Annotated in this window: 54 protein-coding genes (1 of these 54 running past the window's edge); 35 read left to right on the forward strand and 19 right to left on the reverse strand. The window is 68.2% G+C overall.

The annotated features are described in order from the left end of the window. Positions 1-118 precede the first annotated feature (118 nt). The 7 genes from FHS42_RS24050 to FHS42_RS24080 all read left to right on the forward strand — a co-directional run bounded on the left by FHS42_RS24050 (position 119) and on the right by FHS42_RS24080 (position 6,013). A complete protein-coding gene (locus FHS42_RS24050; protein WP_184575348.1) occupies positions 119-763 on the forward strand; it encodes an HAD family hydrolase in 645 nt (214 codons plus the stop codon). Positions 764-882: 119 nt separating this feature from the next. Beyond that, positions 883-2,055 carry an acetoin utilization protein AcuC gene (locus FHS42_RS24055; RefSeq protein ID WP_184575350.1) on the forward strand — a complete coding sequence of 391 codons (1,173 nt, stop codon included), beginning with the start codon at positions 883-885 and terminating at the stop codon, positions 2,053-2,055. A 274-nt stretch (positions 2,056-2,329) separates the two neighbouring features. After that, complete coding sequence (locus FHS42_RS24060; protein ID WP_184575352.1) at positions 2,330-3,145, forward strand: phosphatase; 816 nt, start codon at positions 2,330-2,332, stop codon at positions 3,143-3,145. A 128-nt stretch (positions 3,146-3,273) separates the two neighbouring features. Continuing rightward, a complete protein-coding gene (locus tag FHS42_RS24065; RefSeq protein ID WP_014053989.1) occupies positions 3,274-3,483 on the forward strand; it encodes a helix-turn-helix domain-containing protein in 210 nt (69 codons plus the stop codon). 128 nt (positions 3,484-3,611) lie between these two features. Further along, entirely contained in the window at positions 3,612-3,710 is a 99-nt protein-coding gene (locus FHS42_RS24070) for a 30S ribosomal protein bS22 (protein ID WP_003948845.1), read from the forward strand. Between the two features lie 216 nt (positions 3,711-3,926). Then, positions 3,927-4,973 carry an NAD-dependent epimerase/dehydratase family protein gene (locus FHS42_RS24075; RefSeq protein ID WP_184575354.1) on the forward strand — a complete coding sequence of 349 codons (1,047 nt, stop codon included), beginning with the start codon at positions 3,927-3,929 and terminating at the stop codon, positions 4,971-4,973. 14 nt (positions 4,974-4,987) lie between these two features. After that, positions 4,988-6,013, forward strand: a complete 1,026-nt coding sequence (locus tag FHS42_RS24080) for a lysophospholipid acyltransferase family protein (RefSeq protein ID WP_184575356.1) — start codon at positions 4,988-4,990, stop codon at positions 6,011-6,013. A 155-nt stretch (positions 6,014-6,168) separates the two neighbouring features. On the opposite strand, the gene FHS42_RS24085 is transcribed toward FHS42_RS24080, so the two are convergent. The 4 genes from FHS42_RS24085 to FHS42_RS24100 form a co-directional block, all read right to left on the reverse strand. Continuing rightward, positions 6,169-7,446 (reverse strand): DUF5667 domain-containing protein, encoded by a 1,278-nt coding sequence (locus tag FHS42_RS24085; RefSeq protein ID WP_184575358.1) that lies wholly within the window; start codon positions 7,444-7,446, stop codon positions 6,169-6,171. A 325-nt stretch (positions 7,447-7,771) separates the two neighbouring features. Further along, positions 7,772-8,563 (reverse strand): ECF subfamily RNA polymerase sigma factor, BldN family, encoded by a 792-nt coding sequence (locus tag FHS42_RS24090; protein WP_184575360.1) that lies wholly within the window; start codon positions 8,561-8,563, stop codon positions 7,772-7,774. 590 nt (positions 8,564-9,153) lie between these two features. Further along, positions 9,154-10,131 (reverse strand): HAD family hydrolase, encoded by a 978-nt coding sequence (locus FHS42_RS24095; RefSeq protein ID WP_184575362.1) that lies wholly within the window; start codon positions 10,129-10,131, stop codon positions 9,154-9,156. Between the two features lie 186 nt (positions 10,132-10,317). Next, positions 10,318-10,596, reverse strand: coding sequence for a glutaredoxin family protein (locus FHS42_RS24100; RefSeq protein WP_184575364.1), 279 nt, complete (start codon positions 10,594-10,596; stop codon positions 10,318-10,320). A gap of 372 nt (positions 10,597-10,968) precedes the next feature. Here FHS42_RS24100 and FHS42_RS24105 point away from each other — a divergent pair, with 372 nt between their 5' ends. The 7 genes from FHS42_RS24105 (at position 10,969) to FHS42_RS24135 (ending at position 20,390) form a co-directional block, all read left to right on the forward strand. Then, a complete protein-coding gene (locus tag FHS42_RS24105) occupies positions 10,969-11,883 on the forward strand; it encodes a redox-sensing transcriptional repressor Rex (protein ID WP_184575366.1) in 915 nt (304 codons plus the stop codon). After that, a complete protein-coding gene (gene hemA, locus FHS42_RS24110) occupies positions 11,880-13,775 on the forward strand; it encodes a glutamyl-tRNA reductase (protein ID WP_184575368.1) in 1,896 nt (631 codons plus the stop codon). Before FHS42_RS24105 ends, hemA begins: the two co-directional genes overlap by 4 nt. Then, positions 13,772-14,896, forward strand: coding sequence for a hydroxymethylbilane synthase (gene hemC / locus FHS42_RS24115; protein ID WP_184575370.1), 1,125 nt, complete (start codon positions 13,772-13,774; stop codon positions 14,894-14,896). The genes hemA and hemC overlap by 4 nt, the downstream gene beginning before the upstream one ends. Continuing rightward, entirely contained in the window at positions 14,893-16,557 is a 1,665-nt protein-coding gene (locus FHS42_RS24120) for a bifunctional uroporphyrinogen-III C-methyltransferase/uroporphyrinogen-III synthase (RefSeq protein ID WP_184575372.1), read from the forward strand. The genes hemC and FHS42_RS24120 overlap by 4 nt, the downstream gene beginning before the upstream one ends. Further along, a complete protein-coding gene (gene hemB, locus FHS42_RS24125) occupies positions 16,557-17,555 on the forward strand; it encodes a porphobilinogen synthase (protein ID WP_376772683.1) in 999 nt (332 codons plus the stop codon). Before FHS42_RS24120 ends, hemB begins: the two co-directional genes overlap by 1 nt. Positions 17,556-17,773: 218 nt before the next feature. Beyond that, entirely contained in the window at positions 17,774-19,237 is a 1,464-nt protein-coding gene (locus FHS42_RS24130; protein WP_184575713.1) for a translocation/assembly module TamB domain-containing protein, read from the forward strand. Positions 19,238-19,376: 139 nt separating this feature from the next. Then, complete coding sequence (locus tag FHS42_RS24135; protein ID WP_221476838.1) at positions 19,377-20,390, forward strand: NAD-dependent epimerase/dehydratase family protein; 1,014 nt, start codon at positions 19,377-19,379, stop codon at positions 20,388-20,390. Positions 20,391-20,606: 216 nt separating this feature from the next. Here the strand turns inward: FHS42_RS24135 and FHS42_RS24140 are convergent, their stop codons facing one another. Together FHS42_RS24140 and FHS42_RS24145 are read right to left on the reverse strand one after the other, a co-directional pair. After that, complete coding sequence (locus FHS42_RS24140) at positions 20,607-21,905, reverse strand: alpha/beta hydrolase family protein (RefSeq protein WP_184575378.1); 1,299 nt, start codon at positions 21,903-21,905, stop codon at positions 20,607-20,609. Positions 21,906-22,083: 178 nt separating this feature from the next. After that, entirely contained in the window at positions 22,084-22,707 is a 624-nt protein-coding gene (locus tag FHS42_RS24145) for an AMIN-like domain-containing (lipo)protein (protein ID WP_184575380.1), read from the reverse strand. Positions 22,708-23,035: 328 nt separating this feature from the next. On the opposite strand from FHS42_RS24145, the gene FHS42_RS24150 reads away from it, so the two are divergent. Further along, on the forward strand, positions 23,036-24,742 hold the full coding sequence (locus tag FHS42_RS24150) for an alpha/beta hydrolase (protein ID WP_184575382.1): 1,707 nt from the start codon (positions 23,036-23,038) through the stop codon (positions 24,740-24,742). 121 nt (positions 24,743-24,863) lie between these two features. Here the strand turns inward: FHS42_RS24150 and FHS42_RS24155 are convergent, their stop codons facing one another. Continuing rightward, entirely contained in the window at positions 24,864-25,511 is a 648-nt protein-coding gene (locus tag FHS42_RS24155) for a DUF4360 domain-containing protein (protein WP_184575384.1), read from the reverse strand. 557 nt (positions 25,512-26,068) lie between these two features. Here FHS42_RS24155 and FHS42_RS24160 point away from each other — a divergent pair. Then, positions 26,069-26,770, forward strand: coding sequence for a CatB-related O-acetyltransferase (locus FHS42_RS24160; RefSeq protein WP_184575386.1), 702 nt, complete (start codon positions 26,069-26,071; stop codon positions 26,768-26,770). Between the two features lie 95 nt (positions 26,771-26,865). On the opposite strand, the gene FHS42_RS24165 is transcribed toward FHS42_RS24160, so the two are convergent. Beyond that, a complete protein-coding gene (locus FHS42_RS24165; RefSeq protein ID WP_184575387.1) occupies positions 26,866-27,642 on the reverse strand; it encodes a hypothetical protein in 777 nt (258 codons plus the stop codon). 187 nt (positions 27,643-27,829) lie between these two features. Between FHS42_RS24165 and FHS42_RS24170 the strand changes: the two genes are divergently transcribed. Next, positions 27,830-29,134, forward strand: coding sequence for a serine hydrolase domain-containing protein (locus FHS42_RS24170; protein ID WP_184575389.1), 1,305 nt, complete (start codon positions 27,830-27,832; stop codon positions 29,132-29,134). Positions 29,135-29,173: 39 nt separating this feature from the next. On the opposite strand, the gene FHS42_RS24175 is transcribed toward FHS42_RS24170, so the two are convergent. The 3 genes from FHS42_RS24175 to FHS42_RS24185 are packed head-to-tail and all read right to left on the reverse strand — an operon-like array spanning position 29,174 to position 30,474. Then, positions 29,174-29,386, reverse strand: coding sequence for a DUF397 domain-containing protein (locus FHS42_RS24175; protein ID WP_184575391.1), 213 nt, complete (start codon positions 29,384-29,386; stop codon positions 29,174-29,176). A gap of 26 nt (positions 29,387-29,412) precedes the next feature. Further along, positions 29,413-29,610, reverse strand: coding sequence for a DUF397 domain-containing protein (locus tag FHS42_RS24180; protein WP_184575393.1), 198 nt, complete (start codon positions 29,608-29,610; stop codon positions 29,413-29,415). A gap of 12 nt (positions 29,611-29,622) precedes the next feature. After that, positions 29,623-30,474, reverse strand: a complete 852-nt coding sequence (locus tag FHS42_RS24185; RefSeq protein ID WP_184575395.1) for a helix-turn-helix domain-containing protein — start codon at positions 30,472-30,474, stop codon at positions 29,623-29,625. A 325-nt stretch (positions 30,475-30,799) separates the two neighbouring features. Here FHS42_RS24185 and FHS42_RS24190 point away from each other — a divergent pair, with 325 nt between their 5' ends. After that, positions 30,800-31,318 (forward strand): ATP-binding protein, encoded by a 519-nt coding sequence (locus FHS42_RS24190; protein ID WP_184575397.1) that lies wholly within the window; start codon positions 30,800-30,802, stop codon positions 31,316-31,318. Positions 31,319-31,427: 109 nt separating this feature from the next. On the opposite strand, the gene FHS42_RS24195 is transcribed toward FHS42_RS24190, so the two are convergent. Next, positions 31,428-31,796, reverse strand: a complete 369-nt coding sequence (locus FHS42_RS24195; protein ID WP_184575399.1) for a MerR family transcriptional regulator — start codon at positions 31,794-31,796, stop codon at positions 31,428-31,430. Between the two features lie 115 nt (positions 31,797-31,911). Between FHS42_RS24195 and FHS42_RS24200 the strand changes: the two genes are divergently transcribed. The 7 genes from FHS42_RS24200 to FHS42_RS24230 all read left to right on the forward strand — a co-directional run bounded on the left by FHS42_RS24200 (position 31,912) and on the right by FHS42_RS24230 (position 38,250). After that, positions 31,912-32,988, forward strand: coding sequence for an alkene reductase (locus FHS42_RS24200; protein WP_184575401.1), 1,077 nt, complete (start codon positions 31,912-31,914; stop codon positions 32,986-32,988). A 90-nt stretch (positions 32,989-33,078) separates the two neighbouring features. Then, complete coding sequence (locus tag FHS42_RS24205; RefSeq protein ID WP_184575404.1) at positions 33,079-33,699, forward strand: GNAT family N-acetyltransferase; 621 nt, start codon at positions 33,079-33,081, stop codon at positions 33,697-33,699. A 384-nt stretch (positions 33,700-34,083) separates the two neighbouring features. Then, entirely contained in the window at positions 34,084-34,551 is a 468-nt protein-coding gene (locus FHS42_RS24210; protein WP_184575406.1) for a hypothetical protein, read from the forward strand. After that, positions 34,545-36,308, forward strand: a complete 1,764-nt coding sequence (locus FHS42_RS24215; protein ID WP_184575408.1) for an alpha/beta hydrolase — start codon at positions 34,545-34,547, stop codon at positions 36,306-36,308. Before FHS42_RS24210 ends, FHS42_RS24215 begins: the two co-directional genes overlap by 7 nt. 97 nt (positions 36,309-36,405) lie before the next feature. After that, positions 36,406-36,867 carry a hypothetical protein gene (locus FHS42_RS24220; RefSeq protein ID WP_184575411.1) on the forward strand — a complete coding sequence of 154 codons (462 nt, stop codon included), beginning with the start codon at positions 36,406-36,408 and terminating at the stop codon, positions 36,865-36,867. Positions 36,868-36,911: 44 nt separating this feature from the next. Further along, positions 36,912-37,487 carry a hypothetical protein gene (locus tag FHS42_RS24225; protein WP_184575413.1) on the forward strand — a complete coding sequence of 192 codons (576 nt, stop codon included), beginning with the start codon at positions 36,912-36,914 and terminating at the stop codon, positions 37,485-37,487. Between the two features lie 196 nt (positions 37,488-37,683). Beyond that, positions 37,684-38,250, forward strand: coding sequence for a Uma2 family endonuclease (locus tag FHS42_RS24230; RefSeq protein WP_184575414.1), 567 nt, complete (start codon positions 37,684-37,686; stop codon positions 38,248-38,250). A 126-nt stretch (positions 38,251-38,376) separates the two neighbouring features. On the opposite strand, the gene argS is transcribed toward FHS42_RS24230, so the two are convergent. Beyond that, a complete protein-coding gene (argS, locus tag FHS42_RS24235) occupies positions 38,377-40,170 on the reverse strand; it encodes an arginine--tRNA ligase (RefSeq protein WP_184575416.1) in 1,794 nt (597 codons plus the stop codon). 339 nt (positions 40,171-40,509) lie between these two features. On the opposite strand from argS, the gene lysS reads away from it, so the two are divergent. After that, complete coding sequence (gene lysS, locus FHS42_RS24240; protein WP_184575418.1) at positions 40,510-42,237, forward strand: lysine--tRNA ligase; 1,728 nt, start codon at positions 40,510-40,512, stop codon at positions 42,235-42,237. 169 nt (positions 42,238-42,406) lie between these two features. Continuing rightward, the gene (locus FHS42_RS24245; RefSeq protein WP_184575420.1) at positions 42,407-42,616 is read left to right on the forward strand and encodes a hypothetical protein; all 210 of its coding nucleotides are present in this window, start codon (positions 42,407-42,409) and stop codon (positions 42,614-42,616) included. Positions 42,617-42,737: 121 nt separating this feature from the next. On the opposite strand, the gene FHS42_RS37420 is transcribed toward FHS42_RS24245, so the two are convergent. The 3 genes from FHS42_RS37420 to FHS42_RS24260 form a co-directional block, all read right to left on the reverse strand. Continuing rightward, a complete protein-coding gene (locus tag FHS42_RS37420; protein ID WP_246495351.1) occupies positions 42,738-44,804 on the reverse strand; it encodes a DUF2637 domain-containing protein in 2,067 nt (688 codons plus the stop codon). Between the two features lie 410 nt (positions 44,805-45,214). Further along, on the reverse strand, positions 45,215-45,970 hold the full coding sequence (locus tag FHS42_RS24255) for a hypothetical protein (RefSeq protein WP_184575422.1): 756 nt from the start codon (positions 45,968-45,970) through the stop codon (positions 45,215-45,217). Positions 45,971-46,080: 110 nt separating this feature from the next. Next, a complete protein-coding gene (locus tag FHS42_RS24260; protein WP_184575425.1) occupies positions 46,081-47,490 on the reverse strand; it encodes a hypothetical protein in 1,410 nt (469 codons plus the stop codon). A 173-nt stretch (positions 47,491-47,663) separates the two neighbouring features. Here FHS42_RS24260 and FHS42_RS24265 point away from each other — a divergent pair, with 173 nt between their 5' ends. Next, a complete protein-coding gene (locus FHS42_RS24265; RefSeq protein ID WP_184575427.1) occupies positions 47,664-48,857 on the forward strand; it encodes an RtcB family protein in 1,194 nt (397 codons plus the stop codon). Positions 48,858-48,935: 78 nt separating this feature from the next. Here FHS42_RS24265 and FHS42_RS24270 read toward each other — a convergent pair whose 3' ends face one another. Beyond that, complete coding sequence (locus tag FHS42_RS24270) at positions 48,936-49,730, reverse strand: SDR family NAD(P)-dependent oxidoreductase (RefSeq protein WP_184575429.1); 795 nt, start codon at positions 49,728-49,730, stop codon at positions 48,936-48,938. Positions 49,731-49,920: 190 nt separating this feature from the next. Between FHS42_RS24270 and FHS42_RS24275 the strand changes: the two genes are divergently transcribed. Then, positions 49,921-50,361, forward strand: coding sequence for a PepSY domain-containing protein (locus tag FHS42_RS24275; protein ID WP_184575431.1), 441 nt, complete (start codon positions 49,921-49,923; stop codon positions 50,359-50,361). Positions 50,362-50,635: 274 nt separating this feature from the next. Here FHS42_RS24275 and FHS42_RS24280 read toward each other — a convergent pair whose 3' ends face one another. Together FHS42_RS24280 and FHS42_RS24285 are read right to left on the reverse strand one after the other, a co-directional pair. Next, positions 50,636-50,971, reverse strand: coding sequence for a YnfA family protein (locus FHS42_RS24280; protein WP_184575433.1), 336 nt, complete (start codon positions 50,969-50,971; stop codon positions 50,636-50,638). A gap of 324 nt (positions 50,972-51,295) precedes the next feature. Continuing rightward, entirely contained in the window at positions 51,296-51,871 is a 576-nt protein-coding gene (locus FHS42_RS24285) for an HD domain-containing protein (RefSeq protein WP_184575435.1), read from the reverse strand. Positions 51,872-52,074: 203 nt separating this feature from the next. On the opposite strand from FHS42_RS24285, the gene FHS42_RS24290 reads away from it, so the two are divergent. The 6 genes from FHS42_RS24290 to FHS42_RS24315 all read left to right on the forward strand — a co-directional run. After that, positions 52,075-53,229 carry a helix-turn-helix domain-containing protein gene (locus FHS42_RS24290; RefSeq protein ID WP_246495367.1) on the forward strand — a complete coding sequence of 385 codons (1,155 nt, stop codon included), beginning with the start codon at positions 52,075-52,077 and terminating at the stop codon, positions 53,227-53,229. A gap of 113 nt (positions 53,230-53,342) precedes the next feature. Further along, a complete protein-coding gene (locus FHS42_RS24295; RefSeq protein WP_184575439.1) occupies positions 53,343-53,513 on the forward strand; it encodes a hypothetical protein in 171 nt (56 codons plus the stop codon). Then, positions 53,510-53,986 (forward strand): hypothetical protein, encoded by a 477-nt coding sequence (locus FHS42_RS24300; RefSeq protein WP_184575441.1) that lies wholly within the window; start codon positions 53,510-53,512, stop codon positions 53,984-53,986. Before FHS42_RS24295 ends, FHS42_RS24300 begins: the two co-directional genes overlap by 4 nt. Continuing rightward, the gene (locus FHS42_RS24305; RefSeq protein WP_184575443.1) at positions 53,983-54,282 is read left to right on the forward strand and encodes a DUF7848 domain-containing protein; all 300 of its coding nucleotides are present in this window, start codon (positions 53,983-53,985) and stop codon (positions 54,280-54,282) included. The genes FHS42_RS24300 and FHS42_RS24305 overlap by 4 nt, the downstream gene beginning before the upstream one ends. A 326-nt stretch (positions 54,283-54,608) precedes the next feature. Beyond that, positions 54,609-55,637, forward strand: a complete 1,029-nt coding sequence (locus FHS42_RS24310) for a metallophosphoesterase family protein (protein ID WP_312867017.1) — start codon at positions 54,609-54,611, stop codon at positions 55,635-55,637. Between the two features lie 324 nt (positions 55,638-55,961). Then, positions 55,962-56,669, forward strand: partial view of a family 2 encapsulin nanocompartment cargo protein terpene cyclase gene (locus FHS42_RS24315; protein WP_184575447.1) — the beginning only. 1,512 nt of this gene lie beyond the right edge of the window; 708 of the gene's 2,220 nt are visible here — the first part of the coding sequence; the start codon lies at positions 55,962-55,964; the stop codon falls past the right edge of the window.

The following is a 56,669-nucleotide window of genomic DNA, read 5'->3' on the forward strand; positions in this document are numbered from 1 at the left end:
TACTGCAGGGGGGACCCTGTGGGAGAGTAGGACGCCGCCGAACAATCTTTGGTAACGGGAAGCCCCGTTGTGGATACACATCCACAACGGGGCTTCTCTGCGTTTGTAGGGTGGTCCCATGCGCTATGACCTGATCATTTTTGATAACGACGGGGTGCTCGTCAACAGCGAGCCGATTTCGAATCGCCTGCTTGCCGCGTACCTCACGGAGTTGGGTCACCCCACCACGTACGACGAAGCGATTCGTGACTACATGGGCTCCGCCATGCATCGCATTCACGACCTGGTGCTAGAGCGTTATGGTCGCTCATTGCCTCCGGAGTTCAACGCCACGTTTGACGAGCGGGTCTTTACGGCCTTTGGTGCCGAACTGGAGGCGGTGGCCGGAGCTGCCGACGTGGTGGGGAAGCTGCGTGCCGACGGTGTCCCGTACTGTCTCGCGTCATCCGGCAGCCATGAGCGCATTCGGGTTGCCCTCAAGAAGACCGGTCTTTATGAGCTGTTCGGCGAGGAGCGCATCTTCAGCTCGCAGGATGTGGGCCGAGGCAAGCCCGCGCCTGATCTGTTTCTGTATGCCGCCGCGGCCATGGGGGTGGCGCCCGAGCGGTGTGCCGTGGTGGAAGACAGCCCACTCGGCGTCCAGGCCGCGCGTGCCGCGGGCATCGACGTCTACGGATTCACCGCGATGACACCAGCGGCCAAGCTCGCGGATGCGACTGCGCTCTTCTCAGACATGTGTGAGTTGCCGCCGCTGCTGCTGTGACGGCTACGGCTCTACGCAGCACGCAGCACGCAGCACGCAGCCGGGCGACGCCGAGGCCCGTTCCCCGTGCAGCTACTCCCGTTCCCTCGGGCCGGGTGACGCCCGATACGGTGACGGGCATGAATGTCCGCGCACACCTAATGTGGGACGAGGCTGTAACGGGCTACAACTTTGGCCCCGGCCATCCGATGGACCCGGTGCGGTTGGGGCTGACGATGCGCCTGGTCGAGGCGTTCGGCCTCGACCGTGAGGCGAAGGTCGTGGCCGCGAAGCCCGCCGGAGATTCCATGCTGCGGCTCGTACACCGGCCGGACTACGTAGAAGCGGTCCGCCGCGCCTCGGCCGACCCGGCCTCCGCCGACGGCTCGTACGGCCTCGGCACCGCGGACGACCCCGCCTTCGCCGGCATGCACGAGGCGGCGGCGCTCATCGCGGGTCAGTCGGTGGGCGCGGCTGAGGCGGTGTGGGGCGGCCAGGCGTTGCGCGCGGTGAACTTCAGCGGCGGTCTGCACCATGCGATGGCGGGCAGCGCGGCGGGGTTCTGTGTGTACAACGACGCGGCGCTCGCGGTGGCCCGGCTGCTGGAGCTGGGTGCCCAGCGGGTCGCGTACGTGGACGTGGATGTGCACCACGGTGACGGCGTGCAGGCGGCCTTCTGGGACGATCCCCGGGTGCTGACGATCTCGCTGCACGAGCACCCTCAGACGCTGTTCCCGCAAACCGGCTGGCCGCAGGAGACGGGGGGCCCCAAGGCCGAGGGCAGCGCGGTGAACGTGGCGCTGCCGGCCGGCACCGGGGACGCGGGTTGGCTGCGGGCCTTCCACGCCGTGGTGCCCGAACTACTTGCTGCATTCCAACCAGAGGTCCTGGTCACCCAGCACGGCGCGGACACGCACATCGAGGACCCGCTAGCGCATCTGGCGGTCACCGTGGACGCACAGCGTGCGGTCGCGCAGAGCTGCCGGCGGCTGGCGGACGAGCACTCCGGTGGCCGGTGGATCGCGCTGGGCGGCGGCGGATACGCGGTGGTGGACGTGGTACCGCGCACGTGGACGCACCTGGTGGCCATCGCCGCGGGCCGCCCGGTCGATCCCCAGTCGGAGACGCCCGATGAGTGGCGCCACGAGGTGTACGCACGAACCCGGCAGCAGGCGCCGCTGCGGATGACCGATGGCCGCGAACCGAGCTGGCGGGGCTGGGAGGAGTGGGGTTACGACCCGGACGACGCGCTGGATCGGGCCGTCGTCGCCACCCGGCGTGCGGTCTTTCCTTGGCAGGGGCTGCTGCCCTGACGGGCCGGTAGGGCAGCGTGGCTGAAACAGGCGGTCGTTTGGCCAACTGGCCGCTGGGATGGCCGGTCGTCGCAGCGCCGAGTCGCGAGCTCGCTGCTGCTCCTCCCGCGGTTTTGGCCGTTGCCGGCTCAAGCAGGCACTGCGCCGGCAACGCAGTGCTCCACGGCCGGCCCGTGGTGCGGTCATCGGCCAACAAGCCTCCCCATTAGGCCAACTGTGGTCCGTATTCGCGTTTTTGAGCGCTGGGCCGGCGCCATCGGCCACCATCATCGGTGTGTTGAGCGCCTCCGAGCTGCGGGCTCATCTGCTCGCGTCGCGGCTCGCCGGTACCGTGGCCACCAGTCGTGAGGGGAGCCTGCGGAGGTATCGGCTGTTCGCGGACCGCGACCCACGGGCGCTGATCGGCCTGGAGCCCGAATACGACTGGTCTTTCACGGAGTTGCTTAGCCTCATGAGCGCTCGGTGCGGTGTTTCGAGTGATCTCGGGTATGTTTCGGGCCAGGATGTGATCGATCCTGACCGTACGGTGGCGGCGCTCGATGCCTTCGCGGATCGGCTGGGATACGTCGCACGGTGGCGTGCCCCGGTGCTGCTCGGAACCGGACATCCGCACCGATTGTTGGGCTTCTACGCCGCTTTAGCTGCTGCCCTGTCGTCAGCGGGCTGTCCCGTTCTCACCCCAGCGTGGGGGCGACGTATCGACATACCGACCCGGTTTGGGCTACGCACGCACAACCTTGAATACGTTCGGGGAGTCGCGCTGATGCAAGAACCCGGCGCGCGAGGCGCGGGGAATGAGACCGGCGTGCACACCCATTCCCCGCTCCCCATTCGTATCGCTTTGGGGGTCGCTGCGGACTCCGACAGCGGCCTGCCTGAGTTGGTCATCGGGGACCACGGATGGGTCTGCGGAGCAGGTCAGCTAGGCATTGAGGCCATCGGGCTCGGCGATAGCGACGATCCCGCGCTGTTCGTTGGTGAGGCCGAGGGACGGGTGTCGGTTGCCGTTCCGCTTGATGACGCTGCGCGGTCTGATTACTACCGGCCGCTTACTCGCTATGTACTCAATCGGGCGTGTCTGTCACAGTAGGCGGCCGAACGCTACTCCTCTTCCCCACTCGTATCACCCGCCCCTAGTCTGGTGAGTGAGCGCACAGCGACGAGGAGTCACCGGAGGGGAAGCCGGTGCCCGTCATGTGCGGAAGGTTCAGGTGTGTCATGGCTGCTGGCGAGAGGCCTCTGAATGAGGTCCAGTTTCTGACCGTGGCGGAAGTCGCCTCGGTAATGCGAGTCTCGAAGATGACCGTGTACCGACTGGTGCACAGCGGTCATCTGCCCGCGATCCGGGTAGGCAGGTCTTTCCGGGTTCCAGAGCAGGCGGTGCACGAGTACCTCCGCGAGTCATATGTGGGGGTGGAGTCCGCCTAGATCGTCCGGTCGTTCGCGTTGACCCTCGGATTACGCCGTTCGCTCGGTGCCAGGTAGGCTGGCCTGATGTAGGTCGTGTGGGCTCGGACGCCCCGCACCGAGTGAAATCGAAGTGAGCGAGGGTAGTCGTGGGCTCTGTTATCAAAAAGCGGCGTAAGCGGATGGCCAAGAAGAAGCACCGCAAGCTGCTCAAGCGCACGCGCGTTCAGCGACGTAACAAGAAGTAAGCGACGCTGTGCGACGTACCGCAGCCCTCTCACCGACACGGTGGGAGGGCTGCGGTGTTATCGGGCGCCGGGCGGGCGGCATATGCCGCGTCATGGCGCGCGGGGTCAGCGCGGTGTCACATCCAGTGGATACGGTGAGCCGTAAGCCCGTAGGTCCATAGCACTGGGCCGGACGGGCCCGGAGCTTTCGCGAGGGTGGGAAGGTAGGCGCTGATCGTGGGCAGGGTCGTGCTCGTCACCGGAGTCGCACGGCAGCTTGGGGGCCGTTTCGTCCGACGTATTCAGCGCGAGCCCGATGTGGATCGGGTGATCGGCGTGGATGCCGTCGCACCGGAGCACCATCTGGGCGGCGCGGAGTTCGTACAGGCTGATATCCGACAGCCCACGATTGGCAAGCTGCTCGCCGAGCACCAGGTGGACACCGTGGTCCATATGGATATCAATGGCACGCCGCTCAACCCCAGAGGCAGCCGTACCGCGGTCAAGGAAACCAACGTCATCGGCACCATGCAGCTCCTCGGGGCCTGCCAGAAGGCGCCGACGGTGGCTCGCCTCGTAGTGAAGTCGAGTACGAGCGTCTATGGCTCAGCGCCGCGCGATCCCGCCGTGTTCACCGAGACCACGCCAGCCAAATCGCTGCCGAGTGGCGGCTTCGCCAAGGACACCGTCGAGGTCGAGGGGTACGTTCGCGGCTTCGCCCGGCGCCGCCCCGATGTCGCGGTGAGCGTGCTGCGCTTCGCCAATGTGCTGGGCCCGTGCGCGGACTCGCCGCTCGCCGAATACTTCGCGCTGCCCATACTGCCCACCATTATCGGCTTCGATCCCCGGCTCCAGTTCGTCCACGAGGACGATGCCATCGAAGTGCTGCGCATCGCCGCGGACGAGCCGCGCCGGGGCACGCTCAACAGCGGCACGTTCAACATCGCGGGGGATGGCGTGCTGCTGCTCTCGCAGGCGTCACGGCGTCTTGGCCGCCCGACGCTGCCGCTGCTGTCGCCCACCGTCACCTGGCTCGGCTCGGTACTGCGCTCGGTGGGCATCACCGACTTCTCACCGGAGCAGATCCGGCTGCTGACCCACGGCCGGGTCGTGGATACGACGCAGATGCGCGAGACACTGGGATTCGTGCCCAGGTACAGCACTGCTGAGGTCTTCACGAACTACGCGCGCAGCCACGGCCCGGGGCTGCTGCCGCCCGAGGCTCTTGCTCGTACCGTCGATCAGCTCGCCGCGGCGCTGCCCGCCGGCGCCGGCCAGAACTGAGGAGCGCAATTACGATGGCGGATGCCAAGGTCATCCCGTTCGGTGAGGACCCAAGGACTCGGCGAAAGGGCCAGCGCGCTGTGCGTACGCAGCGCGCCCAGGCCCCGCTGCAACCCGTGCCCCCGCAGCGCGACGAGGAGCAGCCCGTCGCGGAGCCGCCCGTCGTCGAGGCCGCCGGTGACGAGCCCACGGCGGGCGCCGTGGGCTGGGAGCAGCGGCTAGCTGGCGGGCTCGACTTCCTGCGCCGCCGGATCACCGGTGACTACGAGGTCGATGACTTCGGCTTCGACGAGGAGCTGACCGACCAGGTCCTGATGTCACTGCTGCGGCCGATGTACGAAAAATACTTCCGGGTCGAGGTGCGGGGCATGGAGAACATTCCCCGCACCGGCGGTGCGCTGATTGTCGCCAACCACTCCGGGACCGTGCCGCTGGACGGTCTGATGCTTCAGGTGGCGGTGCACGACCATCACCCGGCCAATCGCCATCTGCGGCTGCTCGCGGCCGATTTGGTGTTCATGCTGCCGGTCATCAGCGAGCTGGCCCGCAAGGCCGGACACACGCTCGCCTGCGCCGAGGACGCGCAACGGCTGCTGGAGCGGGGCGAGGTGGTGGGCGTGATGCCCGAGGGCTTCAAGGGGATAGGGAAACCGTTCTCCGAGCGCTACAAGCTGCAACGTTTCGGCAGGGGCGGCTTCGTCTCCACGGCGCTGCGCGCCCGCGCCCCCATCGTGCCCTGCTCGATCGTGGGCGCCGAGGAGACCTACCCCATGGTGGGGAACTCCAAGACGCTGGCGCGGTTGCTCGGGTTCCCCTACTTTCCGATCACGCCGACCTTTCCGCTGCTCGGGCCGCTGGGGGCGGTGCCGCTGCCGACGAAGTGGACGATCCAGTTCGGTGAGCCGATCCCGACCGACGTCTATCCGCCCGAGGCGGCCGATGACCCGATGCTGATGTTCAACCTGACCGACCAGGTGCGCGAGACCATCCAACACACCCTGTACAAGCTGCTCGTGCGGCGGCGCTCCGTCTTCTTCTGAGCCGGCTTGGCTGAGCCGGCCCGTGCGGCCGGGCGGCGGGGTCGGCCCAACCGGGGTGAAGACGGAGCGCCTAGGCAGTGGCTGGCGGGTGCCAGCGGGGGGCCGGTGGCGCACTGGTCGTGCCGTGGCGCCGGTCGTACGGTGCTCGGGGTGGGTCAGCCGCCGTCGAGCTGTGGGGAATGCGTCGTGTCGTGGGCGTCGAGGCCGAGCCCAGGCAGCAGGTCAAGCAGCGGCGGGACCGTGACGTCCGGCGCCGGTGTCTGACTGCCGCTCTCGTCGGACGGCAGCGAGAGATCGGGGCCGCTCTCGCCGGCCGGCGGCTCTAGGAGGTCGGGGCCGTCGAGCAGGTCGGGGCTCTTCGTGGTCGGAGCCATCGACGGGTGTGGGCTGCCATCGCGCTGTTGTTGCTCCGTACGGTCTGTTGGGCGCGGTTTCGCGTGTCGCGGTGCGGGCCGGTCCGGCTGGGCGGGGACCGAGGCGTTGGGTGCGGTGGGCGCGGGCTGTGTCTCCTTTGCCTCGTCCGGGGCCGGTGGCGTGAGCAGCGATCGCAGCGGCTCGACCTCTTGGTCTATGGCGTCGAAGACCGAGCTCACCTCGTCGCCCATGTCGCTGAGGGGCAGTGGAAGCCGTGCGCGCAGTGCGCTCCAGCCCTCGCGGTGATCGGTGGCGAAGGAGGACAGCTCCCGGATCGGCTCCAGCGAGCCATCGCGCTCGTGCACCCGGTGTAGGAGTCGATGGCCTTCCGCCGCCGCATGCCGCATGCCCGACAGGGCCTTGCGCACCTCGCCGACCGATTCGTGGTCCATCTCGCCCGCGCGGGCGCGCTCCATGAGGCGGCGCGCCTCCTGCATACGGGTGGATGCCTGGTCCAGATAGATGCCGCCGCGGTCGGCGTCGTCGTCGGCCATCCCGCGCTTGAAATCCTCTATGCCCCGCTTGAGGCCATAGAGAGAATCGCCGGGCAGCGCGTCGGAGCTGGCCGTGGCCACACCGCCGAAGGCGCCCGCCGCAACCCCCACGGTCAGGCCCCCCGCCGCCAGTCCCTTGGACCACCGTGAGCGGGGCCGGAATCTGCCGAGCGGGCTTGCCCGATGACTCCCTTTGCCTGTTTTGATCGCTTTTGCGAATTTAGTGTTCTTTGCGGGTTTTTTCGTAGATGGTCCCGAACGTTGTTCGGGTACCTGGATGGCACCTTCAGCGAAGGCCGTCTCCATCGCGGCAATCAACTGAGCCCGCTGAACGGTTTTTGCTGTGGGGTCCAACTCTGGTGCTGGCAGTTCGCCGAGCTCGTTTGCCAGGGCCAGCATGCGGTCACACTCGGTGTTCTCCGCCGGGTGCTCGGACTGGCTGGCTGCCGTGCCCTGGAGTCTGTGCTTCTCCAGGGCCTGGGCGAAGGCGTTAGCCCGCCGGTGCGCCGATACGTTCGCGATCACGGGCGGCACCTCCTCTCGTCATGGTGGTTGACTCCTCAGGGCGCCTTGGAGGTTGCACGCCTTGAGCGCCTCCACTCGATCGAGTGAGTAGTTGCGGGCATGGCGTGACCGCAGGGAGCCTGCATCCCGCACAACGAGCGGCGCGGCAGCCGGGTTACGCGGCCACGATGATCGGACCGCCGACTGGAGTAGGAGTAAGCCGACCGATGGCCCGCCAGCGGATGGCGACGGGGCCGACGGGTGAGCCGCCGAGCGGGTCGAAAGGCGGCCCGCGAGGACGACGGGTGACGTGATGAGGTGCGCCGATGTGACGCGGCTGGGAGGGTCAGCGGGCGTCGTCCGGCAGCAGCCGGGCGAGGGTGCGCACCGCGCGGTACTGGAGGGTCTTGATGGCCCCTTCGTTCTTGCCCATCACGCGGGCTGTCTCGGCAACCGAGAGCCCTTGCAAAAAGCGCAGCGTGACGCATTCCTGCTGTTGGGGGTTAAGCCTGCGGACCGCCTGGAGAAGCGCGGCGTTGGAGAGTGATTCGAGAACGGAGTCCTCGGGGCTTCGCGCGACCTCGTTGGCGTCGAGCATCTCGCCGGTGGTGACCTCTAGGCGAAAGCGGCTTGATTTGAAGTGATCGGCGACCAGGTTACGGGCGATGGTCACCAGCCAGGCGCCGAAGTCTCGGCCCTGCCAGGTGAAGGTACCGATGCGGCGCAGGGCCCGCAGGAAGGTCTCACTGGTGAGGTCCTCGGCGGTGGCCCTGCCGCCGACGCGGTAGTAGATGTACCGGTAGACGGTGTCGGAGTACTGGTCATAGAGGCGGCCGAAGGCTTCGGCTTCGCCGGACTGGGCGCGTTCGACGAGTTCCATCATGCGGTGGCTGTCGCTGTCGGCACTCGGGCGGCGGGTAGTCGCGGGGGAGGCACTGCCGCGGGCTCGTCTTCCGACGGTCGCGCTTCCGTTTGCGAGGGTGTAGCAGGGTGCTGCTGAGGCGGCGGGGACGGGTGTGGCGAATGCGGGGACAGCGGGTACGGCGTACGCGGTGGGGACGTAGCCGCGAAGGCGGTCGATGACCGTTTCGCGGAGCGTAGCCAGGCCCGAGGCGTCAACCCCGACGTGTGGGTACACGGGACTCCCAGAGGCAGAGCTTCCATCACGTGCAGTGCGGGACCGTTCACCCGTCGTAAGGACGTGTGGGTACCGGTTGCGTCTGAGGAGAATAACGCTTCGTATAGGTGACGCTACACCGAGTTGCTTAAATCGCCGTTTCGGTCCATTCTGTAGCGACTTGGCGGCCTATCAGGAGTCGAACGTTGATCGGAAGTTGATCGAAAACCTTCGTGATCTGTTTAATTACGGGGCGTGTTATGGCAATCCGGACGTAGCGGGACTGGGGAGAAACGCGTGCGGGTAAGCGGCCTGGATTGAGTGAACTCGCCTGTGTGCGGCGGCTGATGGGGCCCGGCGGTCGAGCGCGGAGCCCGCCCGGTTTCCGTGCGTTTCGTGTGTTCGGCATGATCAGCGCGTTCCGCATGTCCAGCGTGTGCTGCGTGCTTCCGTGTCCGCGCGGGGTGGGTCCGCGGCTCGGGGCGCACTTCCCAAGGAGGGGTGACCCGCGTGTGGGCGCGGCGGTATGGGCCTGGCCGTCGCTCTGTGTGACGGGCGGCTGGTTGGTGCGGCGTGTTGACTCGGTTCGAGCCTGTGCGGGCCCGTCTTGGTCAGCGGCGCCGGCGGTGCAGGGCGACCGCTGCTGCGGCGCCGCCCGCCACCGCGCCCACACCGGCCGCCGCCGGGATGCCGACCTTGGCCGCCTTGCGGCCGGTGCGGTAGTCCCGCAGTCGCCAGCCGCGTTCGCGGGCGTGCTTGCTCAGTCGGGCGTCCGGGTTGATGGCGTACGGGTGGCCGACGATCGACAGCATCGGGATGTCGTTGGCCGAGTCGCTGTAGGCCGCGCAGCGCGTGAGGTCCAGGCCCTCGGCCGCGGCCAGGGCGCGTACCGCCTCCGCCTTCGCCGGGCCGTGTAGCGGCTCGCCGACCAGCTTGCCGGTGTAGACACCGCCGATGGACTCGGCGACCGTGCCCAGGGCGCCGGTCAGCCCAAGCCGCCTGGCGATGATCGTCGCCGTCTCCACCGGGGCCGCGGTCACCAGCCAAACCTTCTGTCCGGCATCCAGATGGGCCTGGGCCAGCGCGCGAGTTCCCGGCCAAATCCTTTCGGCCATGTACTCGTCGTAGATCTCCTCGCCAATGGACATCAACTCCGAGACGCGATGGCCCTTGACGATGGACAGAGCGCTGTTACGCGCGTCTTCCATATGCGCCGGGTCCTCGACGCCCGCGAGCCGGAACCATGCCTGTTGCCAGGCGAAGCGGGCGAGTTCACGCTTGCGGAAGAAGTGACGCTTATACAGGCCGCGGCCGAAGTGAAAGAGCGCGGCACCCTGCATCACGGTGTTGTCGAGGTCGAAGAAGGCGGCGGCATGGCGATCGCCGGGGACGGGAAATTCTGGTTCTGAGACCTCTTGGACTTCTTGAGCCTCTGCAACGCCTTGAGGCGCTTGCGCGGTCTTGTCCTCGAAGTCCTCGCCGAGTTCCCACGCGGTTTTCCGTGCTGCCTCCGCCGCGGCTTCGCCGGCCAACACACTGCGTGCGGTAGCCGAGCGCCTGCGGGGAGTGAGCCATCCTAGAGCGGCCATAGCGCGAGCATAGCTAGCCGGCTCGGACCAGTCGGAGTCGGGACGATTCGCAGAGCGTGAACATCCCGCTACGGGATTTCTTGCTCCGCTGGTAAAGCCACTGGGCCGCCAGTGCCGCCGGTGCCGCGGTGGGCGTAGGCGGTGGGCCTAGATGGTGGGCGCAGACGGCGAGGTGTGGCGTGTCGGTCAGCCGCCGAGTGCCTTGCGCAGCCGGTCGGGGTGTACGCGCCAAAAATCGTGCTGGTCGCCATCGACGAGGATGACCGGGATCTGTTCCCAGTGCTTGCGGTACAGCTCTTCGTCCTCGGTAATGTCTTTCTTTTCCCACGACGCGCCGAGTTCGGCGCAGACCTTTTCGATCACTTGCTGTGCGTCATCACACAGATGGCAGCCGGGTTTGCCGATCAACGTCACGGTGCTCTCGGCGGGGTTCTTACGGCGCGATCGGGGCAGCAACGGGCTCATGTCGCCATTGTGCCGCCATTGTGCCGCCGTTTGTCGGGTTCGTAGTCAGCGCCTGTGGGGATCGAAGGTGGCGCGCGGTGGATTACCATCGTGGGCGATTTGTTGGCATCCGGGGGCATAGCGGTGAGGAGTGTGGGACGCGTGCTTCCGTTGGCGATCCTGGGGCCGTGGTGGGAATGCAGCGAACGGCGCGAACGGCGCGGCTCGGGTGGCGGTTCCGGAATCGGCCCGAAAGGGCGCGTGACACCCGTCACTTTGCTCGGACAAAGCGGACACCATCTTTGTGCACGCGTTCACAAAGGCATAGCCTGCACTTCACGGGGCGGTCCTGGGACGGGCCGTCCGCAGCCCCGCTCTACCCGCAGGAGCACCGTGGCAACTGGCCGAACTCACCGACCGGCGACCCGAAGCCGAGGGATTCCCGAGGCCACCGTCGCCCGGCTTCCGCTGTATCTGCGCGCGTTGACCGCGCTCTCCGAGCGCTCGGTTCCCACGGTTTCCTCCGAGGAGTTGGCCGCCGCGGCCGGGGTGAACTCGGCGAAGCTCCGTAAGGACTTCAGCTACCTGGGCTCGTACGGCACCCGCGGGGTCGGTTACGACGTGGAGTACCTCGTCTACCAGATCTCCCGCGAGCTCGGCCTGACCCAGGACTGGCCAGTCGTCATCGTCGGCATTGGTAACCTCGGCGCCGCGCTCGCCAACTACGGTGGGTTCGCCTCCCGCGGCTTTCGGGTCGCCGCGCTCATCGACGCCGACCCGTCGATGGCGGGCAAGCCCGTCGCGGGCATCGCCGTGCAGCACACCGACGAGCTTGAAAAGATCATCAGTGACAACGGGGTCTCCATCGGCGTCATCGCCACCCCGGCCGGAGCCGCACAGCAGGTCTGCGAGCGCCTGGTGGCCGCCGGTGTGACCTCCATCCTCAACTTCGCGCCGACCGTGCTGACCGTTCCTGACGGCGTGGACGTACGCAAGGTGGATCTCTCCATCGAGTTGCAGATCCTCGCCTTCCACGAGCAGCGCAAGGCCGGCGAAGAGGCGGCCCAGGACGCGGCGCAGGCAGACGCCACCGCGCCCGCGCCGCCGCCCATCCGCGCGAACCGTGGCTCGTCTGATGGCGGCGCGGGCCGCTCATCGGCCGGGGCCGACGCGACTGCCTCCGCCGGCTCCCGTGCGGCCTCCGCCGGCACTCGGGCACCCTCCGGCAGCACTCGGGCAGCCTCCGGCGCCGCAGCCCGTGACAACAAGGGACCTGACGGGGATGTGCCCGCGGTGATGCCGGCATGAGTTTGCTGGTCATCGGGCTGAGCCACCGCAGTGCCCCGGTGAGCGTGCTGGAGCGCGCCGCACTGCCGGGCGAGCGGCGGGCGAAGTTGGTGCAGGATGCCCTCGCCGCCGAGCCGGCGGCGGAGGCGGCGGTCTTGGCCACCTGTAACCGTGTCGAGTTGTACGCGGATGTGGACAAGTTCCACGCCGGGATCGCCGAGATGTCCACGCTCCTCGCGCTGCACACCGGTGTCGCGTTGGATGAGCTGACGCCGTATCTGTACGTGCACTACGAGGACCGGGCCGTCCACCATCTGTTCTCGGTGGCCTGCGGTCTTGACTCGATGGTGGTCGGTGAAGGCCAGATCCTCGGTCAGATCAAGGACGCGCTCGCGCTCGGGCAGGAGTTGCACACCGCCGGGCGATTGCTCAACGACCTGTTCCAGCAGGCGCTGCGGGTAGGCAAGCGCGCACACAGCGAGACCGGCATCGACAAGGCCGGGCAGTCGCTGGTGACCTTCGGGCTCGAACAGCTCGCTGGCGGGGTACCGGTGGAGCGCTGGGCCGCGGGCAAGCGCGCCCTGGTGATCGGCGCCGGCTCGATGTCCTCGCTGGCCGCGACCACGCTGGCGCGCGCCGGGGTGGCCGAACTCGCGGTCGCCAATCGCACCCTGGATCGGGCGCACCGACTGGCGACCGCGCTCACGGAGCAGACTGCGAACCCAGCAGACCCAGCAGATCCCGTAGGCCCCGTCTACGACGTGGGCCGGATGCCAGCCGCGCGACAGGGCAGCGACGTAAGCCAGCGCAGCGACGCAGGCCAGAGCAATGACGCAGCCCAGAGCAGCGACGCAGGCCAGCGCAGCGACGCAGCCCAAAACCACGGCGCAGCCCAGGCCGACAGCGCGGCTCAAGCCGGTGCCGTTGGCCAAGCGGGAGAGGCCGGCCAGGATGGGCCGTGCGGCCACAGTGACGTCTTTGGACCCGCCGCCGCAGGCGCCAACGCCTCGGGTGCCGCGGCCTCAACCGCAGCAGCAGCCGCCAACGCCTCCGCCGTCATAGGTCTGGCCGCCGTGCCGGCCATGCCGTACCACGAGTGTGTTGCCGGCGTGCCATCGCTGGACGGCACCTCCTGCGGCACGGAAGCTTCTGGGCACGCTGGGCACGCCGCTGGGTATGCCTCTGGACACGGACACGCTGAGCGCCCCGCGCACACCGGGCGAGTCGCCGCGGACGTCGCGGACGCGGCCTGGCATGGCGGGCGCACGGGGCTCATCGCTCGCGCCGTGCCGATCGCCGAGGCCACCGCCGAACTGGCCGGCGCCGACATCGTCGTCTCCTGTACGGGCGCGACCGGCCTCGTACTGGATGCCGACGCGCTGTACAAGGCCGCGGCGCAGCGCCCCGACCAGCCGTTGGCCCTTCTCGATCTGGCGATGCCGCGTGATATCGACGCCGCTGCGCACCGGCTTGAGGGCGTACGACTGGTCGATATCGAGTCGCTCGCCGAGGCGTCAGCCGACGCGCCCATGGCCGCCGATGTGGACCAGGTGCGGGCCATCGTCTCGGCCGAGGTGGCCGCCTTCGGGGCGGCCCAGCGGGCCGCGCACATCACGCCCACGGTGGTTGCCCTGCGCACCATGGCCGCCGACGTGGTCGCCGGGGAGATCGCCCGGCTCGACGGGCGGCTTCCCGATCTTGATGAGAAGCAACGCGCGGAGATCACCCAAACCGTGCGCCGCGTGGTGGACAAGCTGCTGCACGCGCCGACGGTGCGGGTGAAGCAGCTTGCGAGCACGCCGGGCGGCGCAGGCTACGCGGACGCCTTGCGCGAGCTCTTCGACCTCGACCCGGAGGCGGTCGCGGCCGTCAGCCGGGCCGATGGGAACGACCTGAAGCGAGGACGGGCATGACCGACAGCACACCCCTCACCCCCGACTGTCGGGGAGCTCCTCCGGGCCCGGCCGCCGTGAGCAGCGGAGCCGTGGGCAGCGGAGCCGTTGGCAGCGGAGCCGTTGGTTTCGGCGCCGCGCTGCGGCTCGGCACCCGGCGTAGCGCGCTGGCGATGGCCCAGTCCGCCCAGGTCGCCACGGCTGTACGGAAGCTGACTGGCCGTCCGGTCGAGCTGGTGGAGATCACCACGTACGGCGACACCTCGCGCGAGCACCTGGCGCAGATCGGTGGCACCGGCGTGTTCGTATCGGCGCTGCGTGACGCGCTGCTCAGCGGCGCCATCGATCTGGCCGTGCACTCCCTCAAGGACCTGCCGACCGCCGACCCCGCTGACCTGGTGCTGGCGGCGGTGCCGCCGCGTGCGGACCCGCGCGATGCGCTGGTGGCGCGCGACGGCCTCGGGTTTGAGGCGCTGGCTGCCGACGCGTCGGCCGCTGGGCGTGTGGCTCGCGTCGGTACGGGTTCGCCGCGCCGCATGGCGCAGCTCAACGCGTGGGCGCGGGCGTATGGTCTGGCTGTTGAGATCGTGCCGATCCGCGGCAATATCGACACTCGGATCGGTTTCGTCCGCTCCGGTGAGCTGGACGCCGTGGTGTTGGCTGCCGCCGGCCTCCACCGCATTGGCCGGATCGAGGAGGCGACCGAGATCCTCGACGCCGACCTGGTTTTGCCTGCCCCCGGCCAGGGGGCCCTGGCGATCGAGTGTGCTGCCTCGCACCCCGTGTATGGCACTGCGCTCGTTGCCGACCTCGCCGAGCTCGACGACCCGTACACTCGGGCCGCCGTGACCGCTGAGCGATCTCTACTCGCCGCCCTGGAAGCCGGCTGTAGCGCACCTGTGGGGGCGCTGGCCGATTTGCTGGGCGACGGGCAGGCTGTTTCCGAGATGCGCCTGCGGGGCGTCGTTGGCACGACCGACGGCTCCGCGCTGGTGCAGCTATCCACCACTGGTCCCGTACCTACCTCTACTCCTCGCAGTGCAACGCACGGCGCCGTGTCCCCAGCCACGCTGGGGCGCGAACTCGCCGCTGACATGCTCGCGAAGGGTGCGGCCGGTCTTATGGGGGAGCGAGCACATTGAACCCCACCGCCCCGAACCACCCCGGCTGCGGGCACGTCACCTTCCTAGGTGCCGGGCCAGGCGATCCGGGTCTGCTCACGCTGCGCGCCGTGGAGGCACTGGCTACGGCCGATGTGCTGATCGCCGACGCGCAGGTGCTCGACGTGGTGCGTCCGCATGTGCGGCCGAATGTCGCGGCCGACGCGCAGAGCGCACTACGGCAGACCGAGGCTGACGGCGCGTCAGTGGCCGCCGGAGTCCCGGTGCTTAGGGATACCGCCAATCTTGTCATGGTGGCTGCGCGCGGCGGCAAGCGGGTCGTCCGTGCGGTCGCGGGCGACCCTGGCCTCGACGGCAATGCCGGCGAGGAGATGCTGGTGTGCGCCGCCGAGTCCATCGCCTTCGAGGTCGTGCCCGGTGTCGCGGCTGCGGTCGGCGTGCCGGCCTACGCCGGGGTGCCGCTGCGCGACGCGCGAGGCACGGACGTGCGCTTCGTCGATGCCCGTACCGCCGATGAGCGGTGCTGGGGCGAGGTCGGCGCAAGCGACGGCACCGCCGTGGTCACGGCCACGCTGGAGACGGTCGCGGCTGCCGCGGGCGAGCTGGTGGCCGCGGGCCGTAAGCCGGACACGCCGCTGACGGTGACCGTCGCGGGCACCACGACGCGCCAACGCACCTGGACGGCAACGCTTGGCACCATCGCGCAGGTCTTCAAGTCGGCCAAGGTGCTGCCCTCATCCGATGGGGGCCAGCCCGTCATAGCCGTGGTCGGTGAGCGTGGCGCTGCCGGACGGCGCGATCGACTGTCGTGGTTTGAGTCCAAGCCGCTGTTCGGCTGGAACGTGCTCGTGCCGCGTACGAAGGAACAGTCCGCTTCGCTCTCCGACCAACTGCGCTCCTACGGTGCGGTGCCCAGCGAGGTGCCGACCATCGCCGTGGAGCCACCGCGTACCCCGCAGCAGATGGAACGGGCCGTCAAGGGCCTGGTCACCGGGCGCTACGAGTGGATCGCCTTCACCTCGGTCAACGCGGTCAAGGCGGTACGGGAGAAGTTCGAGGAGTACGGGCTCGACGCCCGCGCGTTCGCCGGCATCAAGGTCGCGGCGGTCGGTGAGCAGACCGCCAAGTCGCTGATCGAGTTCGGCGTCAAGCCGGACCTGGTGCCCAGCGGCGAGCAGTCCGCCGCTGGGCTGCTGGAGGACTGGCCGCCGTACGACCCGGTCTTCGACCCGATCGACCGCGTCTTTTTGCCGCGTGCCGACATCGCCACCGAGACGCTGGTGGCCGGGCTGATCGAGCTGGGTTGGGAGGTGGACGACGTCACCGCCTACCGGACGGTGCGCGCGTCGCCGCCGCCGGTCGAGACCCGCGAGGCCATCAAGAGCGGCGGCTTCGACGCGGTGCTCTTCACCTCGTCATCGACCGTGCGCAACCTCGTCGGCATTGCGGGCAAGCCGCACAATGTCACTGTCATCGCCTGCATCGGCCCGGCTACCGCGAAGACCGCGGAGGAACACGGCCTGCGGGTGGATGTGCTGTCGCCCGAGCCCTCGGTGCACAAGCTGGCCGAGGCACTCGCCGAGTTCGGCGCGGCGCGGCGGGTTGCCGCCCTGGAGGCCGGGGACCCGGTCACCCGCCCGAGCGAGCGGCGGCCCGGATCACGTAGGAGGGCACGCTCTTGATGGAGTACGGCAACTTTCCCGGGGCCAGGCCCCGCCGGTTGCGCACCACCCCCGCCATGCGGCGCATGGTCGCCGAGAATCGGCTGCACCCGGCCGAACTGATCCTGCCCGCCTTCGTCCGTGAGGGCATCAGCGAGCCGGTGCCGATCGCGGCCATGCCGGGCGTTGTGCAGCACACCCGGGACACGCTGCGCAAGGCAGCCGCCGAGGCGGTGGCTGCCGGGCTCGGCGGGATCATGCTCTTCGGAGTGCCGGAGGATGCGAAGAAGGACGCCGTGGGCACGCCGGGCACCGATCCGGACGGCATCCTTCAGGTCGCGCTGCGGGACGTACGGGCCGAGGTCGGCGACGACCTGGTGATCATGTCCGATCTGTGCTTGGACGAGCACACCGACCACGGCCACTGCGGCGTCCTGGACGCCGCGGGGCGGGTGGACAACGATGCGACGCTGGAGCGGTACGCCGAGATGGCCCGTGCCCAGGCCGAGGCGGGCGCGCACACGGTCGGGCCGAGCGGCATGATGGACGGTCAGGTCCGGGTGGTCCGCGAGGCGCTCGACGGTGCGGGGCACCAGGACGTGTCGATCCTGGCGTACACCGCGAAATACTCCTCCGCCTTCTACGGCCCGTTCCGGGAGGCGGTCGGCTCCTCGCTCAAGGGCGACCGCAAGACGTATCAGCAGGACCCGGCCAACGCCCGCGAGGCGTTGCGCGAGCTGGCCCTCGACCTCGCCGAGGGCGCGGACATGGTGATGGTCAAGCCGGCGTTGCCGTACCTGGATGTGCTGCGGCAGATCGCGGACGCGGCGACGGTGCCGGTCGCCGCGTACCAGATCTCCGGTGAGTACGCGATGGTTGAGGCAGCCGCCGCCAACGGCTGGATCGAGCGGGACCGGGCGATCATGGAGACGCTCACGTCCGTGCGTCGGGCCGGGGCGGGCATGATCCTCACCTACTGGGCGACGGAGGTCGCCGGCTGGCTGCACTCCGAGCGCTGATGGCCGCGCCGGGACGCGTTCCCGGTTGGCTCGGCTAGCTCGCTAGCCCGGTGGTACACGTGCACGGTGGCCGCTTGCCCACTGGCTCTTTGAGGCTCCGCCCCTGGATTTCGTCGCCGGGCGGAGCCTTTGCCTTATCGTCGCGGCCTTACCGTCTCGGCCCTGGGGCTGAAAGCAGAGGTTGACAGCCGTGCGGCGTGACACCAGAGTCCCGGCTGGTGGACATCAGTGATCTCACGCCTGCCGAGCTGCGGGTATGGCGAGCCTTTCCCCGGGGTACGGCCGTGGACTTCCGCGCGGCGGACGACGAGGAAGCGGCGCAGGGGGCGAGCTGGGGCGCGGAGCGGACCGTACGGGCAGCCGTGTTGCGAGCCCTACTCCTCAACGCTTCTTTAGAAGACGGTGAGATACCCGCCCTGCACCTGGAGGGCGCGCGGGTCACCGGGCTCCTCAATGTGCAATACGGCACCATTGACCACGCCGTAGAACTGAGCAACTGCTTCTTCGACAGCGTACCCCTGCTGTACGCCGCCCGGCTTCGCCAACTCAATCTGACCGGCTCCGTGCTGCCCGGACTGGCCGCCGCCACCGTTCAAGTGGAGGGCATGGTGCAGTTGACCGGCACCCAGTTCTTCGGGCCGGTGCGACTCGGCGGGGCGGAGATCGGTGGGGCGCTGTTCCTGGACGGATGCGTGATCGCTCCGCCGGACACGGTCTGGCCCGCGCTGCGGCTCGGCTATGCGACCATCGGCGACAATCTGTGGGCCCCCGGGCTACGCACGCACGGGGAGGTGCGGCTGAGCGGCGCCTCGGTCGCCGGGTCGATCACCCTCAACGACGCGTGGCTCAGCCACCCGGGCAGCGTCGCACTCGACGGGCAGACGCTGGTGGTGGAAGGCGACTTCCACCTGCGGCGCGTACGTACGCAAGGCTGGATCGGCCTTCGGGGCGCGCGCGTCACCGGGCGGCTCGACCTGTCGTACGCACGCCTGTCGAACCCCGGCGAGGCGGCGCTGCGCGCGAGCAGTTGCACCCTGGGCGAACTGTGGTTGCGCAAGGGCCCGGCCATCGACGGCGTGGTCAATTTGCGCCATGCCCAGATCGACGTACTGCTCCTGGAACCCGAGGTGCTTCCGAACGAGGTCCTCCTCAACGGCCTCGCCTACGGCAGTCTCACCCCGCACGAGCCCGCGGAGCGCCGGCTGCCCATGCTGGACAAGGAGCGCGAGGGGTACCTCCCGCACGGTTACGAGCAGTTGGCCGCGGCCTACCTTCGCGTCGGCGACGACCACGCCGCCCGCGCCGTCCAACTCGCCAAGCTCCGCAGACACCGCCGGACCCTGCCGTGGTACGGCCGCGTGTGGGGTCTCCTCCAAGAGGTCACGGTCGGCTATGGCTTTCGCCCCATGCTCGCCTGCGTGTGGCTGCTGTCCCTGCTCGCCGCCGGCTCGGCCGCCTACGGCCTGCATCACCCCCGCGCGCTCAAGGCGGACGAGGCCCCCGACTTCAATCCGGTGTTCTTCACCCTCGATCTGTTGTTGCCGGTGATCTCCTTCGGTCAGGAGGGGGCGTTCGCCCCGCAAGGGTGGTATCAGGCACTTTCCTACGCCCTCGTCATCGCCGGCTGGCTCTTGGCCACGGCGGTCTTCGCCGGCGTGACCCGAACCGTCAACCGCCAGTGACCGCCCCCTCGTAGAGCGCGCGAACGTGAGCTCTGCATGCGTTGGGCGCGCGAGTTCCGCCGAGGGCGATTCCGCTGTCAGCGTGCGGGCGTTCCGTTGGGGCGCCGCCGGGGGCAGAGTCAGCCCTATGAGACTGCTGATGCTGGGTGGGACGGAGTTCGTGGGGCGCGCCATCACGGAGGACGCGCTGGCGCGGGGGTGGGAGGTCACGGTCTTCCACCGGGGCCACCACGCCGCGCCGGCCGGGGCCCGGGTGCTCCTCGGCGACCGGACGGCCGCGGACGGGCTCGGGGCCCTGGCGGTGGGTGATGGCGCCGGGCACGAGTGGGACCTCGTGGTGGACACCTGGTCGGGGGCGCCCGCCGTCGTACGGGATGCGGCCGAGGCGTTGGCAGGGCGAGCCGGGCGGTATGTGTACATCTCCAGCGGCTCGGTGTACACCTACCCCTCAGCAGCCGGGCACGACGAGAGCTGGCCGGTGGTGGCGGCCTCCCCCCATGACGGCGCGACCGGCGCTGACGGTGAAGAGATCGACTATGCGCGGGCGAAGCGCGGCGGGGAACTGGCCGTTGTGGCGGCCTTTGGGGAGCGGGCCCTCCTCGTACGCGCGGGGCTGATTCTCGGCCCGTACGAGAACATCGGGCGGCTGCCGTGGTGGCTGGGGCGGATGGCGCGCGGTGGCCCCGTTCTGGCGCCGGGGCCGCGCGAGTTGGCGGTGCAGTACGTGGATGTACGAGACCTGGCCGCGTGGTGCCTGGACGCGGGGGCTGCGGGGCTCGGCGGTCCGTACAACGTGATCAGCCCTCCGGGGCACACCACCATGGGCGCGCTGCTTGCGGAGTGCGCACGGGTGACGGGTGGCAAGGCCGAACTGCGCTGGGTTGACGCCGAGACGGTCCTGGCGGCGGACATCGCACCGTGGACGGACCTGCCGGTATGGGTGCCCGAGGGAGAGCTGTACGACACGCTGCACCGTGGTGATGTGGCCAAGGCGCTGGCGGCCGGGCTGCGGTGCCGTCCCATGGCGGAGACGGTTGCCGACACCTGGTCTTGGCTGTGCGACCTCGATGGTGTGGCTCCGCAGCGCCCAGACCGCCCCAGCGTCGGCCTCGATCCGGAGGTGGAAGCGAGGGTGCTGTGGGGGGCGTCATAGGCGCTGCGCGCCGGTGGCGCGGGCTGCGCGCCGGTGATGCGGCGCTGCGCGCCGATGGTGCGGGCTGCGCGCCGGTGGTGCGGGCCGCGGGGCTGTGCATCGGGTGCGCGGGCTGCGCGCCGGTTATGCCGGCTACGCGCCGGTGAAGCGGGCTGCGCGCCGGTGAAGCGAGCCACGCGCTGACCATGCGGGCTGGCGGTGCGGCCCGCGCTTCGGCTAGGCGATGAACCGCACCTGCGGGTAGCGGGGCGAGGGGGCGTCCAGGAGGCGCTGCGGGCGGTGCAGTAGGTGTCGGGTGAAGAAGGCGGTCAGATAGGCGCGGCGGACGGCGACGAACCGGGCCGGGTCCACGGTGCCGATCTGCCGCAGCGCCTCCTCCCGCACGCCGAACTCCTCGTCCAAAATGGGCAGTATGTGCTGAAAGTCGGTATACGACTGGTGGGCGGCCTCCTTCGACCACAGGTCGCGCTTCCAGCCGGGCGAGTTCTTCCAGAGCGCGGCGAGCCCGGCGGCGTGTGGGGAACGGTGGTGGAAGGGCTCGGCCGAGTCCTTGCCGATGTTGCTGCACATGAGCAGGAACGGTTGCTGCACGCCGCTCAGGGCCGCATCGATGGGCTGGTTCAGGCCCTGGACGAGCGGGCCGTCCTGCACACAGCCGGCGCGAATGCGGCGGTCGGTGCGCATGGTGTCGAAGAGGCCGGAGGGGCCGATGGAGTGCCCGTATCCGCCGATCCGGGAGGTGTCCACGGCGCCGCACAGGCCGCGCGGCAGGGGCCGGCCCGCCGCGTCCGGGTTGTGCCCGCTGGCCAGCTTCTCCAACTCGTCCACAACGAACCGCAGATCCGCCACCCTGGTGGCGATGGCCGCCCGCACCATCTCATCCCGAGGCAGCCCGGTGAGGAGCGGTGAGGCCGTGCGGAGCCGGCCGTCCGGGAACTCGACCGCCATCGCGTCGTAGGTGTGGTCCACGGTGACCACGAGGTAACCCCTGCTGGCCAGTTCCGATATGACGACGGTGTCGGAGTTTCGGTACGACCCGAAGCCGGGCGTGTAGAGCACCACCGGCCTGGGGTGCGGGCTCGGGGCAACCGGAACGCCGGCCCGCGTATGCGTGCCGATGCCGTGCCAGTTGACGGCGCCGTCCGGGAGCCCGAGTTGGGAGGTGGCGTACGTCGAAAAGGCCGTGTCGAGTCCGGGTGTGGAGTACGGCAGGGGCGGGCCGTCGCCGCCGGGCCGGGCCGGGTACCAGATGCTGATCATCAGTTCCCGGGGCTGATGCGGCTCGTCGGTCCACCGCTCGTTGCGTGAGCGGTCGATGAGATGGAGATGCGTGGCGCCGACCTCGTTGCTCCCGGTCGGGGCCGGGAGGTCGAAACGGAACGCACCGCCCCTGGGCGCGGCCGTGGCCGTGGCCGCAGCTGCGAGAGGGGACGACAGGGCAGCGGTCAGCCCCACTGCGGCGGCGCCACCGAGAACGGCGCGCCGGGGCAGGGGCGTTGAACGAATATGCCTCATGGCTCGACCCTGTCACGGGGCCGGCGCGGCGCAGCGCGGGGGGCCCTGCTGCGGGCATATGTACGGGCCGGCACGGCGAAGGCCCCGGGCCGCCCACATGGCGGGCCCGGGGCCGTGCACCGGCGGGCCGACGTTGGCCGAGCGACTGGCGGCCGATGTTGGCTTGTATCAGCCGGTGTTAGCGCGTCGCGGTCCAGGAGTGGGCGACGTCCACGATGAGGTGGTTGTCCGTCTGCGTCACCCGGAACGGCAGCCGTGCGCGGACGCCGACGCCGATCTGTGTGTCACCCTCGAAGCTGCTGCCGAAGCGAGCGTCCTTGAACGTCTGGTAGCCGGACAGGTTCACGCCGGGCAGCGGCTGGCCGGCCCGCCCGTTGTACGTGGCGTTGCCTGTCTCTGGGTCATAGCTCGGTGCCGCCGCGCGCACCTCCAAGATGGCGCCGCCGTTGACCTTGATCAGGTCGCCGGAACCGTCCTGGCGAAGCTCCTTGACGTACCCCACGCGGTAGCCGATCTGCCGATCATCGTCGCTGCGGACGTCGAAGACCATGCGGTCGAAGCAGGCGTGCTGGCCGGTCCTGATGTTCTCCAGCGGCTTGTACTCCGTCGGCTCGGCGGTCTTCTCGCCACTGCCCCAGATCGGGTCGCAGGGGGTACTGGCCGGGCTGACGCCCCAGATCGGATCACGGTCGCTGTCTGCCGTCGTCGCCGATGGCGTGGCAGCGTAGGCCGTAGCGGCAGTCGCCGTCAGACCGGCGCCCGCCAGCACGATCGCGGCCAGTGCAGTGCCCCACCGTCGCATTGTTTACCCCCATGTTGGTGTTGATCGGTTGCGCTTGGATCGGTTGTGCCTCTGTGCGGTGGGACGCGCCGTGGGGCGAGAAAGTTGCCCTGAGACGGTCACCGTGGCGCGAAGTGCGCCCACAACTAGCCGCTAACCTAGCGGAATTGGTGCGTCCCTGTGTACGCGGAGTGCAGCCATGGCCTATGCCTGGTGTCCATGCTGCATACACGTGAAGTAGTGGCTGCGGACCGGACCTTGGCCGCCCCGGGCAATGGGGTTATCCCCCTGATCGGCCGGCTACCTGGCCCACTGGCCCCTGGTTCAGACTTAGGAGAGCCTCCATGGCATGGAGCACCCAGAGCACCGACAGCACCGACAGCACCGACAGCACCGACAGCACCGACAGCACCCAGAGCACCGACAGCACCAAAAGCGCCAGTTAAATGAGCCCCGTCAGCCCGCGCGGTTCGGCTGGAGCGCTGCGCGTGGCGAAAACAGAGCGGCCCTGCGCGCGGCTCCGGCTCTCGTACTCGTACTCGCCGCGTCCCTGCTGGGCGCCGCCCCCGCGACCGACGCCTCCTCCACAGACCGCGCCCGCACGTCGGACGCTCGCACCCAAGGTGCCTCCACGACCTCCCTGACCTGGGGCCCGTGCGAGGGTGACGGCGCGGATGAGCGTCAGGAGTGCGCCACGGTCAAGGTTCCCCTCGACTACGCGCACCCGAACGGCCGCCAGATCGACATCGCCGTCTCCCGTATCCGCAGCGAGCAACCGTCCACCCGGCGTGGCGCGTTACTGCTGATCCCGGGCGGACCCGGCGGTCCGGGCCTGAACGGGCCATCCACCAAGGGGCAGCGGCTGCCGCAGGAGGTGCGCGACGCGTACGACGTCATCGGGTTCGACCCACGGGGCGTTGGCCAGAGCACCCAGGTGACCTGCGGCCTTGGGCACGGGGAGCTGGCAACGGTGAATCTGCGGCCGTGGCCCGACGTGGACGGCGGCATCACCGGGGCCGCGGCGCGCGGCCGGAACATGGCGGCGACCTGTGCCCGCGACGGCGGAGAGCTGTCCCGCAACATCAGCACCCGCAACGAGGCCAGGGACATCGACCGTATCCGGCGGGCGCTCGGCGAGCGCAAGCTGTCGGCGTGGGGTGTCTCGTACGGGACGTACGCCGGTGCCGTCTACGCGCAGATGTATCCCGACCGCACCGACCGTTGGGTACTCGACAGCAACGATGACCCCAACCCGCGGCTGGTGTCGCGGCAGTGGATGGCGAACTATGGGGTGGGCGTCGAGGACACCTTCCCGGACTTCGCCAAGTGGGCGACGCGGCCCGGCAACGCGGATCGCGTCGCCGACCGCCCCGAACAGGTGCGCCCCATGTTCCTGCGGCTCGCGGCCCAGCTCGATCGTGCCCCGCTCGACTGGCCCGGTGCCAACCCCGCGAAACTGACCGGCAACCACCTGCGCCAGACGATGGTGGACAGCCTGTACCTCAAGAACCGGTTCCCGTTCCTCGCCAAGGTGATCAACGCGGCGCGCACGGGCGGCACATTGCCCACGCCCGGCACACCGCCCACGGACGACGAGCTACGCAACAACATCGCTGTCTCCATCGCCACCATCTGCAACGACGTCTCCTGGCCGCGCTCACTGCCCGCATACGAACGGGAAGTGCCCAAGAACCGGGCGCGCTATCCGCTCACGGCCGGCATGCCCGCCAGCGTCATGCCGTGCGCCTTTTGGCCGTACGCGCCGAAGGAGCCCGCCACCCGGATCACATCGCACGGCCCGTCGAACGTGCTGCTCACACAGAACCTGCGCGATGTAGCCACCCCGCACAGTGGCGCGGTGAACCTGCGCCGCGCCTTCGGCGACCGGGCGCGGATGGTGTCGGTGGATGAGATGGGGCACGGAGTGTACGTGTCGAACGGCAACGCGTGTGGTGACCAAGTGGTGACTGACTTCCTCGTCACCGGCAAGCGGCCGGCCCGCGATGTGCTGTGTGCGAGTGATCCGTCGCGTCCGTCGCGTTCCTCCGGTAGCTGAGAGGTCCTGACGGCAGTCGTCGGGCGAAGGTGGGTACCGGCTGCCTCGTACGGCTGAAGGGCGCGCTCCTTCAGCCGTACGGGAACGCCGCTCAGCGGAGTTCCGTCACCCGCTGCGCAGGTCAGGGCTTGGGACACTGCTTCCAGGCGAGCCGGTAGACGGTGTTGATGTCACCGTCCGTGGAGTCCATGGTCATGAAGCTGGTCTTCTTCGGGTCCGAGGTGCCCGCGTTGACGCGCAACTCGGTGTTGACGTTGAAGTTCCGCCGTACGCCACAGGGCGCCCAGACCATCTGGCCCCAGTCGGTCTTGTCCGTGGCCTGCCAGTTGTCCTCCTTCGGGCCCTTGAACGGGTGAGTCATGGACGCCGTGTCCGGTGAGCCCTGGAAGTAGTACGAAGCCTTCTGTTGCGCGGTTGCACCGGGCTGGAGGGACGCGTAACCGCGGTAGTCGGCGCTGGCGACGGCGTAGGTGAAGCCGCTCGGGACGTACACGATGAGGCTGAGCTGGCAGTTCTTTCTGTAGTCGGTCGGGTCGGACTGACCGCCGACTCTCGCCAGGTAGCGGCTGTACGTCACGGTGAAGGCGGTGTTGTCGGGGGAGACGGCCACCTCGGCCGTTCCCTTGGGGCATCCCGAGCCGTTCACCGTCGCGACCTCGATCACGATCTTGTCGGTGGGCGGGTTCTCGATCGTGGCCGGGCTCTGGGGAGAGAGCGTCGCCGAGAACAGTCCTACTGCCGCGGTAGTTGCGAGCATGCCGGTGTACATGGGGGTCCAATCGTTTGCCTTGGGGATCGGGCATTTTTGGGGGAGCCCAGGGGTCGCTGAGGTGCTGGGGACGTTCTTCACGCGAGCGGCGACCGCCGGAACCCGTAAACGATGGAGCGAAAGAGGCACAGGCGCAGATGATCCGAGCGGACATGCGCATGCCAATCGAGCGAGATGCTAAGGAACTGCGGAGGCGTCGGCTAGGGCGAACTCCGGCCATTAACGGGGATGTTGCCTCGGCTTGGCCCAGACTGCATGGACCGTTTCTCGTGTCCTGCGTGACATGTGCCGCGTGTCGCGCCTCATGTGCTGCGCGCCGCGCCCCCTGTGCAGCGTGCCGAATGCCATGTCCTATGTCCTATGCCTATGTCCTATGCCGAAGCCCCGTGGTCGAAAGGCCCCAGCAGAGGCCAACGCCCAGGTCAACCCAAGGCCACCTGCTCAAAGCACCTGCTCAAAGCACCTGCCCAACGACGTCTGCCGGGACCTCTGAGGGACAATGAGGCCCGGCCCCGCCGCCGGTACCGACAAAGCCCCTGCACGAAGGACGTACGACGATGTCCGACCACAGCCCCGCACCGCACCCCGACCAGGGCAGCGCACCACGCCCCGTGCACATCCCCGACCCCGGTGTGCTGCACCCGCTGCCCGAACACGAGCGGGTGGTGCTACTCAGGCCGCTGGTCACCGACCCGCGCATCGAGATCGGGGAGTTCACGTACTACGACGACCCCGACGACGCCGAGTCCTTCGAGCAACGCAACGTGCTGTACGCGTACGGGCCCGAGCGGTTGGTCATCGGGAAGTTCTGCGCGATCGCCACCGACACGGTGTTCGTCATGGCGGGCGCCAACCACTACACGCGCGGGGTCTCCACCTTCCCGTTCACGATCTTCGGTGGGTCATGGGCGGAGCGCACGGCGGACATCTTCACCGAGATGGAGACCCGGGGCGACACCGTCATCGGCAACGATGTGTGGTTCGGGCGGGGCGTGACGGTGATGCCGGGCGTGACCATAGGGGACGGCGCGATCGTCGCCACGGGCTCCGTCGTCGTCGCGGATGTGCCCCCGTACACGATCGTCGGCGGCAACCCGTCTCGTACCGTCAAGCAGCGATACGACGACGCCGACGTCGAGCGGCTGCTCCGGGCGGCCTGGTGGGACTGGCCGCTGGAGACGATCACCGAACACGTCCGCACGATCATGACCGGCAGCCCGTCCGATATCGAGGCGATCGCGGCCGGCCTCGGGGGCTGAGCCCCGAAGTGGTCGCACTGCTGAGCGTGTTGGAGGCTTGAGGCTGCCGCGCGGCGCCGGGGGCTGGTCGTGGTGACGGTGCCGCGCACAGTCGGCTACGGCTGGTTCTGCGCGTCGATCAGTTGCGTGGCGAGGTCGAACTTCCGCCGGTTGCGTGGCAGTTGTACGGCCGCGGGGTCCAGCAGGTCGATCAGCTCGACCAAGGCGTTTTGGAGTGCCTGTAACCGGGCCATGGCGGGGGCCGGATCGACCGCGAGGCGGTCCACATCGTCCAGCAGGTGGGCGAACCAGGGCACGAAGCCCTCGTCATGGTCAAGGCGCCGACAAAACTCCGCGTAACCGAGGCACCAACGCTGACCGGGGACGCTGTCCGGGTGGACCATCAGCTCGCCGATCGCGCGCTGGTGGGCGCGGAAGACCCGCAGTTCGTTGCCGGTCTGCGAGACCCGGCCGACGAGCTCGCCGACCTGTCCCAACTTGCGCATGATCTTCCGGTTGGTGTGACTGCGTCCCAAGTTGAGGAACTGGATGTCCCGGCGCAGAATCTCCGCCCAACCCAAGTACTCCGCGAGTACGAACACGGTGCTACGCCGCGCGTACGCGGCCTCCGCCGGCGTTCCGTGGCTGAGAAAAAGCGTCAGATAGCCGGCGTGACCCACCGCCGACGTCTGGTCGATCACATGGCCACGGAGAACGTTGTACAGGCGACTTTGCAGGTCATAAGCGGCCAGAGCGAGAGATGAGCGGTAGCGCTCCATGAAGTTCCGCTCTGTACGGGCGTGTAGCCGACGCTGCTGCCAGTAGCCGAAAAAGCCCGTCAAAACGGCGCCGATTACGGCGACAGCCGCCGACACCACGGACACCGAGTCCACTTAGCCCCCCTGCTCACCGACCTACCGCAAGCTACCTCGTGGACGTCCGCCGCCGCCTGGGACCCTGGTCCCGGTGGCCGCTAGGGCCTGGGACCCCGGGCCCGCAGTCCCAGGGGGATACCCCCCGGCCGGGTTAGGGCGCTGCCCGCATGGCCGTGGACGTGGCCGGCCGGAACGCTGGTGAGCCATGAACTCACGGAACACAGCCCTACGGTCCCGCCTTACCGCCGCCGTCGCGCTGACCACGGCCTTGGCCGGGGTAGTGGCCGCAGCGCCAGGCGCCGCCGCCACCGCACGCAGCGCACCGACCACATCTGCCCCGCGCCAGGCCGCCGGGCCCGGAGCTGACGCCGAAGCCCCTGGCAGTAGGGGGGCGCGAAAGCCGCTCACTCAGCGGCAGTTGCAGCGCGCGGTGGAGCGGACGCTACGCGAGGCCGGGTACGTCAACATCTCGGTGGAACTGCGCGACGGGCGGCGGCACATCGGCGCCCGGGCCGGTGAGGCGAAGCTGAATACCGGCCGGCCCGTTCCGCGCGGTGCCTCCTTCCGCGCCGGCAGCGTGACCAAGACCTTCGTCGCCACGGTGATCATGCAACTTGTCGCCGAAGGCCAGTTGGCGTTGGACGACACGGTGGAGGAGTGGCTGCCCGGCCTAGTCGCCGGCAAGGGCAACGACGGTCGCCGCATCACGATAAAGAACCTGCTCCAGCACACCAGCGGCCTCCACAACTACGACATCACCGAGGACATCGGGGAGACGGCGGCCGACTTCGAGCGGACGAGGTTCCTCCACATCGAGCCGCGGCGGCTCATCGCCGGTGCGGTCAAGCACGAACCCGACTTCCCGGCCGCTGACCCGAACGACCCCGCCCCCAAGTGGAAGTACAACAATCCGGGCTACGTCCTGCTCGGCATGATCATCGAGAAGGCGACCGGCCACCCGTGGGGCGAGGAGGTCAAGCGGCGCATCACCAAGCCGCTCAAGCTGAAGGGGACGTACGCACCGGGCGACGACCCGTACCTACGCGGCCCGCACGCGCACACCTATCACGTGTTCCCGGGCTCGAAGGGGTGGACGGATACGACCACACGCAACATGACGTGGGGCGACGCGGCGGGCGCCATGGTGACCACCGAGCGCGATGTGAACCGTTTCTACACGCAGTTGCTGACCGGCCGTCTCCTGCCAGCGGCCCAGTTGAAGCAGATGCGTGCCGTCGTCCCCGTGTCCGAGGAGTTCGACGAGGTCATGCCGGACCTGCAATACGGCCTTGGCCTGATGCGGCAGCCGCTCACCTGCGGCGGAGTCCGGTGGGGCCATGGGGGAGACATCGACGGTGGCGTGGTGCGTACCGGCTTCACGGCCGATGGCAAGCGTGGCGTAGTGATCGCGGCGAGCGGCAAGAAGGTGGACTACGACCACTTGATAAAGGCCGAACGCGCCTTCCAGGGCCTGGTGAACCAGGCCCTGTGCGGGCCCGACACCCGCTGATCGGCGGGTGCCGGGGCCCCCTGACCCCGCTCCTGACCGTCAGGCGTCCGTCCGCCCGCCCCCAGGCACATCGAACCGCCCCGCCTTCGCGGCCCGTACCAGGGCCCGAAGCTGGGCGGGGGTAGCGGCGAGCACAACCTCGGGCGTCTCGCTTTCGCGGAGGTGGAGGGTGTCGTTGGGGGTGGCGGCGACGTTGAGGCAGTTGGCACCCTCGCCACAGTAGGAGGACTTGTGCCAGATCGGAGTGGTCATCGTCGCCGCCTTTCGCCGGAGTGCGGCTATGCGTTGAGGTGGTCGAGCTTGCCCGTCTTCACCGTGTCTATGAAGGCTCGCAGGGTGGCGGGGGCGGTGGTGAGTACAGTCTCGGGCGTTTCGCTCTCGCGGAGGTGGAGGGTGCCGCCGGGGGTGGCGGCTAGGTTGAGGCAACTGTTTCCTTCGCCGCAGTAAGAGGACATCCGCCAGTTCAGGATGGTCAACGGTCCTGCCTTTCAGAGATCGCGGGCGATGTTGCGAATGAAGTCGCGGGACGCCCCTGGATTAAGGGCGGCGGACTCCATCCTGTCGAGAAGCGTGCGGTACTTAGTCAATTGTGCTTCCGCATCCAAAAGCACGGACCCATGGCTTTGGTCGAGTTGCACCGTATCGAGTTGGGGCACAGCTCCCGTGGCGTAGCAGACGGACTGTCCCGAGCCGGGAAACGCGCCGCTGGCGAACGGGATGACCGCGATGGTGACGTGGTCACGCTCGCTCATGTGCAGAAGGTGCTGCAACTGCGCGCGTGCGGTGCCTGGACCGCCGAACTGCATCCTGATGGCCGCCTCGTGCAACACGGTGGTGAAGGCAAGCGGAGTGTCGCGGTACATCACTGCTTGCCGCTTGATTCGGTGAGACAGTCGGTGCTCTACCTCCGGCGGCGAGAGCGTTGGCACTACCTGTTGAAAGACAGTCCGCGCATGGTCGATCGTCTGAAGCAGGCCCGGGATGTGCACAGTGTGACCGATGCGTAGCCCGGTCGCATGATGCTCAAGCTCCGCCAAATCCAACAGGCCAGGCGGCAAGACGCCCCGGTACTCCTCCCACCAGCCGCGCTTGCGCTCGCCGGTCATGCCCGCGAGTGCGTCGATCAGGGCTTGGTCGTCGCACTCGTAATTGCAGGCGAGGGTACGGACCATCGTCGCGCTGACTGGAGCGCGGCCCGTCTCGATGTTGCTGATACGTGCCTGGTTGCCGCCCAGCAGCGCACCCGCCTCACGCGCGGTCATGCCCGCCTTCTCGCGCAGCTTGCGCAACTCCGCACCGAGTCGCTGCTGACGTGCAGTTGGTGTCGTTCGCGACGTCATGGGCCTCCTCTCCCCTCGATGGCCGACAGTCTGCCGGGGATCACCCCGTACGTCTAAGGAGTGATGTATTGCTCTCAGAGACTAGCAACATTGCTCCGTTGCCCTTACGGTGTGTGTCAGGTCACTCACGCAGTGGCGCTAGTAAGCCGGAAGCGCACCGTACCTCCCCCATGTCCGCAGCCCGAAAACAGGCTGCATCGCCCCCGATAGGGCCTCGCCGATCGTGCACCGGCGGAGGACACCTAGCGGGTGGGAGGCGCGGCAAGCCACCGCACGGCGCCGCACCCGCGTGAGCGGAAGTCCGCACGTCCGCAGGGAGATCCGCATGAGCAACGACGTTCACGCCCCCGCCCTCCTCGAACCGCCGGAGCCGCCCGACTCGTGGTCGTACGGCATCGACGTCCCCCACGATCCACGCAGCCCACGCTTCGCGCGCCATGCCGTGCGGATGCTGCTCGATGAACACGGACTGGCGCAACTGGGTGAAACGGCCGAGCTGTTGACTTCCGAACTGGTCACCAATGCCTACCGCTACTCGGACGGCGGCGCCACCGTGCGGGTGACGTGGTCGGATCAGCGGCTGCGGGTCAGTGTGATCGACGAGAACCCCGAACTTCCGCCGCCCCACTGGGCGCGGCCCGTCAGCGAACGCTCGGTGGGCGGACGCGGGTTGGGGCTGCTCGATATGTGCGCGGACCGGTGGGATGGGTTCGCCATCAAGGAGGGTGTGTTCGCGACCGGGGGCAAGCTGATCTGGTTCGAACTGGGGACGGCCGAGGACAAGGGCGAGGACGGGCGCAAAGGCGCACGTCGGGGCGGCGATCAGGGCCAAGAAGGAGCATGACCCCGACACGTCAGTGACCCGCCGCGGGATGGGCTTGGACAACGGGGGCCATCCGTCGCGCGAGCGCCCGGCTTGGGGGCGCTGTCGCTGGCTGGCTTGTTGCGGGCGGTCACTGGTGCTCCCGGACGCTCATGATGCGCTTGTGCCGTTTCATGAGTTCGTCGAGGGTGTCCCGGGTGCGCCGGAGATCTGCGATGTGCTGGGAGAGTCGCTTGCGCTCCTGGGCCATGCGCTCCAGTGCGGCGCCGGAGTTCTCTGTGCTGGGCGCATCGACACAGGGCAGCATGTCGCCGATGGTGCGGCTGGACAGTCCCGCCGCGTACAGCCGCTGAATGAACGCCACCCGATCAACGTGGTAGTCCGTGTAATGCCGTTGTCCGCTGGCGCTGCGCTCGCTGATGAGCAGCCCCTGCTCCTCGTAGTACCGCAGCGACCGGATGCTGACGCTGGTTCGCGACGCTAGTTCCCCGATGCGCATGGCGCCCTCCGGCTGTGATCTGCGCCATAAAGGCTTACCCCTGACGCTGATGTGAGGTTTTAGCGTAGCTGGCGAGCCCAGGAAATGGGTACCGGTGATCATCGAGGAGCCTCACATGTCGAACCTTCTACACCATTACCAACTCGGTGAACTGGTGCTGCCCAACAGGGTGGTGATGGCCCCGATGACCCGCGTACGGGCTGCCGCCGGCGGTCTGGCGACGCCGTCGATGGCTACCTACTACGCCCAGCGGGCGACAGCTGGGCTGATCGTGTCCGAGGGCGTGCAGCCGAGCTTGATCGGTCAATCGAATCCGGGTACACCGGGGCTGCACACCGACGAGCAGGTTGCCTCGTGGCTGCCGGTGACCGATGCCGTACACGCCAACGGTGGACGGATCTTCGCCCAGATCATGCATGGCGGTCGGGTATCCCACCCGGACACCACCGGGTTGCAGCCGATCGGGCCTTCGGCGGTTCCCGCCCTCGGTGACGTCTTCACTCCGACCGGACTCAAGCCGCCGCCGATGCCGCGCGCCTTGGCCACCGCTGAGGTGCCCGAGCACGCCCAGTCGTACGCCCAGGCTGCGCGCCGTGCCGTCGATGCCGGGTTTAACGGCGTTGAGTTGCACGGCGCCAACGGCTATCTGATCTCGCAGTTCCTCTCGTCGAACGCCAACCTGCGCACCGACCGCTACGGGGGTTCGGTGGCCAACCGCATCCGGTTTGCGGTGGAGGCGGCGTCCGCGACCGTGCAGGCCATCGGCGGCGCCAGGACCGGCATTCGGCTCTCGCCCGGTGCTTCTTTCTGGGGGGTTGAGGACACCGAGGTGCGCGCGCTGTACACCGAGTTGCTGACCGAGCTGGCCGGACTCGACCTGGCCTACGTCCATTTTGAAGCCACCACCGATGAAGAGGTGCTGGTCGCCCTGCGTCGTGCCTGGCCAGGGACCCTCATCATGAACCCGACGCTCCCGATGGGGCCGAAGCAGACCGGTCGGGCCGACGCCGATCATTGGCTCGGGCTGGGTGCTGACCTCATCGGCTTCGGCCGCGCGTTCATCGCCAATCCCGACCTGGTCGAACGGCTACGTACGGGGCTTCCGATCGCCCCCGACGACCCGGCCACGTACTACCAGGGTGGCGACGCGGGCTATTTGACCTACTCGGCCTATCAGCACGCCGCAGCATGACGCCGATCCCCGCCGAAGATGCGACGCATCTTTTTCGCTCTAGTGCAAAAAACTCTTGCATCTAGTGCGAAGCCGGCATAGCCTTTTTTCATGCCTCCCGTGAACCCTGTCCCTACGGTCCTTGAGGGTCGCGCCGTGCGACTGGAGCCGCTGACCCTCGACCACGTGCCCGACCTCTTCCGCGCCGGCGGCGACGACGACGAGGTCTGGCGCTGGCTGTCATCTCCTACCCCTCGTACGGAGGATGAGCTGCGCCGCATCGTCGGGGCGCAGCTCGCCGACGAGTGGAAGGAGGCCATCCTGTTCGCGGCCGTGCTGCCGGACACGGGTAGGGCCGTGGGGCAGACGTCGTACCTGGACATCAGCGTGCGCGATGAGCGGCTGGAGATAGGCGGCACCTGGTACGGACGGGAGGTGTGGCGCACAGCCGTCAATACCGAGGCCAAGCTGCTGCTGCTCACGCACGCCTTCGAGGAACTGGGCATGAGCCGTGTGCAGTGGAAGACCCACCACCTCAACGTCCGCTCCCAGCAGGCAATAGCCCGGCTCGGCGCACACCACGAGGGCGTACTGCGCCACCACATACGCATGCCGGACGGCACCTGGCGAAACAGCGTGTACTACTCGATGCTCGCCGACGAGTGGCCGGGGGCCAAGGAGCGGCTGCGTGCGCGCCTGGCGTCGGGCGCTGCGCGGAGCGTGGCCGCGTAGGGCCTGGCGGGGAGCCTCGTGTGGGCGGCTGGTGTGGCGACTGCGCAAGGTGGGGGCCATCGAGGCGTTCGCCCGGGCCGAGCGCGCGCCACGCCTTCGCGAGTGGCGGATCGCCGATGCGCTTGAGCAGTCACCTACCGAGCTCGCGGCCGTCCGGTGGACTGTGACTGGCTGCCGATCCCGGCACGCTCCCCGCGGCGGCTGGTGAACACCCGCCCCGCGTACCTCCAGTTGGCCACCGCGAAGCCGGGCGTACGCCGACTCCCGCTATCCGGCGCTTACTTGACGGTAGGCCCACCTGCGCCGAACCGCACACAGCCTGTTACTTTCAGGTGCCAGGGAGTCAACAGTGGCTTCGGTGGCGTGGGTGACCTAGGGGGACGGGTGACGTTCAATCAGGAGTGGGAACAACTCAAGAAGGACGCGTCGGACCGACTGCAATTGGCGAGTGCCGGTGTGACAAAGGGCGACAACGGCCGGGGCGAGCTACGGAGTTCCAGGACCGCGTGGAATCAGGCGTCCCAAGGCGTGGGCTCGGTGATCGGCATCATGCGGTCCGCTGTGGGTGGGTTGACTGAGGGACAACGCGGAGCGGGCGGCGGTGACGCGGCTATGGAGGGCTTACTCAGTGCCGTGACGCAAGGCAGCGTATATCGGTCATGGCAGCGCAAGATCGAGCTCTTGCATCGCGAGTGTGATGAGCTCAAGGGCAAACTCGAGAAATCCGGCAACGCCTTTTACTACACCGACAGCGCGATCAAAGACGCGTTCACGGAACAGCAGACCAGACCGGACGAGAAGCCGGACACCGGCCGACCCGCGCCGGGCGAAGGGGGTCAGTCCCGATGGTGACCTTCGCCCAACTGACCCAGTTGCGTCCGGCAGAGTTCGGAGAAGCCGCAGACGGGTGGCACAAACTCAGCAGTGCAGCGAGCGCGGCCAAGGACCGCGTATCGGATGACATCGCCACGCAGCTACAGAAGCTTCTGATAGGCGAGGGGGTTGACGCCGCCGTTGTACGGCTGCGACGGCTCGCGCAGAACTTCCATTACGTTCAGGTGGAGAGCGGCCTGGTGCGCGCCGCGCTCAACGGTTTGGGCGAGGAACTCGGCGCGGCGCAGAAGAAGCTGCTCGATGTCGTGGCGGAGGCCGAGGCGGAGAAGTTCACCATCAAGCCGGACGGTTCCGTGCACTGGGTCGAAGCGGACCCAACGATTCCGACCACCCCACAGAAGAGCGTGCAGGGCGAGCGGCCCGTCGTGGTCATTGGGTCGGACGCGGACCCGAAAAGGGCGAAGGCGCAGGAGTATGCCGACCGTGTTGGGGCTGCACTCAAGGAAGCCACGGAGGTGGACACCCGTTACGCGCAGGCCCTGGGGCGACTCCACGCGGATAACGACCTGAACGTTTCCGACGCGGACTGGGTGGACGCGCAACGGGACATGGGAACAGTACGTACCGCAACTGGAAGCCTTGCGGAGGGGAGCATACCCAAAGACAAGTCTCCCAAGGAGAACGCCGAGTGGTGGAAAGGGCTTTCGGGGGACGATAAGGCAGACTACGCCGCGCTCTACCCGGCAAGTGTCGGCGCCCTGGACGGCATCCCGTCCGACGTCCGCGACACGGCTAACCGTGTGGTCCTCGCAGAGAAGCGGGCCGACTACCAAACTCAGCTCAACGCCATCCCCGCAGAGCCGTGGAAATATCAGCCGGGCAGTAAGGGGAATCCCATGGCGACCAAGACAACTGAATGGGTCAAGTGGGATAGAGAGTGGGCTGGAAAGAAAGCCCAGCTTGAGGCGTCGCTCAAGGGGATGGGCGATATCCGGAAGCGCTTCGAGCGTGATATCGAACCCGGAGATGACCGTTTCCCGCGAGCGTACCTTCTGGGGTTCTCCCCCGAGGGTAGGGGGCGCGCCGTCATCGCCAACGGCAACCCGGACACCGCCGACCACACAGCGGTGTACGTGCCGGGAACCAATGCTGGATTTGGCAATCTCGCCCACGATATCAAGCGAGCAACCACTCTGTGGACCGTTTCCGATGCCGTTTCCGATGGCGGCAGCGTGTCAACCATCACGTGGCTCGGCTACGACGCGCCGCAGGGTGCGAAGGCAGCCGTCTCCAGCGATTATGCCAATAATGGCGCACCGAGTTTGAACAGATTCGTCGATGGCCTGAATGCTTCACACGAGGCAGGTTCACCCGGTCACCTCACCGTGACGGGCCACAGTTATGGCACCACGTTGATCGGCTCCGCAGCTCGCCAAGGAGATCTCAATGCGGACGACATCGTCACCTTAGGCAGCCCTGGCGTTCAAGTGGGACGGGCGACGGACTTGGACGTCCCTCGCGGGCATGTGTGGAATGAAGAAGCCTCGGGGGACCCTATACCGGAGGCTGGCCGTATGAAACATGGCCGCACGGAATACCATTTCGATACCGGCGTGGATTACGTCACGCCAAGCAACGAACGCTTCGGAGCAAACCCGATGCGTACCGACACGAGCGGACACGGTAGCTACTGGGACAGGGATTCTGAGACTCTCCTTAATCAGGCGCGCGTTGTCGTGGGGGATTATGACAACGTGAGTAGGAGGGGTCGGTAAAATGGCCAGCGTGGGGGTAGCTTTTATGGGTCGGCCAAAAATCGCTTTCACTGCCTTATTTATGGCCCTAGCGATCGGAATGACGGGGTGTTCGAGCATGGCCGACAATGAGTCAACGGTCGAGGATATCGGCGAGGTCAAAGCGCAGTCTCGTGGGCTATCCGATGGATTGCTGCGAATTATTGACCTGGAGGGTGACCTGAAGGAACCAGTGACCTCAGTCGGAACGTGCGGCGACAAGGACGCGGATAAGTTCTATCGCATCAACAGTTCTTGGTCGCTGGCGGGCCCACCGGCACAGGACTTGCGGGGGGCGATGGGTCGGCTCAGCAAGGTGATGCCGAAGAGTGGCTGGGATATCACCGAGCACGGCCGGGAGAACAGCGTAGCCAAGTCACATTACTTGAAAGCCAATAGCACGGAAAGGGCATTTTCTGTATACATAGTCGTCCTTGAAGCCTCGCCTAACTCCGGACGGACCAGGCCCTTGCTCTATGTGGGCCTTGCATCGGACTGCTTCCAGGTCCCGGATGGCCAGTCGGCGAGGGACAAATACTGACGTCTGCCCGGGCCGGTACGGATTGGTGCGACAGCGGTAAGGGGATGGCGGGCGATGTGTGGATTAGCGGAGTTGGTGCAAAAACCTTGATCGCCGCATTTATCGTGGCGCTGATAACCGGGCTGGCAGGGTGCTCAATGATGTCCGACGCAAACGGTGGCCGTCACGGCAATGCTGGGGTCAAGCCAATCGCCCATGCCAAGGCAGATGCCGAAGCGCTGAGCGCCGGACTGGAAGAAATTATCGATCTGGACGGCGAAATGACGAACGTAGGGCCCGGTGTCCGGCCGTGTGAGGGCGACGATGCGGACAAGTTCTACCTGATCCGCAGCGGATGGTCGCTGTGGGGTCCGCCGGCGGAAAAGATGCGAGTAGCGATGGATCGACTCATCGATGAGATGCCGAAGAAGGGCTGGACCATCACCGAGCATGGCCGGGAGAAAAGCGTGGCCAGGGACCGCTATCTGAGGGCCACCAATGAGAAGGCCAAGTTTTCCGTGCACATCGGCCTTTTGGAACCATCGCCGAACTCCCGCCTGAAAAAGCCGCTGTTCAAGGCGACCCTCGTGTCCGGTTGCTTTGAGGTTCCGGAAGGGGCGTCGGCGGAGAACGCGTACTGAGTCCGACCCGACCCGCCCGACCCGAGCCGCGCCGAGCCAGCACCCGACCCGACCCGGGCCTCCTCCGGTCCCCGCCCCGCGCCGGGTGATCCCCGCCTCGCCGCTGCGAGGCGGGGCCGGTGTCGGCTGGGCTGCCACGGTTCGAGCCGGCCCACAGCGCCGCGACGAGAGTCGCGTAGCGGAAGGGAGAGACGCCATGACCCTGACCACCCCCGGGCGCACCATGACGCCGTTGCGTCGGGCCGCAGAGGCCGCCGAAGAGGCGAGCGGGTTGCGCGCCGACATCATCCGAGGAGTCCTCATGATCTCCCCGACCTCGCGCGGCAAGCACGCCGGGATCATCAACGCCCTCTACGACCAACTTCGCCCCGCTTTGCAGGAGCGTTTGCGGCCCTTTCAGATCGCCTCCGTAACCATGCCGGATGACGAGGATGACTACGCGACCCCTGATCTGCTGGTCTGCGATGCCGGGTTTGGGGAGTCGGACGACTGGCTGGCCGATCCCGCCGATGTGGAGTTGGTGGTGGAGGTCGTTTCCAAGGGCAACAGCACCAAGGACAGCCGGGACATGGTCGCCTGGTACGCCGACGTTGGCATTTCGACGTACCTGCTCGTTGATCCGCGCGACGGTACCTGGACGCTGCGTACCGTGCCCCGCGATGGTGCGTACCAGGGCAGCCCGCGCGGCCGGTATGGCGAAAGCGTCGAGCTGACGGCGTTGGGCGTGAAGATCGCGACGGACGGCTTCGTCCGTTACGGCTGACGACCGCTCGCCCATATCGGCGGGTTCGCATGGATCGTCCGCACGCCCACCCGTACCCACGCCCCAGCCTCACCAGCACCCCGCCCGCCCCGCGCCCGGGGACGGGCCAAGGGTGGCCCGGTACCGCTACAGGCGTGCCGGGGTGCGGATGCCCAGGAGGGACATGCCCTGGTGCAAGGTGCGGGCGGTGATGTCGCACAGGAACAGGCGGTTTTCGATCTGCTGCGGGGAATCCGCCTTGAGGACCGGGCACTCCGAGTAGAACGTGGTGTAGTGCGAGGCGAGTTGGTAGAGGTACGCGGTCAGCTTGTGCGGCTCGTATACCTCGGCTACCTCGGCCAGTGTCTGTGCGAACTGGTCCAGGTGTAGGCCCAATGCGCGTTCGGCCGGGGCGAGTTCCAGCTCCGGGTGGGCGGTGGGGCCGGTGTCGCCCGCCTTGCGGAGGATGGACTGGATGCGGGCGTACGCGTACTGGAGGTACACGCTCGTATCGCCGTTGAGCGACACCATCTGGTCCAGGTCGAACTTGTAGTCACGGGACGCCGACGTGGACAGGTCCGCGTACTTGATGGCGCCGATGCCGACCTGGGTTGCGCGCTCGGCGATCTCCTCGTCAGTGAGGTCCTGGGCCTTCTCGCGGACCACGACCGCCGCCCGGTCCACCGCCTCATCCAGCAGATCCACCAGCCGTACGGTCTCGCCCTCCCGGGTCTTGAACGGCTTGCCGTCCTTGCCCAGAACCGTGCCGAACGCCAACTGCACCGCGTTGACGTCGTCACCCAGCCAACCCGCCCGGCGCGCCGTCTCGAAGACCATCCGGAAGTGCAGCGACTGCCGGGCGTCCACAACGTAAAGGAGCGTACTGGCCTTGAGGTTTTGGACCCGGTCACGTACGGCGGAGAGGTCGGTGGCCGCGTAGCCGTAGCCACCGTTCGACTTCTTCACGATCAGCGGCGTCGGCTGGCCGTCCGGGCCCTTCACATCGTCGAAGAACACGCACAACGCACCCTCCGAGCGCACCGCGACACCGGACTCCTCCAGCATGCGACACGTGTCGTCGAGCATGTCGTTGTAGCCGGATTCGCCCACCACGTCCGGGTCGCGGATCTCCATGCCGAGCTTGTCGAAGACCGAGTAGAAGTAGATCTTCGACTCGTCCACGAAGTGCTGCCACAGCGCCAGCGTCTCCGGGTCGCCTGACTGGAGCGCCACCACCCGGTCCCTGGACCTGACCTTGAACTCCTCGTCGGAGTCGAACAGTGCGCGGGACGCCTTGTAGAGCCGGTTCAGGTTGGACATGGCCTCCTCGCCGGAGACCTCACCCTCGCCCGCGGTGCGGTGGTCGAGCTCGTGCGGGTGCTCGATCAGGTACTGGACGAGCATGCCGAACTGGGTGCCCCAGTCCCCGATGTGGTGCCGCCGGACGACCTGCTCGCCCGAAAACTCCAGGATGCGCACCATGGCGTCGCCGATCACGGCCGAGCGCAGATGGCCGACGTGCATTTCCTTGGCCACGTTCGGCTGGGCGTAGTCGATCACCGTGGTGCCGGGCTGCGCCGCGTACGGGACGCCGAGTCGCTCATCGGCGGCGCGAGCGGCCAGCGTCCGTACGATCGCCTGATCGCTGACGGTGATGTTGAGGAAGCCGGGGCCGGAGATTTCGACGTCCTTCAGTACGTCGTCCGCCGGGCGCTGCGCACCGGCGGCGGTGCCGTCCAGTACGCCCACGACCTGGGCCGCCAGCTCGCGCGGGTTGCCCTTCAGCTTCTTCGCGAGGGCGAGCAGCCCGTTGGCCTGGAAGTCGGCCCGGTCGCTTCGTCGCAGCAGAGGGTCGGCCGAGCCGGACTCCGGCAGTGCTGCCGAGAGGGCGTTCGCGACGCGCTGATGGACCGTAGCGGCAAGGGAAGGGACCGAGGCCATAACAGGGGTGCCATTCCTTTAGAGGTGCGAAGAGTCGGTCAAGTATCCCACGGTGCGTCCAACCGGTTTCCTGTTGAAGCACGCGGTGGGCGCCTGGGGTACGGGGCGCGCGGCTGGCGTACGCGGTGGGCTCTTCACGTAAGAACGTAAGAGTTGCATACGAGGCACGTACGAGCTCGCGCGTCCGTGCGCCCGGCCGGGCCACGCGCGCGAGCCACACCGCACCGGCGTGGACCCGCGCCGTCTGGGAGGGGCCGTCTGGGAGGGGCCCTGTGGATAACTTCGGACCGGTCCCTGTCGTCTGGGAGGATGGTCACTGCTAGGACCGCAAGGAAGGAAGTGCCGACCGTGGCTCAGACCATCGAGGCCGACTGGGTCTCCCGTTTCGCAGACGAGGTCATTGCCGAGGCGGAGCGACGCGCCCCGGGCAAACCCGTCGTCTGCGCCTCGGGCCTTAGCCCGTCCGGCCCGATCCACCTCGGCAACCTGCGGGAAGTCATGACCCCGCACCTGGTCGCCGACGAGATCCGGCGCCGTGGCCACGCAGTGCGGCACCTGATCTCGTGGGACGACTACGACCGGTTCCGCAAGGTGCCGGCCGGGGTAGCCGGCGTGGACGAGTCCTGGGCCGAGCACATCGGGCGCCCATTGACCTCCGTGCCGGCGCCGGCCGGCTCCCCGCACCCGAACTGGGCCGAGCACTTCAAGGCCGCGATGACCGAAGCGCTCGCCGAACTGGGCGTGGAGTACGACGGGATCAGCCAGACCGAGCAGTACACCACCGGCGCCTACCGCGACCAGGTGCTGCACGCCATGAAGCACCGCGCCGACATCGACGCAATCCTGGCGCAGTACCGGACCAAGAAGGCGCCGCCGAAGAAGTCACAGAAGCCGGTGGACGAGGCGGAGCTCGAAGCCGCCGAGGGCTCCGGCGCGGCGGCCGAGGACGACGGTGCCGTCAGCGCGGCGGGCTACTTCCCGTACAAGCCGTACTGCGGCGGTTGCGGCAAGGACACGACCAACGTCACCGCGTACGACGACGAGACCACCGACCTGACCTACACCTGCGCAGGGTGCGGTTTTTCGGAGACGGTCCGGCTGACCGACTTCCACCGCGGAAAGCTGGTGTGGAAGGTGGACTGGCCGATGCGCTGGGCGTACGAGGGCGTCATCTTCGAGCCCTCAGGCGTCGATCACTCATCGCCTGGGTCGTCGTTCCAAGTCGGGCAGCAGATGGTGGGCATCTTCGACGGCGAGCGGCCGATCGGGCCGATGTACGCGTTCGTGGGCATCTCCGGGATGGCGAAGATGTCGTCCTCACGGGGCGGCGTGCCGACACCGGCCGATGCTCTGAAGATCATGGAAGCCCCGCTCCTTCGCTGGCTGTACGCGCGCCGCAGGCCCAACCAGTCCTTCAAGATCGCCTTCGACCAGGAGATCCAGCGGCTGTACGACGAGTGGGACAAGCTGGAGGCCAAGGTGGCGGATGGCACCGCGCTGCCCGCCGACGTCGCCGCGCACTCCCGGGCGGCCCGCACCGCGACAGCGGAGCTGCCCCGCACGCCGCGCCCGCTCTCGTATCGCACACTCGCATCGGTCGTGGACGTCACGGCGGGCGCCGAGGACCAGACGCTGCGCATCCTCAGCGAACTCGACCCGGCCCACCCGATCACCTCGCTGGATGAGGTACGCCCCCGGCTCGACCGCGCCGAGAGCTGGATCTCCACCTACGTACCGGCCGACCAGCGCACCCTCGTACGCGACGAGCCGGACAAGGAACTGCTCGGCTCGCTGGACGAGCAGGACCAGGAGTCGCTGCGGCTACTGGCCGATGGCCTGGACACGCACTGGTCGCTGGAGGGTCTGACCACCCTCGTCTACGGCGTGCCCAAGTTCCAGGCGGGACTGCCGGCCGACGCGAAGCCGACGCCGGAGCTGAAGGTGGCCCAGCGGACGTTCTTCGCGCTGCTCTACCGGCTGTTGGTGAGCCGGGACACGGGCCCGCGGCTGCCCACGCTGCTGCTGGCCGTGGGCGCGGACCGCGTCCGGCGACTGCTCGGAAGGTAGCGGGAGGAGCAGCGGCGTAGCGGCGGCAGCGGCAGCCGGCGTGCAGGTAGCGGCGGTGGCGGCAGCGGCGTGAAGGTAGCCGAGCGGTCGGACTCTGCATCGTTTGGCGGACTCGTGGTTCGCTCCCGGGGAGGACGTATCCCGGGAGCGAGCCGACGATGCTGAACCCATGAGAGAACTGGTCGGCATCGCCGGAATCGTCATCGCCATTCAGGGCGCGCTTGGCGTCTGTGGACGCATCGTCGGGGAGAAGCCATGGGGCCTGCTCCAGCAGTGGTTCGACATCCCGACCCCCGGCTACGTCGGCATCGCCGTGGTCGGCCTCGTGTTGGCGCTGTGGGGCGAAAGCGCCCGCATAGCACGCCGCAAGCGAGTCTGAGGGCGCGCGGGTGAGAGCTGGTGCCTGCGCCTGGCGCGCGCCGGTAGCGCGGTGGCCGCCGGGGCGCTTTGGTCATGCTGACCGCGCCCACAGGCGAGCCTGGCGAGGAAAGACGCCTTGGTTACGGGCTGTGCTGCGTCTCCATCTCCATGCGGTAGCGCTCGCGTAGTTCGCGTAGCTCGCGACGGAGGCCGTGTGCGGGCAGCGGCCCGCCGCCTACGCCCGCGATTCCGTAGAGGTCGAGCAGATAGCGGCTGAACTGTCGGGAGTCGGGGAAGTCACCGCGTTCGGTGACGAACCGCCGGAAGGCGCCGTAGAAGGCCTCGTCTCGCGGGACGTCGTCCGGCAGCGCGGCCAAAGCGATCTCCTGCGTGGTGTCCGACCGGTATTCCGCAACCGGTGCGGCTTGCGGGCGCTGCGCATCGCGCCGCATATCGCTCCGCTGCTCGGCACCACTGCTGTCATGGCCGGGATGACTGTCCTGACTGTCATGGCTGTCATTGCCGGCGTTGCCGTAGTCGAGCCCCTGGCCGGTGCCGTTGCGGTGGCCGCTGTCGGGGGCGTTCGCGTGGGCGTAGCCGTTGTCGGGAGCGTTCGCGTAGCTGGTCTCGTAGCCGATGACGCGCGCGTTCTCTTCCTCGGTCGCATTTCCGTTCTGGCGCCGGCTTGCGGCCCTGTTTCCGTTGCCCTGCTGGTCATCGATCCCGGCGCCGCCGCGGTCATCGTGTTGCACGGGTTCCGCGGCTCGCGGCTCCGGAATGTAGGGCTGCTCGCCCGCATACGGTGCTGCCGCACCCGGATAGCCGACGAACTGAGCGTTGCCCAGCGCCCGGCGTCGCCCGCCAGAGCCGACCGGCACGGTCACGTGCGCGCCCTCAGCCCCATGCTCCGGGCCCATCTCGGCTGCGTACTCGGGGCCTGCCTCAGCTCCGGGTGCGACACCCGCAGCGGCTTCGGCCGTGCCCGCGCTCGCCGCCCTGGTCTGGGCAGCCTGCGGCGCGGGAGAGCCGGCGGTGGGCTGCGCCGGCGAAGGGCCGCCGTTCGCGATGGGCGGTACGCGGGACCCGTTGGCGGCGCGTACGGCATGCGGGCCCGTGCCCGCGGCGGTGGCCTGCGTCGCGGCCGGCGCACCGGCGCCGGCACTGGCACTGGCCGCGGCATCGGCTTCCGCGCCGGCTTCCGAAGCGTTCGCGGTCTGCGGCGCGCTCGGGCCTTGCGGACTCGCGGATGCCTGTGCGCGGTCGGGTGTCTGTGTGTTGGCGGGTGTCTGTGTATTGGCGGGTGCCTGCGAGGCGCCCGAGGGTGGTGTTGCGGCCGTGGCGACTGCCAAGGTCTTCGCTGGGCCGCTGCCGCTGCCGCTGCCGCTGCTGCCGGTGGCGCTGTTGCCGTCGCTGGGCGTGCCCGGTGCGGGCTCCAGTGCTGCGGGCGCGGGCGCACCCGCGCGGGCGCCCTCGGATGGCGCCAGGTTGCCGGCCATCTCGCCCGCGGCCAGCACCCGCTCCGGGGGGATCACGATCCCGGCGGCGGCGAGTCCGGCCGGGGCCGTCTGCGAGATGGGCACGCCAAAGCGCGCCAGCCGCAGCGGCATCAGGGACTCGACGGGGGCCTTGCGGCGCCAGGCACGGCCGAAGCGTGCGCGAAGCCGGGCGCGGTAGACGAGGCGGTCCTGTTCGAGGCGGATGACCTCGTCGTACGAGCGCAGTTCCCAGAGCTTCATCCGGCGCCAGAGCCGGAAGGTGGGTATGGGGGCCAGGAGCCAGCGGGCGACGCGTACCGACTCCATGTGCCGGTCGGCGGTGATGTCCGCGATGCGGCCGATCGCGTGCCGGGCGGCCTCGACGGAGACGACGAACAGGATGGGGATGACCCCGTGCATGCCGACGCCCAGCGGGTCGGGCCAGGCCGCGGCGCCGTTGAAGGCGATGGTGGCGGCGGTGAGTAACCAAGCGGTTTGCCGCAGCAGCGGGAACGGGATGCGAATCCACGTCAGCAGCAGGTCGAGGGCGAGGAGGACGACGATTCCGGCGTCGATGCCGATGGGGAAAACGTTGGCGAAGTCGCCAAACCCCTTGTCGCGGGCGAGGTCACGGACGGCGGCGTAGGAGCCGACAAAGCCGATCGCGGCGATCACCACCGCACCGGCGATGACCACCCCGATAAGTATTCGGTGTGTGCGCGTCAACTGCATCGCGGCCACCCGCGATCCCTCCCCGCCCTCGGCAACTAGCGCGCCCAGCCTGGCATACGCGTCAAGTCCGGAGTGCGACCAGGGGCGAACACGCGTACGTATGCACTCCGTTCCGCGCCCCGAGCCCTGCCTCAGCCCGCTGCCGTACCCCCGCTTCAGCTCACAGCCGTACCCCGCCTCGGCTCATTGCAGTACGCGGGCTGAGCCTGTCGGCGTACCCGATCACATACGCGACTGCGGCCCCGACTACGACCCGACTGCGGCCCCGACCCCGGCCCGGCCTCGGGCCCGCCGCACGCGCAGGCCGAAGCCGGAAGCCGGAAGCCGAAAGTACGAAGCCGAAAGCCGTAGGCCGGAAGCACGAATCCGGAAGCCGAAGGCCGGAAGCCGCGTCGGTGGTCCGCTTTGGGTTAGTTCGCGGCGGACTTGGTCGGGTCCGCGCCCTCGCCCGTGGTGCCGCTCGGGCTCTCGGTCGCGCCCTCATTCGCCTTGGGGACCGACGTCACCGCGTCCTTCGCCGCGTTTTTGGCGTCCTTCATCAACTCGTCCGGCTTCGGCGGCTTCGCGTCCTCGTAGCCCGCGCCCCGGTACTCGACCGTCACGACCACATTGGCGATACGGGCGACAACGGTCTCGTTCTTGAACTCGTCGCCGTCCTTCTTCGTGCTCGTCGCCACGGTCTGCGCCTCGTCACCGATGCCGGCCACCGCGCTCGTCTTGGCGCCCTTCGCGCCGTCCGCCGTAGCGGCCTTCCCGGTCTGCTGCGTGGCGTACGTCGCTGCGCGCTTCTCACCCGTGCCCAGACCAACGTCCGATGGGAACAGCTTCAGCGACACCGTGAGCTGCCGGTACTGGAACCCGTCGAGGCCGGACCACAGACAGCTCGCGGACTCGTTGATGTTGCCGGACGGCAGCGTCTTGCCCTTTTTGTCCTTCGCCTCCGGAACGAGTTTCTCCGCCGTCTTCTTCGGCAGCGTCTTGCACGCCTCGGGGAGCTTGTCGAACCTCGCGGCGGCGACGGTCGGCGACGGGCTCGCGGTGGCCGACTTCGAGGCGTCCTCTCCGCCGTCCTTGTCACCGGAGCCGGATGAGCAGCCGGCGACGAGCATCACCGGTACGGCTGCGCAGGCGAGCATTCGGGCGAGTCGCGGTGCTGTTCGGTGCATGGTCCTTCGCTCATTCTCTGTCGGTGTGCGGCCGTTCCGCCGCGTGACTCAGCTGGCACGGTACGCGGTGACGGCGTCCGGTCGGCCGAACCGTGACGGTACTCGCCGGGCTAGTCGCTGAAGTGCCCGGGGAGCTTGCGGGCGAGGTTCTGCGCCTTCTCCTGGAGCTCCGCGCTGCTGGGAATGTGCTGCGGATCGGTTGACCACTGGTCGTATTCGACCGTGACGATGACGTTGGACGACCGGAAGACAATCGTGATGTCGCGGTGCACCCCGGAGTCGGCGGTGCTGAACTCATCGTTCAAAAACGCCTCGTCGCCGAGCCCATCGAGCTGGCGCGGCGCGAGATCGAGGCCGTCGTCCCCTTCGTCGCCCTGATCCCCTTCATCGCCTTGGTCACCCTCATCGCCTTGGTCACCCTCACCGCCGCCGCTGTCCGCATCGCCGTCACCCTCGCCCGCACTGGGGGTGGCGTCGGGGCCGGCAGAATCGCCGCCGCCGGAGGGAGTGGCGGACCCCACACCGGGCGGGGCGCTCGGCTGCGTACCGACCCCGGGTGTCTCCACGTCGTGGTCGAGGCCGCGGTCGAGAGCACCGGACGCGCGAGCGTCCGTAACACCCGTGACGTCCGTAACACCTGTAGCGCCCGTAACACCCGTAACGTCCGCAACGACGGAATGGGCGCCGAAGACCGAGGTGCCGACCGTCTCACTGCCGGACAATTCCGCACTGGCCGATTCCGCGCTGGCCAATCCCGTACCAGCCGACTCCGAGCTGGCGTTGGCATCGCTGTCATCGCCTGCTGACGCCAGGCGCCAGGAGGCGGTGTTGGCCGGGTCGCCCGAGCCCGTACGGAAGTCGCTGCCTGGGCCGCCGTCCGGGCCGTCCCCGGGGCCTCGCACAATGCCCGGGTCGGCCGGGTCGGCTGTTTTGGCTGGGCCGATCGGCTTGCCGGTCGCGTCCGGCGGTGCGCTGCCCTTTGCGCTGGGCCCGGTGCCCTTGGGCTGGGGTGGCGCCGAGCCCGTTCCCTCCGGGCTGGTCGGGCTGCCCGGAGTCGGAGTAGGGGTCGCAAGGGGGATCTTCGCGGCCGACGCCTTCTTCGTATACGCCGCCGCCGCGCGGTCGTCGTCGCCGACCTTCGGGTCGTACGACACGACGCGCTCAAAGTCGAGCGTCAGATGCCGGGAGCCCTCGGGCGTCGTGAGCTTCCAGCGGCAGCCGACACGTCGATCGGTGTCGTACGTGACGGAAGGCTGGCCCTCGAACGCCGCCTCCTGCGCCTCCTCGTCCTGGTCTTCCAGGCCCGGCAGCATGGAACGGAGCGTGTCGCCCTCCACGGTTCCGCAAGGTTCCGGGAGGGTACGGAACTTGCCGGGCCGGGCATGCGTCGTGGAGCTGAAACTCCCGGGCTTTCCGTCGTCGCTACCGCTGGTGGTGGTCTCGCCGCTGCATGCGGCGAGCCCCGTGACGAGCACGGCGGCGGTCAGCGCGGTGCCCGATAGGTACGGCCTTCGCTGCACTGTCCGCGGCTCCCTTCCCCGGAAAATTGGTTGCCGCGCCAGGGCGGCCGGTGGAGACAATGTTTACCTCAACCGCTAGCGCGTGTGCCGGTTCGCGGCCGTGAATGTGGCGCGAGGTCCGGCTTTTTCCTTTTCGGTATTTTTCTGTCTTTCACGGGGGAATGGAGTATGTCGTGTCGTACACAGAGGTAGCGGGCGCGCGCGTTCCGATTCGGATGTGGGCCGATCCTGCCACGGTCGAGGGCGTGGCGATGCAGCAGCTTCGTAACGTCTCGACGCTGCCGTGGATCAAGGGCCTGGCCGTCATGCCCGACGTGCACTACGGCAAGGGGGCCACGGTCGGCTCCGTCATCGCCATGCACGGCGCGGTCTGCCCGGCGGCGGTCGGCGTGGACATCGGCTGCGGGATGAGCGCGGTGAAGACGTCGCTGACCGACCGCGACCTGCCAGATGACCTGTCGCGGGTGCGGTCGAAGATCGAGGAGACGATCCCGGTGGGTCGTGGCATGCACGACTCGCCGGTGGACCCGGGACGGCTGTACGGCCTTGAGACGGCAGGCTGGGACGACTTCTGGTCCCGGTTCGACGGGATCGCCGACGCGGTGAAGTTCCGTCTGGAGCGCGCGACCAAGCAGATGGGGACGCTGGGCGGGGGCAACCACTTCGTCGAACTGTGCGTGGACGACCAGGGGGCCGTGTGGCTGATGCTGCACTCCGGCTCCCGCAACATCGGCAAGGAATTGGCCGAATACCACATCGGCCAGGCCCAGAAACTGCCGCACAACCAGGGACTCGTGGACCGTGACCTCGCGGTTTTCATCGCAGACACCCCACAGATGGCCGCGTACCGCAATGACCTGTTCTGGGCGCAGGAGTACGCGAAGAAAAACCGATCGGTCATGATGGCGCTGTTCCAGGAAGTGCTGCGGCGCGAGTTCCGCAAGGCCCGGGTGACGTTCGACGACATCATTTCCTGCCACCACAACTACGTCGCGGAGGAGCAGTACGACGGAATGGACCTGCTGGTGACCCGGAAGGGCGCAATCCGAGCCGGGGCGGGGGAGTACGGCATCATTCCGGGTTCGATGGGCACCGGCTCGTACATCGTGAAGGGCCTCGGCAACGCCGCGTCCTTCAATTCGGCCTCGCACGGCGCGGGCCGCAAGATGAGCCGCAACGCCGCGAAGAAGCGCTTTTCGACCCAGGACCTGGAGGAGCAGACGCGGGGCGTGGAGTGCCGTAAGGATGCCGGAGTGGTGGACGAGATTCCGGGCGCGTACAAGCCGATCGAGAAGGTCATCGAGCAGCAGCGCGACCTGGTGGAGGTCGTGGCGAAGCTCAAGCAGGTCGTTTGCGTGAAGGGCTAACCCTGCGCGCCCCGCCCGCCCCCCCTGGCTACCAAAGCTCCCCGCGCGTCAACCTCCTATGCCTCAGCTCCCCGCGCGTCAACTCTCGCGGTGCACCTTGGAGTTGGACGCCTGGGCGCGGGGGCGGAGAACGAGCAGGTCCACGTTGACGTGGCTGGGGCGGGTGACGGCCCAACCGATGGTGTCGGCCACGTCGTCGGCGGTCAGGGGCTCGGCGACGCCCGCGTAAACGGCGTCGGCCTTCTGCTGATCGCCACGGAAGCGGGTGGTGGCGAACTCCTCGGTCTTCACCATCCCCGGCGCGATCTCAATGACGCGGACCGGGGTGCCGCACAGCTCAAGCCGCAGCGTCTCGGCGAGGACATGCGCACCGTGCTTGGCGGCGGCGTATCCGGCGCCGCCCTCGTACGTCGCGTGCCCGGCCGTCGAGGACACGATGACAACGGTGCCTGCGCCGCCGCCTGCGCCAGCGCCGGGGTGGTCCGCCGACGCGGTGAGCGCCGGCAGCAGGGCCTGGGTGAGATGGAGCGTGCCGAGCACGTTCGTCTCGTACATGGTGCGCCAGTCGTCCGGGTCGGCGGTGGCCACCGGGTCGGCGCCCAGCGCCCCACCCGCGTTGTTCACCAGGACGTCGATGGACGGGTAGGCGTTGAGTGACGCGGCAAAGGCATTGACGGCGGCACGGTCGGTGACGTCCAGCGGGTACGCGACGGCCTGCTGTCCGGCCGCCGTCAGTTCGGCGGCGAGCGCCTCGATCCGGTCCGCTCGACGCGCGGTCAGGACGACGCGGTAGCCGGTGGCGGCGAGCCGGCGCGCGGTCGCGGCCCCGATGCCGCTGCTCGCGCCGGTGATGACGGCGGTGGGTGCGGCCATGGGTGCCTCCTGGGTGCGGCGGTCACGATCTCCGTACGCAGGATATGACGGGCCTGCATGGGTGCTCCATGGCCGTCCGTTCGGGGGGAACGGGCCGCGAACTTGGTACGCCCGATGCGAGCGCGGGAGGTATGACAATAAGCCTGGCGTCGATGCCGGGCGGAGAACCCGTGAATGAGGAGCGGAATTCATGTCCGTACGCATCCTTCGGCGCTGTAGCGCCGGTTTCGCCGGTGCCGTCGCCGCGGCGGCCCTCGCCATCGCGACCCCGGCAACGGCCGTCGCCGACCAACACCAGACGCACCACAACCGGCACCACGGCTCGCACGCCCACGGCAGCCACCACGGCCACCAGCACGGCAGCTGCCACGACCGGTCGGCGTCCGCATACCACCACAACCGGCACCACGGACGGCACCACGCGCTGCCGATCCGCACGGCGATCGACATCGCCGAACGCCGCGTAGGCGGCAAGGCGGAGAGCGCCGAGCGCGAGTACCAGCGCGTCAACAAGAACGACCGACACAAGCGGCACGTGTGGGAAGTTGAGGTCAAGCGGCACGGCCAGGTCTACGAGGTGCTGCTCGACGCGTACACCGGGTGCGTGCTGAAGGTGTCGAAGGACGACTGACGCGGGTGGCTGGCGCGACCGGCTGATCCGGCTGGTTGGTGCGGGTGGCTGACCCGGCTGGTTGGTGCGAGTCGCTGACGCGGCTGGTTGGCGGGACCCGCTGACCCGGCCGATTGGTGCGGGTGGCTGGCGCCGGCTCACTGGGCGCATCGGCTTACGCCAGCGCTGGCCGGGCGGCGGCTTCCGCCGCGCATCTCCTCGTCCGTGCGTTTCCGGCCGATGACGGCGGGCGGGACGCACGGGCGGGGCGGGGTGATGCGGCCCTCGTCGGCGGTCAACCGCCGCGCGGCGCGTACATGATGACCGCGACGCCGGCCAGGCAGATCAACGCCCCGCTCACATCGAAGCGGTCGGGCCGGTACCCATCGGCCACCATGCCCCAGGCGAGCGACCCCGCGACGAACACGCCCCCGTACGCGGCAAGGATGCGCCCGAACTCCGCATCCGGCTGAAGCGTGGCGACGAACCCGTACGCCCCCAGCGCGATGACCCCCGCCCCGATCCACAGCCACCCGCGGTGCTCGCGTACGCCCTGCCACACCAGCCACGCCCCGCCGATCTCCAGCAGGGCGGCGAGGACGAACAGGGCGATGGACCGGGTGGCGAGCATGACGGCAGCGTACGGAAGCGGGGCGCCCGCACGCCCGACCACCCAGCGGGGCATCTGTCGCTCGCGACTGGTGCTGGGTTGGGTGGCCTTCCGCGTGCCCGCTGGCCGCTCGCTGGAGTGCCTGCGTGCGTGATGCCGGAGTTCGCGGAAGTGAATGAAAACCGGGGTGCGGCTCGGTAACGTTGCAGGTCGCGGAGCGTGGTCCCCGCGGGCGCGGGGGTGGTCCGTGACGCAGTCACATACGGAAATCCGGAGGTGGCGGTCCCGCGGGCGCGGGGTCGCCCTCACCAGCCAGATGGCACGTCCTGGGCAGGTGGGTCTCCACTACCGCAGGTACGTGCGCTGCCAGTCCGCCGACGACATGCCTTGTGCAGCCTCAGCTAGCTTTATCGCCGATGCCGTCTTGAGTTTCGCCCGTGTGCTGTCAACCCACTCGGACGCGTTGCTGTACCCCTGTTCCAGGTATTCGAGTCCCTGGATCATGCATTCCAGCTTGTCTGCGTCGTGCGCGATCAGCACCTCGACGGAGTCGCCGGTTTCGTACTCATCGACCACAGCCTGAATGCCTGCCGCCACCACGGGATGCGCGTCAGCGACCTGGTCTCGGGTGACATCCTGATTCTTTGCAGCCGTCAGGTACCGACGCCCGATCCACGGGATGTCCCCGACGCGGGTCTCCTGAGTGTCATGGAAGGTGCACAACAGCGCCACCTTGGCAGCGTCCGCGCCCTCCAGCATGGCCAGGACAGCACCGATGACGGCGACACGGAAACTGTGCTCGGCGATTGACTCGGGGTCCCGGATACCCGCGATCCACCACCCGGACCTTCGGCCGCGCTTCAGCGCGCCCATCTCCATCAGGTAGCCCATGGAGCCCTTGGCGTGCTGATCATCAGACATGCGAGCTGTCCTCTCAACGAATCACCGGGTGCCCAGTCTCAGACCGTAGTGCACAGCGTCTAGCTCGCGCCGGGAATCCATAACCCTCACGCGAGGTGAGGCCGGCCCGCAACGCGCCCTAGACCAGGTCCGGTTAGCAGTACCGTGCTGGTGTCCACAGAATGGGGGATGCCGTGCACAATCACACCGACATCGGCGCGCGGATGCGCGACTTTCGCCTCATCCGCGACTACTCCCTACAGGAGCTGGGCCGCCGGTCTCACGTGTCTGCGAGCCAGCTCTGCCGTATCGAAAGAGGGGACCGGTACCCTAGCGAGCCCATTCTCGCTGCCGTCGCCCGCGCTCTCGGCGTCAACATCTCAGTCCTACGTGGTCAGCCCTATGTTCAGGCTTTGCAGCGCGATCAGATTGATGCGCTCCTTACCCCGATCAGCGCCGCGTTCGACGACTGGGACCTGCTCCCCGACGACGCCCCGCCACCTCGCTCCCTGCACAGCCTCGAAGCGGATATAGAAGCGCTCGTCAGCCTGCGGGTCGCGGCCGAGTTCATGGAGATCGCCGCACGCCTCCCAGGACTGGTCAGTGAGATCGCCATCACCACCCAACTCCAGCCCGCAGGGCACCGTCACGAGCGTGCCCACGCGCTGCAGGCCGAGGCTTCGCGTACGGCGGCCATCGTGGCCTATCGGCTCGGGTACATGGACCTGGCGCGGCTGGCCCTGTCCCGCATGGCTGTTGCTGCTCCGCACTCCGGCGACCCCCGGCAGGTGGCAATTGAGCGGTATGAGCGTGCGCAGATGGCCGCCGACAGTTCGCGCCTGAGCCGCGGAGTTACCCTGATGCGGCACGCGCTGCGTGATCTGGACGATGACGGAGACCGCGTCACCCGAGCCGTACGTGGCACTCTCCAGCTACGGGCCGCGGTTCTGTCGGCGCGTGACGGTGACGACACCGCCTCGGACGAGTGGCTGGCCCAAGCAACCGAATTGTCGACCGAAACCGGCGAAACGCGCGATTACGCCCTGTCGTTCGGGCCCCTGAACGTGCGGCTGCATCAAATCGCGACGGCGGGCGACCGGGACGATCACGCGAAGGCGTTGGAGCACGCCCGGACAGTCCGGCTGCCCGAGGGGTACGCGCCGACGCGAGCAGCGCACTACTGGATTGATCGGGCCCGCGCGGAGGCGTGGACCGCGCAGCAATCGGCGGCCTTGACCTCTCTGCATGCGGCGCGCGCGGCATCGCCCCAGCTCACCCGCTATCACCACTCGGTACATGCGACCGTGGCGACGCTACTGCGAGCACGCCAACGCGCGGAAGAGCCACTCCGTCAGTTCGCGGAGTGGTGTGGGATCTAGCAGCCGCACATACGCACGTCAAGGTCAGCGGCGTTGCCAATCGCGCAACGCAGCGGGCCTTGCGCGCGATCACTATGTAACGGTCAGTACGCACACCGTTACGGAGCTGCCCCATGTCTACTGCCGCTGCGCCCACCCCACCGCCCCACGACTGGATTCCGCCCGGTGGTGGGGTGAACTGGACCCGGGTCGGTGGCCTCGGTTGGCACGCGCTGACCCTGCCGACCTACCTCGGCAACCGCGTCCTCGCGCACCTCGGTGACGCCAGCGGCGCGGCGCGATGAACCTCCCCTGGTCCCCACCCGCCAGCACCGACGCCCTACCGCTCCCCGCAGGCCACATCTGGGACGCGGTACGTACCAACGTCGCGGTCGCCCGCTGCGCGTTCGCCTTCCTCGACCACGAACACCCCACCTCCGCAACCATCATCGACGCCTTCGGCGGCTCGGCCTACTGGCTCGTCCCCAAGGGCCGGGCCACCCGCGAACCCGGCCTGCCCTGGGACCGCATGAGCCACCACGTCACCCTCATCACCGGCGAACGCGGCGCCCATTACGTCGCCGTGCCACCCGCACACCACCGCACCAGCCCCGGCATCTACTGGCGCATCCCCCACACCTGGTCAGGGCACTACCTCACCGACCCCTACACCCTCGCCGCATTCCTCGAACCCGCCGCCCTCCACGTCCACGGCACACAAGCACTCGAAACACAGGCACTCGGGACACAAGCACTCACACAAGGGCCAACCACATGACCCGCAGCACCTACCGCTTCGTAGACATGGCCATCGGCCCCGACCCGCAAGGGGTGCCGTACGCCGTGCGCGCCACCTGCGTCACCTGCGGTGAACAGTCACCGCAACCCGAACCCGACCAAGGGCCGACAGGGCAACACAGCCAGGCGCAGCGCTGGTGCCGCAGCCACGCGGCCACCGATCACCCCGGTGGCCGCCACCTCCACTACACCGCAACGGTGACCTTCGGATGGCTGGTCACCCCGGCCGAGGACATCGGACCCGCCGCCGACGAACCCGCGTGGGGCCACCCGTGACGTACGAGTGGCCGCCGTCACCCGGGCCGCCGTCACCCGGGACGCCACCACCCGGCACCGGCCTCTCGGCTCGGCCCTGCCCAGGAGCCCGCACCCGCAATGGGGCGCGCACGCCCGGTGCGTAGAACTTGCCCGCGCCCTCCGAGCCCAGGGCGTTCGGCCCAGACCAGTAACGTGATCGTAATATTCACGTGCCGGTCATGCTCCGCTTTGCGCCACTTCCACGACCGCTCAGCACGCGCTGCTTCGCTGCTCAGGTACTCGGCCCCCGGCCCGTGGCGGACCATCGACCATCGCCGCGGGCTCTCAGCGATCAGGAGCCCCCAGTGAAACGCACCGTAGTGTCCGCCGCTGCCGTCCTCACCGCCGCGCTGGGCCTCGCAGCCGCCGCGCTCGTGCCTGCGGGCGCCAGTGCCGGTGGCCATGAGGCCAGAGAGCGGCATAGAGGCGTGACCTTCGACGTCGTCAGCGATGTGCAGGGAGACACGGCCGACTTCGGGCGGGCGCTCGACCAGATGAAGGGGCTGCCCGGCAAGAGCAGTGCCCTGGTGGTCAACGGCGACATCACCAACCGTGGATATCCGCAGGAGTACGCGGACGTCCGCAAGACGCTCAATGCGCATCCGCATCCGAAGAAGACGTACTTCACCATCGGCAATCACGAGTTCTACGTGCCGAAGTATTGCGACCCGTCGAAGCTGTGTCAGAGCACCTGGCCGAACGGCACAAAGGAAAGCACGCTCTTCCAGAACTTCTACGATTTCACCGGCCTGGACAAGGTCTATTACGAGCGCGTTGTCGATGGGGTGCCGATGTTGATGCTCGGTACCGAGAAGTACATGAAGTACCACGATGCCTCGAAGTGGGACGAGGTGTGGATGAGCGATGAGCAACTCGCTTGGCTTGACCAGCGTTTGGCGTACTGGCAGCGCAAGGGTAAGCCGGCGATGGTGTTCTCGCACCATGTACTGCCCAACACCGTGTCCGGTAGCCGCAACAAGCTCTACAGCGCCGACTACCTCCAGGCCGATCGACTCCTCGGCATCCTCGGTAAGTACAAGGACGCGGTCCTTTTCACCTCGCACACGCACTGGGACCTCGGTCTCTCCGACTGGGCCGTGCGCAAGGTCGTGCCCGGGACGGGCAATCTGGAGGGCTTCACCGTCGTGAACACGGGTGCCGTACAGACCTCGTGGACCGATGACGGAAAGGGTGGGGAAAGCGCGGTGTCCGGCAAGGAGAACAGCGGGCTTCGGGTCCGGGTCGAGAAGAAGGAAATCGTCATCAAGGCCCGGGACTACCTGCGGAACGACTGGATCAAGGAGATGCACATCCCCCTCCACCGAGGCCGTTGAGCCCCGCTCTTGCCCTGCCTTCGCCCTGCCCCTGCCGTACGCTGAGGTGGTTGATGGTCGCCTCGCCGTGCGGCTGGGGCGGCCCGGGGTGGCTCGGAGCGGCTTGGATGCGAAACGCGAGGAATGCTCGGGGGATAACCCGTGGCGTCTACGGGTAGTGCTGTGGCGGTCGGGGGTGAGGCATGGCTGGGGGTGACGGGCGTGGTATCCGAACGTATATCTGTCCGTCTTTCTTCTTCGTACAACTGTGCGTATTCGATGCACCGTCCGGCCTCTTCGTGAGCTCCTCACACCCCATGAGTCTCAGCGAGAGGTAGGCGCAACATGGCACAGCCGTTTGAATTGCCGGAATTTTACATGCCTTATCCGGCGCGGCTGAACCCGCATGTGGAGGAGGCCCGGGAGCACTCCAGTGCGTGGGCCCGGCAGATGGACATGCTGGAGGGTTCCGGGGTGTGGGACCAGAGCGACTTAGACGCCCACGACTACGCCCTGCTGTGTGCGTACACCCACCCGGACACCTCGGCGCAGGCCCTTTCGCTGGTCACCGACTGGTATGTATGGGTCTTCTTCTTTGACGACTACTTCCTCGAACAGTTCAAGTACACCCAGGATCGTGAGGGCGGCAAGCAGCACCTGGCCCGGCTGCCCGCCTTTATGCCGATGGACCTGGCGACACCGATGCCCGAGCCGGAGAATCCGGTCGAGGCCGGGCTCGCTGACCTGTGGAAGCGCACCGTTCCCAGCATGTCGATGGAATGGCGTGCCCGATTCGCTGAGAGCACCGAAAACCTGCTCAATGAATCGCTGTGGGAACTGTCCAATATCAACGCGGACCGGGTGCCCAACCCGGTGGAGTACATCGAAATGCGCCGCAAGGTCGGTGGGGCGCCATGGTCATCGGGTCTTGTGGAGTACGCGGTGGGCGCCGAAGTGCCTGCGTCCGTTGCCGCATCCCGCCCGCTGCGGGTATTGCGTGACGCCTTTTCTGATGGTGTCCATCTGCGTAACGACCTCTTCTCGTACCAGCGC

It is taken from the genome of Streptomyces zagrosensis, assembly GCF_014203645.1.
In the GTDB taxonomy this organism is placed as follows: Bacteria; Actinomycetota; Actinomycetes; order Streptomycetales; family Streptomycetaceae; genus Streptomyces; species Streptomyces zagrosensis.

Excerpts from the sequence above, each read along its gene's own strand:
- FHS42_RS24050 (WP_184575348.1), top strand. The coding sequence starts at position 119 with ATGCGCTATGACCTGATCATTTTTGATAACGACGGGGTGCTCGTCAAC.
- FHS42_RS24055 (WP_184575350.1), top strand. The coding sequence starts at position 883 with ATGAATGTCCGCGCACACCTAATGTGGGACGAGGCTGTAACGGGCTAC.
- FHS42_RS24065 (WP_014053989.1), top strand. The coding sequence starts at position 3,274 with ATGGCTGCTGGCGAGAGGCCTCTGAATGAGGTCCAGTTTCTGACCGTG.
- FHS42_RS24080 (WP_184575356.1), top strand. The coding sequence starts at position 4,988 with ATGGCGGATGCCAAGGTCATCCCGTTCGGTGAGGACCCAAGGACTCGG.
- FHS42_RS24095 (WP_184575362.1), bottom strand. The coding sequence starts at position 10,131 with ATGGCCGCTCTAGGATGGCTCACTCCCCGCAGGCGCTCGGCTACCGCA.
- FHS42_RS24100 (WP_184575364.1), bottom strand. The coding sequence starts at position 10,596 with ATGAGCCCGTTGCTGCCCCGATCGCGCCGTAAGAACCCCGCCGAGAGC.
- hemA (WP_184575368.1), top strand. The coding sequence starts at position 11,880 with ATGAGTTTGCTGGTCATCGGGCTGAGCCACCGCAGTGCCCCGGTGAGC.
- hemC (WP_184575370.1), top strand. The coding sequence starts at position 13,772 with ATGACCGACAGCACACCCCTCACCCCCGACTGTCGGGGAGCTCCTCCG.
- hemB (WP_376772683.1), top strand. The coding sequence starts at position 16,557 with ATGGAGTACGGCAACTTTCCCGGGGCCAGGCCCCGCCGGTTGCGCACC.
- FHS42_RS24135 (WP_221476838.1), top strand. The coding sequence starts at position 19,377 with ATGCTGGGTGGGACGGAGTTCGTGGGGCGCGCCATCACGGAGGACGCG.
- FHS42_RS24140 (WP_184575378.1), bottom strand. The coding sequence starts at position 21,905 with ATGAGGCATATTCGTTCAACGCCCCTGCCCCGGCGCGCCGTTCTCGGT.
- FHS42_RS24145 (WP_184575380.1), bottom strand. The coding sequence starts at position 22,707 with ATGCGACGGTGGGGCACTGCACTGGCCGCGATCGTGCTGGCGGGCGCC.
- FHS42_RS24150 (WP_184575382.1), top strand. The coding sequence starts at position 23,036 with ATGGAGCACCCAGAGCACCGACAGCACCGACAGCACCGACAGCACCGA.
- FHS42_RS24155 (WP_184575384.1), bottom strand. The coding sequence starts at position 25,511 with ATGTACACCGGCATGCTCGCAACTACCGCGGCAGTAGGACTGTTCTCG.
- FHS42_RS24160 (WP_184575386.1), top strand. The coding sequence starts at position 26,069 with ATGTCCGACCACAGCCCCGCACCGCACCCCGACCAGGGCAGCGCACCA.
- FHS42_RS24170 (WP_184575389.1), top strand. The coding sequence starts at position 27,830 with ATGAACTCACGGAACACAGCCCTACGGTCCCGCCTTACCGCCGCCGTC.
- FHS42_RS24175 (WP_184575391.1), bottom strand. The coding sequence starts at position 29,386 with ATGACCACTCCGATCTGGCACAAGTCCTCCTACTGTGGCGAGGGTGCC.
- FHS42_RS24185 (WP_184575395.1), bottom strand. The coding sequence starts at position 30,474 with ATGACGTCGCGAACGACACCAACTGCACGTCAGCAGCGACTCGGTGCG.
- FHS42_RS24190 (WP_184575397.1), top strand. The coding sequence starts at position 30,800 with ATGAGCAACGACGTTCACGCCCCCGCCCTCCTCGAACCGCCGGAGCCG.
- FHS42_RS24195 (WP_184575399.1), bottom strand. The coding sequence starts at position 31,796 with ATGCGCATCGGGGAACTAGCGTCGCGAACCAGCGTCAGCATCCGGTCG.
- FHS42_RS24200 (WP_184575401.1), top strand. The coding sequence starts at position 31,912 with ATGTCGAACCTTCTACACCATTACCAACTCGGTGAACTGGTGCTGCCC.
- FHS42_RS24205 (WP_184575404.1), top strand. The coding sequence starts at position 33,079 with ATGCCTCCCGTGAACCCTGTCCCTACGGTCCTTGAGGGTCGCGCCGTG.
- FHS42_RS24215 (WP_184575408.1), top strand. The coding sequence starts at position 34,545 with ATGGTGACCTTCGCCCAACTGACCCAGTTGCGTCCGGCAGAGTTCGGA.
- FHS42_RS24220 (WP_184575411.1), top strand. The coding sequence starts at position 36,406 with ATGGCCGACAATGAGTCAACGGTCGAGGATATCGGCGAGGTCAAAGCG.
- FHS42_RS24225 (WP_184575413.1), top strand. The coding sequence starts at position 36,912 with ATGGCGGGCGATGTGTGGATTAGCGGAGTTGGTGCAAAAACCTTGATC.
- FHS42_RS24230 (WP_184575414.1), top strand. The coding sequence starts at position 37,684 with ATGACCCTGACCACCCCCGGGCGCACCATGACGCCGTTGCGTCGGGCC.
- argS (WP_184575416.1), bottom strand. The coding sequence starts at position 40,170 with ATGGCCTCGGTCCCTTCCCTTGCCGCTACGGTCCATCAGCGCGTCGCG.
- FHS42_RS24245 (WP_184575420.1), top strand. The coding sequence starts at position 42,407 with ATGAGAGAACTGGTCGGCATCGCCGGAATCGTCATCGCCATTCAGGGC.
- FHS42_RS37420 (WP_246495351.1), bottom strand. The coding sequence starts at position 44,804 with ATGCAGTTGACGCGCACACACCGAATACTTATCGGGGTGGTCATCGCC.
- FHS42_RS24255 (WP_184575422.1), bottom strand. The coding sequence starts at position 45,970 with ATGCACCGAACAGCACCGCGACTCGCCCGAATGCTCGCCTGCGCAGCC.
- FHS42_RS24270 (WP_184575429.1), bottom strand. The coding sequence starts at position 49,730 with ATGGCCGCACCCACCGCCGTCATCACCGGCGCGAGCAGCGGCATCGGG.
- FHS42_RS24275 (WP_184575431.1), top strand. The coding sequence starts at position 49,921 with ATGTCCGTACGCATCCTTCGGCGCTGTAGCGCCGGTTTCGCCGGTGCC.
- FHS42_RS24280 (WP_184575433.1), bottom strand. The coding sequence starts at position 50,971 with ATGCTCGCCACCCGGTCCATCGCCCTGTTCGTCCTCGCCGCCCTGCTG.
- FHS42_RS24285 (WP_184575435.1), bottom strand. The coding sequence starts at position 51,871 with ATGTCTGATGATCAGCACGCCAAGGGCTCCATGGGCTACCTGATGGAG.
- FHS42_RS24290 (WP_246495367.1), top strand. The coding sequence starts at position 52,075 with ATGCGCGACTTTCGCCTCATCCGCGACTACTCCCTACAGGAGCTGGGC.
- FHS42_RS24295 (WP_184575439.1), top strand. The coding sequence starts at position 53,343 with ATGTCTACTGCCGCTGCGCCCACCCCACCGCCCCACGACTGGATTCCG.
- FHS42_RS24300 (WP_184575441.1), top strand. The coding sequence starts at position 53,510 with ATGAACCTCCCCTGGTCCCCACCCGCCAGCACCGACGCCCTACCGCTC.
- FHS42_RS24305 (WP_184575443.1), top strand. The coding sequence starts at position 53,983 with ATGACCCGCAGCACCTACCGCTTCGTAGACATGGCCATCGGCCCCGAC.